Raw genomic sequence first — 55,747 nt, 5'->3', positions numbered from 1 at the left:
GTCTCCAGCATCCGCTCCAAATCCGGCTCGGTTGTGACATATTCAGGGTCGCCTCCGAGAAATTTCTTCATCACGATCTTCAGCAGATTCACTGTCGTCGCCGACGTAGTCGTGAGAGCAATCTTGCCGCTCAAGACCTTCTCTAAGGGTGACTTTAGGAAGAGAAGAAGCGATTGCACTTCTCCAAGCGCGCTGACGGATAGGTCAGGCAGCAGCAAATAATCGTCGGCATTAAGCCCGTAGGCGAATGACGACACCGCGGAGATGTCGATCTCGCCGGCACGCAGCTGCCGGTTTAATTCCGCCGGCATGCCATAGACTAGCTCCGTATTGGAGCGAAGCTTCGCAGGATCGAAATAATGAAATACAGGCCACACATTCGTATAATCGATGCGGCCGAATCGAATCGGCCGCGTCGCATCAGCCTTCGTCATTGGAATGTCCCCACCTTCTGTACAAGCGGTGCGGAACTCCCATACCGTCCATTACTTTGCCGACCATGAAGCGGACGGCGTCCTCCAGCGTCTGCGGTCCGTAATAGAAAGCCGGCATGGCTGGGATGATCCGCACGCCGAGTCTGGCTAGCTTCAACATGTTCTCCAGATGGATGGCGCTAAGCGGTGTCTCCCGCGGAACGAGCAGCAGCGGCCTGCCTTCCTTCATCGTCACATCGGCCGCCCGCATCATCAGATTGTTCGAAGCGCCGTGAGCGATCGATGAGAGCGTCCCCATGGAGCAAGGGACGACCGCCATCCCATCGCAGAGGAAGGAACCGCTCGCGATGGAGGCGCCGATGTCGCCTTGGGGATGATACGTCAAACGCGAATCGTCCGCCTCGAGGCCGAGCCCGGAACGAAGCGAATCCCATCGCTTCGTCGCGTCCCAGCCCAACTCTTCCTTAAGCACCCGCCATCCGGCATCGGATACGACGAGATGAACGTGAACGCCGGCGGCCAGAAGCTCCCGGACCAGCGTCACGCCGTAAATCGCGCCGCTCGCACCCGTCCACCCGACGATCCAGCGGCGCGCCGGACCTGTTCCCACCTCTGGCGTCACCACGACTTCACCACCACAAGATCGATGAAGGTGAAGACGAAGACCACCGAACTGAGAACCCAGTTCATCGTGAAGAACGCGGCTTGCAGCTTGCTCATATCGCTCGGCTTGACCAATAGATGCTCATAGATCAGCAGTCCGGCCGAGACGATGGTACCGACCAGATACCACCAGCTTAGATCGGTCGTCGCCAGCAGAAGCACGAAGCCGACGATCGTCAGCGCATGGAACGCTTTGGCGATGCGAAGCGCGTTCTCGATGCCGAAGCGCGAAGGGATTGAATAGAGGCGCTCCTTGCGGTCGATCTCTATGTCCTGGCACGAATAGATAATGTCGAAGCCGGCAGACCAAAGCGCAACGGTAAGAAATAGAATAATAGCGGGAAGCGAGATCGTGCCGGTTACCGCCACCCAGCCGCCGAGCGGCGCGAGTCCGAGCGTCAGGCCAAGTACGACATGGCAGAGCCAAGTGAACCTTTTGGTATACGAATAGAAGACCGTCATGAACACGGCGATTGGCATCAGCTTGACCGCCAAGCTGTTCAATTCGTAAGAAGCCCAGAAGAGCAAAGCGAAGGAAGCGAGTATGAACACCATTACTTCGCCCGCCTTCAGCAGGCCGGCCGGAATCGCCCGCTTCTCCGTGCGCGGATTGCGCGCGTCGATCGCCCGGTCGATGACCCGGTTGAGGCCCATCGCCGCGCTTCTGGCGCCGACCATCGCCATCAGAATCCAACCGCACTGCGCCCAAGTAGGCAAGTGGCTTGTCTCCGTCACCGAGCCAAGAATCGTGCCGACATACGCGAACGGCAAAGCGAACATCGTATGCTCAATCTTAATCATTTCTAAGAAAATCTTGATTTTGCGAATCATATTCCGTCGTTCCCCTTCGTCCCGATATGCAAGGCCGCGACTCCGCCGGTAAGCGGATAAGCCCGGACGTTGCGCAGTCCTGCGCCTCTGAACATCTCGGCCAGCGCCTGCAGGTCGGGGAAGTTCACGAGCGACTCCGGCAGCCAGCGATATTGCTCATATCGCTTGACCAGCAGCTTGCCCATGAGCGGCAATAACCGCTCGAAATAAAAGTTAAACATCCACTTGAACGGCTGCCAGGACGGCTTGGACACCTCCAGGCAGACGACTTTGCCCCCGGGCTTGACGACCCGCTTCATCTCGCGCAGCACTTGGTTGATATCCGGCACGTTGCGGAGTCCGAAGCCAATCGTCACGTAATCGAACGAATTGTCGGGGAACGGAAGCTCCATCGCATTCCCTTGCACAAGCTCGATCACATGGCCGAGGCCGAGCTTGTCCACTTTCTCTTGCCCGATGTCCAGCATGTTGCGGCTGAAGTCGAGGCCGATCGTCCGAGCGCCTTTACTCGCGCGGGCCAGATCGATCGTCCAGTCGCAGGTGCCGCAGCACAAATCAAGCGCAGTCTGCCCAGGCTTGACGTCCATCTTGCGCATCGTGAACTTCCGCCAAGCCTTGTGCCTGCGAAAGCTGATAATATCGTTCATCATATCGTATTTGGGCGCGATGCTCTCAAATACGGAATGCACGTGGCTCTTATCGCTCCTTGCGTCCACACGGCTCACCCCAATTCTGTCATCGCGGCCGGCACAGGCCTAAGCGCTTGAAGGAATGGCTCCATCAGCGGCTGCACGTCCTTGATCAGCTTATCGGAAGGGAGCTTCTGAAGCTGCGCTTGCAGCCCGGCGACAGCTTGCCGAAGCAGAGCGCTGAGCTTCTCGGCAACGCCATACTTGTCCAGCAGCTGGCGAAGCTTCTTGGGATCGCCTTGCAGCTCCTGAACCGCGAGACGGTCTTCCTCCGCGCCTTCCTGCAGAATATGCCATACGCCCCAGCTCTCGTTCAGCCGGCTCGGCGCCTCGATGCGCAGCAGCTCTTGCAAGAGCACCTCGCAGCGGGCGAACCGGTCGACGACGTCCGGCCACGTACGCTCATACAAGCCGGTCATCAAGTGAGTGAACGACTTAAACAGGCCGGATCTCAGCTCCGCCCCGTGAAGCAGATATTCCTCTGCGTTCAGCTTCATTTGTTTCATTTTCGAATATAGCACGACCTTGACCCGGTTCAGCTCGCAGATCGCGTCGCCCAGACGGCGCACCATCTCGATCTGTCCGGCTTGCGATAGAAGATAATAGAAGCGGCCGCTGAAGTAATCGCCCGCGAGCACCTTAAGCTGCCTTGCGCGCATGGCAAGAAGGCCGCCGCGCTCCGCCGCCCGCCCATTGTCCACCAGATCGTGCGTATCCAAGCCCATCTGTACCAGCGAAGCCACCACGGACAGCATGTCTCTCAGACCGGCAGAGGCCGGCTGGCTGGCGAGCACCGCATGCAGAAGACGAATGCGCCCTTCCGGGAACTCCGGAAGCTCCGTGTGCAATTCGATCATATCGTATTCCATATATGCGTGTGCCATTTGTACCAAATGGTTACGTGTCATAGTTCAGCCTCCGGGGTTCAAATGGGGCACTTAATCCGATTTAACATACCCGTAATTATAACATATCTAAGTACACCCCGCATAAAGCGGGGAAGAATTCACGAATTCGCAAAATTTCGGCGCCAACGTTCCCCCGACGCGGTCCAAGCCGAATCGAGGCGGGCGGTCCACTTCGGCGCGCTGCCGTCCTCCGGCGCTTGCACATCGGATAAAGTCAAGGATTGCCAGTCCGATGCTCTCGTAACCGCCGAGAAGAGAAGCGTCTTCTTCCCATCGCCATTCTCGGCGAACACCCGAATCAGCAGCTGGCGGACATTCGACAGCTGTCCGAAGGATAACCGAACGAGATCGGCAACGTCCGACCAGAGCTGCCGCTCGGTGTCGCCGCTTCCGACCGAGAGATCGACCGATAGAATGGCGTGATCCCATCCTACGCTCGACAGGCGCGGCTCCAACGGAAGCGCGATGAAGGCGTCGACGATCCGGTCGTCCGCGAGCTTCTCAACCCTCTGCGGCTTAAAGACAGATGCCGCGATCTGCTTGCGCTCTTCAGCGAGATGATCCCAACGCGCAAGCTGACCGAGCAAGACGACCGCGGCGAATCCGACGGTCAAGAGCAGCAGCCATCTCCGATCGAACACCAAGCATCCCTTCTTCCGTCAGCGTCATCTCCTTCTATCATTGTACAAAAAAAAAGGGCAGGCTATGCCTGCCCCTCCGCCGCCGGCGGGCAGCCGCCGCTGCGACTCTGATCTAGCGGTATGTATACTCGGTATGGTACAGATCGAGCGGGCGCTAACCCATCGATCATCAATTATCCGTATCGACAGTACCATACTTCGTCAGTATCGTCGCCTTGCCCCGGATCTTAATCGCCGAGGTATGATCCGTGAACTGCGCGATCAGCACCTCGCCGCGGTCCAGCTTCTCCGTATGGTGGAACCGGGTATCCTGACCGCGGGTCAACCCAATCACATTCACTCCGTTGTCTTTCGCTTTAACGACAATAAATTCTCCGCTGTTCGGCGTATCCGTCATGCTGCCTCGCCCTCCTCTTGATTTTCAATATGAAGCATAGATGCTGCCCTGTCAACGGAAAGACCACTTGCTTCGCAGGCAAGTGGTCTTCATCGGTGAACGGGCTTCTCTCAAAGCGCCGATTCTCTTATGTAATGGTCGGAGTAGCGGGATTCGAACCCACGGCCTCATCCACCCCAAGGATGCGCGCTACCAGGCTGCGCTATACCCCGACGGAAGTACGAGAGTGATTATAGCACAGGCCGAAAGTGATGCGCAACCTAGGAACCATCACAGAACAAAGCAATAAACCGAAGTTATTTGATGCCTTCTTTCAACGCTTTACCCGGCTTGAAGGCCGGAATCTTGCCGGCCGGAATCTCGATCTCGACACCCGTCTGCGGGTTGCGGCCCTTGCGTGCGGAACGCTCGCGCACCTCGAAGTTGCCGAAGCCGACGAGCTGCACTTTGTCGCCATTCTGAAGCGCCTCGGAGATCACATCGAAGACGGCGTCAACCGCCGCTGTCGCGTCCTTCTTGGACAGATCGGCCACTTCGGATACTTTAGCGATCAGTTCGGTTTTGTTCATGACATTCACCTCCCCGGGCATGACTGGCCTGTTAACTGTTTAACCGTTTCATCAGAAATTATACACAGAGTAGAAGCGAACTTTCAAGCAAGATGCGGGCAAGACGCGAAGAGAGGGCCGCTCGGCGGCCCTCTCTCCTTCAAGTTCTCTTGCGGTGCATGTTGATGAACGTGACGGCGAGCGCCAGCACAAGCACGCCGCCCTTCACGATATCGTTCACGTAGTATTCGATGTGAAGCATCGTCAGCCCGTTCACGAGCACGCCGATCAGGACGGCTCCGACGAAAGTGCCGATCACGTTAGGGCGTCCGGCCCCGAGCACGGAGTAGCCGACGAAGACGGCGGCGACCGCTTCCATGAGCATCGGCGATCCGGCATCGATCTGGCCGGAGCCGACACGCGCGGCGAAGATGATGCCGCCGATGGCGGCCATAACCCCAGAAGCGATGTAAGCGTACGTGCGTACACGCTTGACACGCAGGCCTGACAGGCGCGCCGCTTCCTCGTTGCCGCCGGTCATGACCATCTGCCGTCCCCACCTCGTGTACTTGAAGAACAGATGAACGGCGATGACCGCGATGATCATGAGGATGACCGGGAACGGAATGCCGAGAAGCTCGCCCTGGCCGATCCACAGGAAATCCTTGTACATCTCGCCCGGCGCCTTCGAGCCGTCCGTCATCTGCATATGATTGTAGATCGCATACCCCTTCGTGTAGGTCTTGTGGACGCCGCTGATGATGTACATGACTGCGAACGTTGCCAGCATGTCGGGAATGCGGATCTTCACGATTAAGAACGCGTTAATTAAGCCGACAATCGCTCCTACGACGAGAGGAGCGATGATGACGACAACCAACGGCATCTCGTACCAAACCATCATCGTAGCTGTAACGACCGTAGACAGCGACACGGTGGAGCCGACCGACATGTCGAATCCATCGACCGTGAGCGAGATCGTAACGCCGATAGCGATGAACGTCACGATCGAGATCGAACGAAGAATATCGGTTAAGTTGCTGTAGGTGAAGAAGAACTCGTTATAAATTGAGAAAAAGAGCACGATGACGCCGATGAAGACGAGAGCGCCGTACTTATACAAGTAATCCATCCATTTGTTCTTCATGCCGGCTCCCCCTGACCCGCGCTGGCGTAATATAGCAGATTCTCCTGCGTCGCTTCGCCGCGATGAAATTGTTTGACGATCCTGCCGTCGCACATGACCAGAATGCGGTCGGCAAGACCGATAGCTTCCGCGAACTCGCAGGTCAAATACAGAATGCCTTTGCCTTGGGCGGCAAGCTGGCCGATGATAACGAAGATATCGCGCTTCGCCCCGATGTCCACGCCTTTGGTCGGCTCATCGAACACGAAGACGTCTGCGTCCGTGTTCAGCCACTTGCCGATCGCCACCTTCTGTTGATTGCCTCCGCTCAGGTAACCCGTCAGTTGGTTGACGGACGGCGTCTTCACGCCAAGACGCTCGACAACGCCAGATGCGTTGCTCTTCTCGCGGGCGCCGGAGAGAATGCCCCACTTGGTCATCTGGCGCAGAACGGGCAGGCTCAGATTATGAAGGACAGACTCTTCCACGAGAATCCCTTCCTTGCGCCGCTCCTCAGGAACGAGAACGAGACCGGATCCGATCGCATCTGTCGGGGAAGCGAGGTTCGCCCGCTTGCCATCTACCTCCACCGTTCCCCGCTCCGGCGAGTCCGCTCCGAAGAGCAGGCGCGACAGCTCCGTCTTCCCGGCTCCGACCAAGCCGACGACGGCGACGATCTCGCCTCTTCGCACCTCCAGATCGACGCCTCTGACACGCTGGCCATGCGCCAGGTCCTTAACAGACAACACGGTCTGCCCGATATTCGCCTCCGCCTTCGGGTATTCGTCCTCAAGGCTTCGCCCAAGCATCGCCTGAATGACGTCCGCGGTATCCAGCGCGCTCGCGGGTTCTGTCACGATGATCCGGCCGTCGCGCATGACGGTGATCGTGTCGCAGATCTGGAACACTTCGTGAAGCCGGTGCGAGATGAACACGAGTCCGATGCCGGTCTCCTTGAGCTTGTTCATGATCTGGAACAGTCGCTCCGTCTCTTCCGTGCTTAGAGGCGCAGTCGGTTCGTCGAAAATGACGATCTTCGCTTCCTCCGCCATTACGCGAGCGATGAGCACCATCTGCTTCTCGGCAAGCGTCAGCTCTGCGACTCGCTTGCGCACAGGGATACGCAAGCCGAGCTCCGACAGCAGTTTCTCCGCCTCCATGTACAGACGGCCCCAATTCAGCCACGCGCTTGTCTTGTGCGTAGCAATGCGGTCCAAGAAAATATTCTCCGCCACCGACAGCTGAGCCACAAGCGAGGTATCCACCTCTTGGTACACGCAATGAATGCCGGCCGCCTTGGCATCTGCAGGCGTTCGCAATTCGAGCTCCCGCCCGTCAAGCCGAATTGTGCCTACGTCCGCTACGTACGCGCCCGATAAGATCTTCATCAGCGTACTCTTGCCCGCTCCGTTCGCGCCGAGAAGCGCATGAATCTCTCCCGCGCGCACTGCGAATTCGGCATCGTGCAGTGCCTTGACGCCGGAGAAGCTCTTGTTAATTCCACTCATCTCGAGCATATTGCCGCGACTCATGCGACTGTCCACATCCTTCCTGCGGTTGCTTCAGACAGCAGGAAACGGCGCGGCATTCGCCCGCGCCGTACCGCTATCCGTCGTTAGATTCCAAGTGCTCACTGCGCTGCTGCAACTGCCGCTTCAAGTTCCTTCAGGTAATCAGTGTTGCCTTGATCGCTCTCGCCCCAGCCCGGAACGTATTGCGCAAGGTCTGCCGTCGTCACCTGCTTGTCCTGCGGCAACGCATCGCGGCTGACGTAGACAGAGTCGATCTGAACAGCAGCATCCGTCTGGTCTCCGTGCAGCGCTTGGTACAGGTAACGAACCTGCACTGTACCGATCGTCGTCGGATCGACGGCCGCAGAAGCGATCCACGGGCTCGTCGGATCTTGAATCATTGTCAGATCTTCGTCGCTCATGTCGATGCCGTATACTTTAATCTCATCGCGGCCGGCTTGCTTAATGGCATTGGCTGCGCCCTTCGCGAATTCATCCCAAGCCGCCCATACTGCCGTAATGCTGCCCTTCTCCGGATATTGCTTCAGAATGGCTTCCATCTTGGTCTGGGCATCCAGCTGCGGGTTGCTCGCGTCGCCGAACGAAGTGATCTCTTTGATGTCCGGATATTGCTGCTGGAAGGCCGCGTACGATTCTTGGCGGCGTTCCATCGGAGCGAAGCCGGCGACCCATACCTTCACAATATTGCCTTTGCCGCCGGCGTCCTTAGCCAACTGCTCCAGCGTCTGCTCGGCCATCTTCTGGTCGTTCTGGGACAGGTCGGTCACGCCGTCGATGCCCAGCGCCGCGTCGAAGGCAACGACCGGAATGCCGGCTGCCTTCGCCTTCTCCACGCCAGCGCCGAGAGCGTCGGTGTTGCCGTGGTCAATCAGAATGCCGTCGAACTTCTGGTTGATCGCGGCATCCAGGTTGGAAGCCATCTTGCTCAGATCATTCTCGGAAGCGAATACCGTCACTTCGCCGCCGAACTTGGCAGCTTGCTTCTTGACGCCGTCTATGTATTGAGCGGAGAACGTGCCTTGGTTAAACTGCATGACGAGAGCGATCTTCTTGCCTGCCAGCGGATTGTCAACCTTCGAAGCGGTATTGTTCTTGCTGCCGCAAGCCGTGAGCGCGAGCACAAGCGCAAGCGACAGAGCCAAGACGGCGCCGATACGTTTCTTGATTAGCATGTCTGTAGTTCCTCCCCTAGTAAAAGAATGCCTCGTTTGATAGAACTAATCTTATTATCCAAAACCAACTATGTCAATCGGAATTTTGGAGAATAAATGCTTTAACCATTCACAGAATTAAATTTTATGCGAATGTTGTCGAATTAACAAGATAGGGAATGGCATTTTTATTTGAAAATGCCAAAACAAAGAGCGCGCCCCTTGAAGGGAACGCGCTCGTGACAGTCTTCTATTAGAGAATAATAGCGATCAGGCCGCCGGAGCCTTCGTTGATAATGCGGCCCAGCGTCTCCTGCAGTTTGTACCGGGCATTGTCCGGCATCATCGCAATCTTGCCCTGGATGCCTTCGCGCACGATCGAGTGCAGCGACCGTCCGAAGATATCCGACTCCCAGATCTTGATCGGATCCTTCTCGAAGTCTTGCATGAGGTATCGGACGAGCTCCTCGCTCTGCTTCTCCGTACCGATGATCGGAGCGAATTCCGATTCGACGTCCACCCGAATCATGTGAATGGACGGCGCGGTCGCCTTCAGCCTGACGCCGAAGCGAGAGCCTTGGCGGATGAGCTCCGGTTCGTCAAGCTGCATCTCGGCCAGCGATGGAGCCGCGATGCCGTAGCCGGTCGTCTTGACCATCTCCAGCGCTTCCGCGAAGCGGTCATATTCCCGCTTGGCATGCGCGAATTCCTGCATCAGCTGCAGCAGATGATCTTTGCCGCGAATCTCCGTGCCGACGACTTCCTGCAGGATGCGGTCGTACAGCTCATCCGGCGCGTACAAGTCGATCTCGGCGACGCCTTGGCCCATATTCATGCCGCTAAGGCCGGCCTTGGCGATGAACTCGTATTCGAGGAAGTTGGAGACGACGCGATCGACATCCCTCAAGCGGCGGATATCCTTCACCGTGTCTCGCACGGAATTCTCGAAGCTGGACCGCAGCCAATGACGGTCGTTCAGCACCATCACCCAGCTCGGGAGATTCACGTTCACTTCATGAACGGGGAATTCGTACAGCACCTCGCGCAGGACGCTCATGACTTCTTCTTCGCCCATCGTGGCGACGCTCAGCGCGATGACCGGAATATCGTATTTGGCAGCCAGCTCTCCGCGGAGCGCGAGCGCTTCTTCGCTGCGCGGCCTTGTCGAGTTGACAATGAGCACGAACGGTTTGCCGACTTCCTTCAATTCCTGGATAACTCTCTCTTCCGCGTCGACATATGAGCTGCGCGGAATCTCGGCGATCGAACCGTCCGTCGTCACGACGACGCCGAGAGTGGAGTGCTCCTGAATGACTTTGCGCGTGCCGATCTCGGCCGCTTCCTGGAACGGGATCGCTTCCTCGAACCAAGGCGTCGAGATCATGCGGGGACCGTTCTCGTCCTCATAGCCCTTCGCGCCTTCCACCGCATAGCCGACGCAGTCGACGAGCCGGACGTTGACCTCTAGACCTTCCGTCACTTTGATCTGCACCGCGTTATTGGGCACGAATTTGGGTTCCGTCGTCATAATCGTTCGGCCTGCCGCGCTCTGCGGCAGCTCGTCGACCGCCCGCACCCGATCCGCTTCATGCGTGATATTCGGCAGCACGACGGTCTCCACGAACCGTTTGATGAAGGTCGATTTGCCCGTCCGGACGGCGCCGACGACCCCGAGGTAGATATCGCCGCCGGTGCGCTCAGCGATATCCTTGAAAATGTCCACTTTTTCCAATGAGATTCCCTCCCCTTCGTAATCGCGAAGCCTGCGTGGATCCGTCAGCGCGACGGACTCGTACACGAACTTGGACTGCTATCATTCTATGTGCGAATGCCCGATTTATGACGCATTCATAGGAAGATTTCCCCCTCCTGCGCCGCTGTGCTGCGGATTCGCCATTCGGCTTGCGGGGAGAGTCCCGTCATCCGCTCCATAACCTCATAGGCCCGCACTTCACCCGTCCCTCCCAATCATATGTGGGAAGGCTGGCGGGTATGTCGGTGCGAGGGAAAAAGCGAAACCGCAACCCTGTTCATAGCTATACCACTTGCATATCGATTAGAACGGTTAATGGTCTATATCTCTTTCCGATTGCTGTACCGCTATTTCTTCACGATAAAGCAAAAAAAGCAAAAAACAGTGGCCCATGGCTAATCGCCATGACACCACTGCTTCACACGAACTCCCTCGTCCGCCGCCTGCTTGACCCTGCCCCGCGCGCCAATCCCCGCGTTAACCCGCTTCGGGTTGGGCGACGGGTTCGCCGTTGACCCAGTGATAGACCGGCGATTTGACGGGCACGAAGTAGGATTCGGCTACGAGAATGCCCCGCAGGTCTTCGTCCCCGCTTGGGGCTGACGAGGACTTGCGGATCGCTGTCGCGATATCGAGCCCGTAGTCGAGCCAGACGGTTCCTGCCGCATCGAGCATGAACGTTAAGCTCTGGCCGGAGAACATGCTGCGCGCATCGGGCTCGCCGCCGCCAAGCATCTTGAAGTCCAGGCTCCAGTAGCCGGGATACAGCTCTTCGCCAACAGGCTTGCCGCCGCTATGCTCGTTCATGTAGTCGTTCACCTTCCGCTGAACCGCTGCCGCTTCTTGGTACACAGGAATGTCCAGCAGCTTAACGGTTGGCTTCGTCTCCTCGTCGATCACGAGAAATTGATTGCGGCCGCCGCTCTCGAACGCGACGTTCGGAACGCTTCCCAGATAGTTCATGCGCTTCAGCTTGCCCAGATCGAGCTTGAACTTCTCATACTTGGGCACCGACTCGTCGGCGCTGACGATCGGCAGCACTCCGTTGTCTGTCATATAACGGTCAACAGCGTCTTGGACGGCCAGCACCGACTGACGCGCGGAAGCGTCGTTGCCTGGCGTCTGTTCATCGGGATACATGCATCCCGTCAGCGGCAGCAGGAGCGCAGACAAGCAGCCGATCGCGAGCGTGCGCCGCAATCCGCGCACAGCGAGGGCGAATGAATTAGTCACGACCATCCTTCTAAGCACTTCCTCCCGGTCTTCACCACAACTTGTCGTCAGCCTGCTCCGCAAGCCGCCTGCGGATCGCCGCCTTGAGCGGATCCTCAGGTATACAGACGGAGACGTCCGCCTTGACGCGCGCTTGGCAGGATAGCCGAACGCCTTCCTCCAAGAGCGGTCCCAGCTTGCGAAGTTCCGCTGACGTAGGTTCTTGCAGAGCTCCGGCTTCCGCCTGATCGACGTTCACCTTGCACATGAGGCAGCCCGCGACGCCGCCGCAGCGGGTGCGAACCGGCGCTTTCGCCTTGCGTGAAGCTTCGAGCACGGTTGCGCCTATGCGGACGACGGCTGTCTGTCCGTCCGGCAGAAAGGTGACTTTCACCGATGATGGAGCCACTGGACCGCCTCCGCTTCATTCTCCATTAGAAATAAGTGCGATTCCTCGCCTTCAGTTCGCCGTCCCGTTCAACTACCGCCTGGCACCCGAGACGGTAGCCTTGATCAAGCTCCTCCGGCCCAAGCCTGTCCCATTCGGCGTCCGTCGGCTCTCGGAGCAGCTCCGATCCGGCTTCGATCCGGCACCGGCAGCGCGCGCAAGTCCCGCGCGAGCAGTTGAACTGCCAATCCACGCCGGCTTCCTTGGCAAGCGCGAGAAGCGTCCGGCCTTGACCGGATTCGATCGTCTTCGTCAGGGTTCTCCCCGTCAATTGAATCATGGTGTCTCCCCGACTCCTCTCTATACGATGGATATAAGTCCGCACACCATACCGGCGAACAGCATGACGAATGCAATCAACGACAGAACAAGTCGAAGGACGCCTCTCGTCTTCGCCCGCGTGAGCATAATGACGACCGCCGAGAGAACCATCAGGCCGATGCCGACGAACGACACCCACATTTTCATCATTGGATCCATAGCTCGATACCCTCTCTCGGTTATCCCTACAAAACGCAAAATATTATACCATTGTTAGGAGAAAAATAAAAGAAAAACGGCCACTCCTTCTCTCGGGAGAAGAAATGGCCGAACCCGCGCCAAGCGGCTGCGAATTTATTTCTTAATCATCGTCTTCATCATGCTTTCGAGCGATTCCATGTTCATGCCGCTCTTCTTGACGGCGCTGATAATATTCTTAATCGTATCCTCCGTTACCGGAACGCCAGCTACCGAGGACACTTGCTTAATCAGCTGCCGGAGTTGAGCTTCGCTCTGCATTGTTGAAGGCGTAACCGATCCGGCGATTTTCTTAAGCGATGATTCGCTGATCGATTTGCCCGTATTCTTGTTGACCGCTCCTAGAATCTCCTTCGAGAGCTTCTTATCCATGCTTCCCCTCCTCCGGATTGATGCATGCTATTGTATGCCTCGGAGGGGTGGACGGTGTGGGCAGGCACCTGCATGGGGAAAAAAGAAAAGGGGACGCCAGCCGCTACGGCTGGCCGCTGTCCAGGTCGAATGCCGGCCGTTCGATCTCATGCGTACGAACGCGTCCCATCAGCGCGCCGATCGCATCGGTCGTTGTCTTCCCGTCAAATAACACCTTATGCAGCTCGTTCGTAATCGGCATCTCCACCTGATAGAGCGCAGCCAGCTTCTTGGCCGATTGCGTCGTACGGACACCCTCGACGACCATGCCGATCTGCTTCAGCACCTCTTCCAAGCTGAGCCCCTGACCTAGGAGCGAGCCCGCGCGCCAGTTCCGGCTGTGGCGGCTGGTCGCGGTTCCGATAAGGTCGCCGACGCCGGCAAGACCGGCGAATGTCAACGCGTTCGCTCCCATCGATGCGCCGAGCCGGGCGATCTCCGCGAGGCCGCGAGTGATGAGCGCGGCCTTGGCATTGTCGCCGTAGCCGACGCCGTCGGATACGCCGGCGCCGAGCGCGATGATATTCTTGAGCGCGCCGGCGAGCTCTACGCCTACGACATCGGGGTTCGTATAGACTCGGAAATACTCGTCGTTCATGAACAGATCCTGTGCGGCTTCCGCGCATGCGATGGATGCGGAGGCTACGACGACGGTCGTCGGATGCCGGACGATCACTTCCTCGGCGTGGCTCGGCCCGGAGAGAACGACGATCTCTCCGGCAGGACGATCCAGCTCTTCCGCGAGCACGTCCGACATCCGCTTCAGCGATTCGCTCTCGAAGCCCTTGGTGGCATGCACGATCAGCGCATCGCGCCGGATATGCGGCCCCGCCGCATGCGCGACATCGCGCATAGCCGATGACGGTGGCACGAAGATGACGGCCTCCGCACCGGCCAAAGCCGAAGGCATATCGGTTGCAGCCGATATGCCTTCGGGCAGCCGGGAATCCTTCAAGTATTTCGAGTTGCGCCTCTCTTCATTGATCTCCCGGGCTTGCGCGTCGCTTCGGGTCCACAAGGTGACACGATGTCCGTTGTCGGCAAGTACGCAAGCCAAGGCGGTACCCCAGCTGCCAGCTACGAGCACGGTTACGGATTTAGACGCCATGAGGTTCTCCCTTCTTGCCGCTGCCCAGCTTGTTCTCCGTGCCGTTCAGCAGCTTCACAATATTCTTGCGATGGCGGACAATCGCGAGCACCGCGACGACGACGCCGCCCCAAATATAGGAGGCAGGCCAACCGCCGATCGCTAGAATGATCGGCAGCAGCACGGTGAAGACGATTGAGCCGAGCGATACGTATCGGGTGAATACGATGAGGAGAATGGCGACCACGCCGGCGATTACGACCGCCAAGGGCGCCAGCGTGACCATCGCGCCGACCGTCGTCGCGATGCCCTTGCCGCCTTTGAACCGGAAGTAGATCGGCCAGTTATGTCCGATGATGGCTGCCAGCCCGCAGAGGACGGGCAACCAGACATATTCGTCTCCATTCAACAGATAACCTAGCGTCACCGCAATAACGCCTTTCACAATATCAAGCAGAAATACGGCGATGCCCGGCCCTTTCCCAAGTACCCGCAGCGTGTTCGTTGCGCCCGCGTTGCCGCTTCCGTGCTGGCGAATATCGATCTTGCCCATGAGACGGGCGATGATGATGCTGAATGAGACCGAGCCCAGCAGGTAGCTCGCTGCTATGGCGATTATCGCTAACGTCAATGCCGTTCTCCCCTATTCCTGATCCGACTTGCGGCGCGTGAAGATCCGCAGCGGTGTTCCATCAAAGTCAAAGGCGGCGCGAAGCTTGTTCTCCAAGAAGCGCTCGTAAGAGAAGTGCATCAGTTCCGGATCGTTCACGAACACCAGCAGTGTCGGCGGTTTGACGGACACTTGCGTGACGTAATTGATCCGCAGACGGCGGCCCTTGTCGCTTGGAGGCGGCGTAACGGCCACGGCATCCGAGATGACGTCATTCAATAGATGCGTTGGCACGCGCATCGAATGCTGCTCCGCCACCCGATCGATGACGGGGAACAGCTTGCTCAGCCGCTGCTTCGTCTTCGCCGATAGGAAGACGATCGGCGCGTAAGACATGAACAGGAAGTGATCCCGGAGCGTATTCGTGAAATGCTGCATCGTCTTGTCATCCTTCTCGACGACGTCCCACTTGTTCACGACGAATACGGAAGCTTTGCCTAGCTCATGCGCGTATCCGGCGATGTGCTTGTCTTGCTCGATGATGCCTTCCTCGCCGTTGATGACGATCAGCGCCACGTCTGCACGCTCGATCGCCTTCATGGAGCGCATGACACTGTACTTCTCCGTCGTCTCGTACACCTTGCCGCGCTTGCGCATGCCGGCGGTGTCGATCAGGACATACTTCTGGCCGTCCTTCTCGAACGGCGTATCGATGGCGTCGCGCGTCGTGCCCGCGATCTCGCTGACAATGACGCGCTCTTCGCCGAGAATCGCATTAACGAGCGAGGACTTGCCCACGTTCGGCCGGCCGATCAGGGCGACCTTAATGACATCTTCGTCATATACCTGATCTTCCTTAACCGGAAGCTTCTGAACGGCAGCGTCGAGCAGATCGCCAATACCGATGCCATGCGCGCCGGATAGGGCGATCGGATCGCCGAAGCCGAGCGAGTAGAATTCATAAATGTCGTCCATGCGTCCCAAGTTGTCGACTTTGTTAACCCCTACCACGACGGGCTTGCCAGATCGGAACAAGATTTGCGCGACTTCTTCGTCTGCGTTCGTCATTCCCGATTTGGCATCTACCATGAAGACAATGACGTCCGCTTCTTCGATCGCAAGCTCCGCTTGCACCCGAACCTGCCTAAGCAGTTGATCCTCGCCATCGATCTCGATCCCGCCCGTATCTATGACGCTAAACGCGATACCGTTCCATTCGCCGGTTCCGTATATGCGGTCTCTCGTGATTCCGGGTTTGTCCTCGACAATGGCCAGCCGGTCGCCAATAATCCGGTTGAAAATCGTAGATTTGCCCACGTTGGGACGCCCTACGATGGCGATGACGGGTCTTGCCATACATTCACTCCTTAATGGTCAACCATAATTCATTCACAAATTCCATCATAACAAAAATAACCCGCCTTGGCTAACTCTTCTTCATTGCCGGTAGACGAGGAGGAAGGAGTCCTCGTTTAATTGATGGGCTGCGGCGTTCAAGATCTTCTCGAGGGAATGGGACAAGGCTTGCAGTTCCTCCTTGTCGCGCGCGAGGAAGACCGGAGTTCCGCCCGCGAAGCCCGACTCTCGCGTCGTGACGACAGCCATAATCTTAACCACCGCGCACCGCCTTCTCCTCTGCTCGACGATTGGCTTCAACCGGCTTGCGGATCGCCGATTCCAGCAGCGGGACGCTCGATACCGACGCGAGCGCCTTCTCGGGATCATGCTCCCTCGGCAGGAAGAGGACACCCAGCTTGCCAGAGGCAAGCCCGAGCTTCGCCATCGGCAGCAGCATCGGTTCCCCATCGTCCCGATAAACGCCGAGGCGCGTGGACACATCGTGCAGAATCGCCTGCCGTTGTCCCAAATTCGCGAGCGTCACCCGCGCGTCGTCGTTCTTCGGCGTCAGGATGAAGCCGATTGCCTGCTTCCCGATAATGTCGCGGTTCTCATTCAGCCCGACATTCATCATGTAGACGTCCCCGACGAGCAGATTCGGTCCGTCGATTCGTACAGGCGCGGCTTCAACCTTCGCCACGTCTTCAAGCTTCTTGCCTTTGCGGAAGCGAATAGCCGTCGCCAGACATAGCGCCCCAACCAGAATGCCTGGCGCCCAGCCCGCGAGCGTCACGATCAGACTTGTTAGGAAAGCCGCGAAGATGGACAAGTAATTGCGCCCTTCGAACACGACAGCTATGCCTTCTATGTACGCCGCTCCGCGAGGCACCAGCTCTTGCGCATCCAGCGCAGTCAGCGTATTGCGCTCCATATTCCGTACGTCCCGGAATTGCTGGGCTGCCATCCCGAGGAAGGTGATTGCCGTATAATTCTTATCGAACAGCGCAGGAACCGCCACGGCCCCCAGCGCTCCAGCGATAAGCCCGAGCGCCAGATGAATGATTCGTCCGTGCGGGTAAGACGGGTATTGGCGGTAGTCGCTGCGCAGCATTAAATACCGCGTCGCCACGCCTGCGAAGGTGCCGAGGGATACTTCGGCCAGATCCGGATGCGACAGCAGCCACGGCATGCTCACGATCGTTCCCCTCCTCTTCTCCATTGGCTTCTTCTCACGAGCAAGGGCAGCCACGAAGCCGCTACCGTAAAGACGCGAATCTCCAAGTACGCCAACCACCAGCGGTCCGACCAGGCAAGCGTGCCGATCAACGCTTGGCCTATCGTGTGAAGATCCCACAAGGCGGAGACCGCTTCAGTCAGCGTTAAGCCTATTGTGAGCGTCACAATCTGCTCCGCCGCTCCTCTTGACAGCAGCGCTGCAATTACCGCGATGATCGCGGAGGAGACCCACAACGCGCTCGCCGGCAACAGAGACGGCAGCGCCTCCGAGACCCTGTCGGTGAACAGGGCTGCCGACCCGATCAGCACGCCTGCCGCGCAGGAGGTGCCAGACTTCGCTGCACCCAAGCTGCCTGCCGCAACGATGGCGAATGCCGCTGTCCATAGCAAGCTTGCGCCAACCGCCGTCTCGTATCCGAGCAACGGAACCGGCACCAATAGACGTGAGAAGAACGGCCATCCGGCAAGGTATCCGATCACGGCGAATCTAGGCAGCCCTTCCGTCAGCTCTCTCCTCCACCCGCTTAAACTTAAGATGACCGCGATCGCCCATGCGGCCGCTGCTGCATATCCAGATGGCATCGGCCATTCCCCCTCCTCTTCAGCCGTAGCTTAGTATTCGCATCCAAGGCAGGAAAATTGCTTCATTGCCGACAAAAAAAGAACGGGACGAGGCAGACATATTGTCTGCCATCGTCCCGTTCTTCGGGAAAGCGGGGCGCGAAGCCTTCGCTTATTTGAACTTGCTCAGCTTGTCGCCGAACTTCTCGCCAAGCGTGAAGCTCATCGATTCAGCCGGCGGAAGGTTGGTCTCTTCGCGGTTCGCGCGAGGGCCGCGCGGCGCACGATGTTCGCGTTCCGGCTGCGCGGGCGCCTCTTCCGTCTCTTTAATGGAGAGGGAGACGCGCTTCTCGGCTGGATTGAAGTCGAGAATCTTCGCTTGAACTTCTTGGCCTTCCTTCAACACCTCATGCGGCGTCGCAATGTGACGATGCGCGATTTGGGAGATGTGAACGAGGCCTTCGACGCCAGGAGCGATCTCGACGAATGCGCCAAAGCTGACAAGACGCTTCACGACGCCGGATACGATCTCGCCGGTGTGGAATTGGCCGGCAGCCGCCTCCCAAGGTCCAGGTTGCGCAGCTTTGATGCTCAGGCTGATCTTGCCGATCGAAGGATCGACCTTCAGCACTTTCACTTTGACTTGCTGGCCTTCGGATACGACATCAGCCGGATGAGCGACATGGCTCCAGGCGATCTCGGATACATGCACAAGGCCGTCAACGCCGCCGATGTCAACGAACGCGCCGAACGGCGTCAGGCGTTGAACGGTGCCTTCGATCACTTGGCCCGGCTCAAGAGCAGCCATAATCTTCTGCTTCTGCTCTTCGTACTCGGCTTCCAGCACATCCTTCTGGGACAGGATGACTTTGTTGTTCTCGCGGTCGATCTCCTTCACTTTGACGCGAAGAGTACGGCCCTTGTAGCCGGAGAAGTCTTCCACGAAGTGGCGCTCCACCATCGAAGCCGGAATGAAGCCGCGAACGCCGACGTCGGCGACGAGGCCGCCTTTGACAACGTCGGCAACGGTCACTTCGAACGCTTCTCCGCTCTCGAACTTCGCTTGCAGATCGTCCCAAGCGCGAGTGCTGTCGATTTGACGCTTGGAGAGAACGAGGCTCTCCTTCGCATCGTTGATGCTGACGATCTTCGCTTCGACTTCCTGGCCGATCTGTACAGCTTCGGATGCGTTGTCGAGATTCACGGACGACAGTTCGCGAAGCGGAATGACGCCGTCGTATTTATATCCAAGGCTCACGAATGCTTGGTTATCCTCGATTTTGACGATCGTACCTTTGACGGTGTCACCCTTCTTCAAGGATACGACGTTCTCGAGTGCGTCCTGGCTTACCTGCTCGGCAGCCGTCTCTTGGACATTGATTTCTTCAGACATGGAAAATACCTCCTCAATTCTACAACAACTTTATTTAAACCCGCCCGAAGCGGCTTTAAATCAATCGAATCGATGAACCAAATAATACCTGTAGTATGTTGGTAAACCGAATGAAACATGCATGCAGCCCGGCAATCAATTCGTCGGCTGACCGGTTCGAAGCATCTCCCGAATGCTGGACATGAGCACTGCGGTAGCGCCTTCCCAATCTTCGGATCCCTTGACCAAGTAAGCGCTAAGGTCGAGCGGGGCTCCGCATACCATAGTCAGCTTGCGGAACATGCGGTATTCGCCGATGATTGCGACGGGAACGACTGCAGCTCCCGAGCGAGATGCGATCGTAATCGCTCCGCGCTTGCCTGTGCCGACGCCGTCGATGCGTTCGCCCTTCCTCGATCCTTCGGGGAAGATGCCCATCACGCGGTCCGCCTTGAGCACGCTAATGGCTGTTCGAATCGTATCTAGGCTGACGCCGCCGCGCTTCACAGGGAATGCGCCAAGCGCTCGAATGAGCGAACCGAACAGCGGAATTCGGAACAATTCTTCCTTGGCCATATAATGAATCTTGCGCGGAGAACCGATGCCGAGTGTGATGGGATCGATTAAGCTCTTATGATTGCTGCACAACACGACGGGGCCGGAAGCCGGAATATTGGATACGCCTCTGGCTTCGAACCGGTACAAGAGACGGAACACCGCTAAGAGTAAAGCCCTTGCGAACCGATATAACATAATTTACTTCTCCCCCGCCGAAATGGTTCTTGATGCCGCCCGTCCCCATTCAACGATCTCGTCCACAATCTGGTCGATGCTGCGTCCTGTGGAATCGACGAATCTGGCATCCGGCGCTTGAAGAAGCGGCGCAATCTCCCGTTCCGAATCTTTGCGGTCACGCTCGACAATCTCCTGTTCCAATTGTTCCAGCGTAATCTCCGTTTGTTCGCCCATCTCTTTGAATCTTCTCAGAGCGCGTTCTCTCGGGGTAGCGGTAAGAAAGATCTTCAGCTCAGCATCGGGCAGGACGTGGGTGCCGATATCCCTGCCGTCCATGACGACGCCTTTGGCTCTCGCCATGCGCCGCTGCTCTTCGGCCATCTTCATCCGAACGGCTTCGTACGAAGCCACGAGCGAGACGCTGCGATTCACTTCCAACGTTCGAAGCTTGGAAGTAACGTCTTCTCCGTCCGCGAAAACGAGCTGCCCTTCTTCTCCCGGCCGCAGGTCAACGCGAAGCCGCTGCGCCAGCCGGCCGACGGCATCCTCATCCTCGGGCGGGATGCCCCGCTCCAGGGCAATAGCGGTTACAGCGCGATACATCGCCCCCGTATCCACATATACATAATGCAGCCGGCTTGCGACGAGTCGGGCCACGGTGCTCTTGCCTGCGCCAGCAGGACCGTCGATCGCGATGTTGATCGGGTGACTTGTTAGTGGATTCATGAGTAAGAATAAAGCCTCCTAATCAACTACCCTTACGAAAAACGCAGGCAAGCTATGCCTGCGTGCGAATGAGAAAATTATACCACACCCCACCTGCAGATGCAAAAAAGAAGCGGATGATCCGACTGCCTTATGGGCTGCGGTATTTGATTCCTTCCCAATGATCCGTATGGGTCAACAAATGTCTAGCCGCCGGGAAATGGAGCGCAAGCTGCGAGAGCAGGAGCAGAACGGCGAGAATCGCGATTCCCCTAATGATCAGCCGCTCGGACTTAGCGAACCACTTGACTTCGAACCGATTATCTTCTTGCTCTCTCATTACTGATCATTCCTTGCGAAAATCAAGTTGTCGTTCAAAACAATACCGAATGACCTTCTGTTGATCGGATTCGGCAATGTTGACGAATCGGATCATGACGATATAATGATTCGGCTCCGTCTCGGCTACCCGAATGACATCTCCTTCGAACTGGGCGTGCGCGATGCTGCCGGAACGGAATGGAATCAGAAGCCAGCAATTCACCCTTAAATTCGGCTGAATCGGCCACTTCCGTTCGCAGCGCAGCGAGATACCGCCGCCTCCGACGTCCTCGGTGAGCGCTAAGAACCGCATCTTGTCGCCGATTCGCACGGCGACCTCGAGCTGCGCCTCCACACGAAGGAAATTCCGCCGTTGCTCCCGCGTGATCTCCTCCTGCTTCGGCTTGCGAAGCTCGACAAGGGGAACGGTCTCCTCCTTGAGGAAGTTCTGGACCGTCGCCTTGAACTCGTGCTTGACGCCTTCCGTCGTGTAATAAGTCACCCGGAACTCGTCGCCCGGCTGCGCACGGTGGTACCTTCCTGTCTTCTCTTCCAGCGGAATCTCGATGTACAGCGACGCTTCATCCATATCCGCTAATCTGGATCGAAGAAGGGAAGCCTGCTCTGTGCCAGACTCTCTTGGCAGCTGAATGAACATCGTTTGGTTTATTTTCGGAAGCACCCTTTACCCCTCCACCACGCTGACACTGTCGGTATAATCGGTACGATCTGTCACCTATCTTCCCAATTATACCATGACGAGGATGCTTGGACACGCTCCTTGCGCAACTTCTTCTATCCAGCCATGCGAATGTCGTCTATACGCTAGAAAAAGCTGCCCTTCGCCGCAAAATGCGTCGGGCAGCTGCCGCTTCATGCTCTTCACTTCAACAGCGCTCTGGCTTTCTCGGGAATCTTCTCGACCGATTCCTCAAGTCCCGAGTCGGCATTAATGTAGATCCGATATTGTTCGCCGCCGACTTTGCCGACGAATTCATAGCACAGGACTTGCTTGTTCTCCTCATTCTCGATAAGAGCAAGACTGGATGCCTGAACCTTGAAGTCCGAGTTGAGCGACTTGCGCGCTTCGCTCTGCGACAGCTTGGGCTTGCCCGTCGACAGAACGCGCGGCGCGAACACATGGTCCGAAGCTTGAAGGCCGACCGCCTCGCCATTATCAAGCGCTACTCGCACCGTCACTTTATCCGTATAAATCTTGACATTGTTCTTCTGCCCGACGAACGTGAACACCGATACATGATCATACTCATCGTAGGTAACCGGCGTCATGTTCTTATAGCCGTGCTGATCAAGAAATTGCGCGGCTTTGGCCTTCGCCGACGCAAAATCAAGCTTGCGCGTCTTGACGGTTCGCGGATTCATATACCACAGCAGCTCGCCGCCCTTGCGCGTATAATCCATTTGAATATTCTCGCCATTCGGGCCAGGGACCGTCGCCGTATAACCAGGCATATCGGTGTTCTTGCCGTTCTCGACTACATTGACTTGACGTCCGGCCCCGGACATTGCCGTCGTGCCGAGGAAGGCAAGCGCCTGTTGCTTAATCTTATCCGCCGTAACGTCCGGCTTGCCAGACAGCATACGGACGGGATGGCCCCGCTTGGACGCCATGGCGGCAGGTCCCCAATCATTCTCGGGGTATGAGCCGATCTTCTTGTCCACCGCCTTAAGGCCGTCGATGATCGTATTGTTATACGGCTCGTCTTTGCCGGCCATTGCCACTTCGACATCCATCCAGCGAAGATGGTCGTTCATGACGGACTCTCGGATATTAGTCAAATCCTTATTCACGTCCGAGGCTTTCGCATACAGAGACTTCATCGTTTTGATCTCATCCTGCGAGAGCGGCTGCTTCGTCAGGTCTCTGACAGAGGTTCGATAGGCAAAGTCCGAGATGCGGGACAGGAAATCGCCCGCCTTGTTGAAAGGAACGCCCGCTAGCGGAAGCTGGCTGATCTCATTCTGGGCTTGGCTCGTCAGCCTCCATACCTTAATGAGGCCCTTGCGCTGCATGCCCTGCGACACCGAGGATACGGCCAGCGTCTGGCCAAGCTCGTCCTGCAGGCTGCCCATATGGCTCGCCAAATCGTGGAACGCCCGCTGATACTGATTCTCCGCCTTGATCATAATCGCATTCTTCTCTTGATGCTCTTGATATCCCCACAGGATCGCCCCGACAAATAGCAGAGCTGCGACGGGGAACAGAACCGAACTTAACCTCGCATACATGAAAAGCCGACCCCTTTCATTCCCAGACTGCCGTTCGGCGTTAGTGTGGGAAGCTTGGGCCAGCTTTATTCACGTTTCTTCGATGTCGAAATCGTTCGTATTGCTGCAGAGACACATTTTAAACCCGGTGTCGATTCGGCCTCGATCCCTTCTTCCCCGAAGCACGAACTTCTCGCCGCAGCGGTTGCAACGGATCATCACCTTCACCCGTTCGGCCGTCATCTTCGCCCCTCCCGCTCTCTCACGCGGAATCGTTCCGCAGTCGTTCTAATCGGAAGTATTGACGGGCTTGGGAAGATTTAACCTTCCTCGCGCTTGATCATTCGGAACGGCGAGACCGAGTTAGCCCGATTCACGTTGATCATGCCTCTTAGCCAGAGCAGCAGCATGAATGGCACCATTACCCATAGCCACTCGGGAGGAACGGTCTGCTGAATCAGATCGAACGCCCCGTGCGCTAGGAACGGCAGGAAGAACGCCGCCGCCAGCAGCAGCGGAACCCGCTTGCCGGCTGAGAACTTGGCCTTGCCCATCGAATAGCCCATGAAGACGCCGAACAGGGCGTGGCCCGATACCGGGAGCAGCGCTCTGGCGAGCAGCATGCCGAAGGTGACCGGTTCGTTGAAGGCGTATAGGACGTTCTCCAGCGTCGCGAAGCCAAGAGAGACCGAAGTCGCGTAGACGATGCCGTCGTAAGGCTCATCGAATTCGGTGTGATTGTATATGATGTGGTACAGAACGAACCACTTGATAAATTCTTCAACGCCGGCCGAGATCAGAAAGGAAAACGCAAACGGCGATTCTCCGAGCCATAGCGTCAGCGCGCGCTGAATAACCATCACCGGAAGCACCGTTAGCGCGCCGGCAAGGAACAGGCGGATCACGATAGGCAACGGCTCGACGTCATAGCGGTCTTTCCAATAGAAGTAGGCCAGCAGCGCAATGCCGGGCGCGATGGCGGCGGCCAGCAGCGATAAGAGAAGCACCTTCGTTCCCCCTCCCTTCCATGCTCCCTATTATACAACGTCTCTTGCCGCAGGGGCACCCCATTAGACAGGTTCAAGGGCCGTCCGCCTTAAATTGTGAACAAAAAACGAACATCCCGCGATAAACGACCGGCGTTTAACGCAAAATGTCCGTTGCTAATCGGTATATGGCATGGCCCTCAGACAAACAGCGAATTCAAGCGAAGTGCTCGGCGAGAACTTTAACGGCATTGGAAGGGATCACCAACTGTCCGTATTCTTCAAGAACGGCCGGCGTTACGGATGTCGCATCGCCGTATTCGGCAAGCACCGCGATCAGCGCATGATATCCCGCGTTCTCTAGACCTGCGGGATCGAAGCAGAGCACCCACTGATTCTGATAACGATACATCCTGCCTTCCTGCGTCAGATGGCGGTTAAGCATCTTGGCGGCTGAGATCGCGTCTTCGATGTCGCGAAAACGATATATTATGGCTTCGCTCTGTTCGAGCGTAACCTCCATTTCGTAAACTTCTTCATCGAGTTCATCCTCGGCCGAGGCTTCCGCGTCCCGGTCCAGCTTCCCTCTCGTGACGATGACGACCATTCCTTGGGCAGGCATTGCGAACACTTCGACCGCAAGAGGCCCCGAGGCATCAAAGCCAAGCTCGCTATAGGCTTGATCCATCATCTCGCTGAACAATTCATGGACTTTCGGAATTTCCCGCCACATGTCTTCCTTCTGAATTCCGCGTTCCGACAGATCGTCGAAGGTAAGGAAAATCCTAATCTTGTCTTGGCTAAGCCGCTCCATCCTCATGACAGGATCCTCCTTCTGCACACGATGGGTGATAACAGCGTATGACGTGGCATATAATGTGTGATTGATTTTTGCTTTGACAACATGTTATCACTTCTCTAATTGAAATGCACTAGGGAAAACCCATGAATAACAAAAAATCAGCGCCTGCCGCTCCCTCGTCAGGAAGCGGGCCGGACGCTGATGTTGGAGGATGGAGCGCAGATTCAGATCTGGTTCTGTCCGCTCTCTTCCAATATTTCATTGACACGGCGCTGAACCTCCGAGTCCTGCGCTGCCAGATGGGCAACCTTGTCTAAACCGCCGGCCGAGTCATGCGACTCGAAGCTCTTGCTCCACATTTTGCCGATGGCCTCATCCTTCATTCCGTTCACCCGCGACTTGACTTGGCTCCATCCGATATTGCCGACCGCCGAGACCATTCGCTTGTTGCGCTGAATGAATATGACCGCGGCCGCCCCAGCCAGACCGCCAAGCAAGAATGCCGAGACTTTCATCCGAAACTCCCCTTTCCTTAACGCACCCTTCGCCGGGTGCTTACATCCTCTATTGTGGCCCGCCGGCGGCGGCTCATGCTCAATCAAAATAAGGAAAAGGCACCAGTGTCGAACAAAATCGGGCTATGTTAAAATAAGTCGAGATACACGAATTCATTTCATTCAAGACCGCAGAGGAGATCCAATAATGAAGAACATCGCCACCGCCGCCGTAACTATTCCCATTCTGCTGATGTCACTGGCTGCCTGCGGCGCCGGCAATACCGCAGCCCCGGCCAATTCCGCGCCTGCTGCCACGCAGACTGTCTCTCCTTCTGCAAGCGCTGCACAGACGCCCTCCGCTTCGCCTTCCGCGTCTGCTGCCGCATCTCCCTCCGCATCTCCTGATCCTTCGCCGTCTCCGGATCCGACCGAAGCTCCTGTGGAGTTAACGTACCGGATGAACAAGAACTACGACATCGTGCCGATCGACAAGGAGACCACGAACTCGAAAGTCGTACTGCTGACGTTCGATGACGGGCCGAAAGCGGAAGAGACGCTGAAGCCGATTCTGGATACGCTGGACAAGCATCATGCCAAAGCGATCTTCTTCGTTAACGGGTATCGAGTTAAGGCGCACCCCGAGCTGCTGCAGGAGATTGACGAACGCGGCCATACGGTCGGCAATCATTCGTGGGATCACATTATGTTAGGCAAAGAGAAGCCGGAGACGATTCGCGAGCAGATCGAGAAGGTTCAGAATATCGTTGAAGAGGTAATCGGCAAGAAGCCGGTCTTCTTCCGTCCGCCGAACGCCTCCGGCAACGAATATACGCATTCCATCGCCAAAGAGAACGGCCTCCTGTACATGACCTGGTCCGATGGCTCCCTCGACTGGGAGATGACGGGCGACAAGATCAAGGACAAGACGGCCGCGATTATTAAGAATGTAAATGATCTGCTTCATCCCGGAAGCAACATTCTGATGCACGAGCTCCCGTGGACGGGCGAAGCGCTGGATGCGCTGCTGACCGATCTGGAGCAGAAGGGCTACTCCTTCGTCGACCCTGAGGCGATCGATACCGAAGCTTAAGTATTTTGATATCCCCACCATAGCAAGTATGCGACCAACCCAACGAACAAGATGACGAGCGTTTGGTAGAACCAGCGGCTCAAGTTGCGTCTTGCGGTTGGATGAATAGAGGATCTTGGCGGCATTCCTGTCTCTGGAATGCCCGAGGAAGCGGCGGCTTCGGCAATAGCCGCTTCCAGCTCCTCGAGCGTCTTAGGTTCCCCCGCCCCTCCATCCGCCTGCTGTTCTTCGAAGGCATGTCTCTTCGCTTCTACATAACGCTCCCACGCCGAAGATTGGCCATCGTCCTTCATACTTGCTTGTCCCTCCGTAACCGAATAATTAGCCCCATGATCAAATCTACCAGAAAGTGAGCGGCGATCGGCGCCCAGAGCGTGCCCGTATGCACATACATCCAGCCGAATCCGTAGCTGATCGCGAACACCATGCCGGTCGGTATCCAGTGGCGCAAATATCGGACATGGATTGCCGCGAACAGGATGCTGGTCCAATAAGGACCGAACGAGTGCTGAATCGCGCCGCGGAACAGCAGCTCTTCGCATATGCTTACGACAAGGCAGATGAGCGCGATGTGCCAGATGGGACGCGTGCGGAAGATTCGTTCGTTGACGCCTCCATCATCCATGGCCTCCTCGGGCATCCATCTGGATAAGGCGACGTCGAGCAAGACGATAGCCGCCGATAACCCGATCGACCAGCCGAGAAATTCGAAGCTGCCCGGCCATGCGAACAATCGAATCGGGTTTCTCCCCTGCAAAATCACCCACAATAATCCGATAATAAAAGTAACGAGTTGAGTCAAGTACAAATTGGCGAGCAGCAAACGGTCGCCGAGCTCGTTAATTGACGCTTTGCGAACCTTCAAGTTGCGAATGTCGAATTTTTTCATATGACCTCTAAATTTGATTCGTAAGTTATTGTTCGTTTGGCATAGTTTCCCTATACTAAAGCTACTAAATCTGACCGTAAAGAGGAGTTATGAATGGACAAACGTCTCACACGCATTGATCTCATGTTCGCACTCGGTTTTCTCTTCATGCTCGTCGTTGCGGTAGCGGCCTTCTTCTACGGCGTCAAAGTCGGCGCTTCGCAGGCGGAATCCCGTCACGAGAAGGCGACCGCGTTGCCGCAAGCCGCTGCAGCTTCGGTGTCTCTGAATGCTTATCAGCTTCAGGATCTCGTATCTTTCTATCATACCGTATTTTTGCCTTATCGTGAATTCTTGGACGACTGGCAATCCGCGCAGCAGGAGTGGCTGTCGGACGAATCGGCGGACCGCTCTGCGCAGGTCAAAGAATTAGTCCGCTCAGCCAAGGCCGAGTATGAATCCGTCAAGGTTGCGTACGTTCCGCAGGTATCGCCGCTGCTGAAGGACGCCCAGAACCAGTACCTTAAGAGCTTGAAGCTGTATGCCGACGGCCTGTCCGCTTATGTCTCTTCGGCTAACCAAGCGACAGCCGATATCGTGCTCGAACAAATAAACGCTAACGCGTATATCGCCGAAGCGCAGAAGCTCAGTCTTGCCGCCCAGAAGCAATATTATGAGTCCATGGTCAAATGGGGGGCGACCGTCGACATCGATATTCCGGAAGAGAGCAAGGACAAGACTTCGATCGATCTGGCCGGGTGGAAGAAGCTTCCCCTGCTGATCAAGAACGAATTGGCGGCGGAATACATGCAAGAGCGGTCGCTCATGACCGGATTCTTGCCGCAGGATTTAGCCGCGCGTATCGACAGCTTCGTCGCTTCCGGCCAGGCTGCCAAGATGAAATTGAAATCGATGAGCTCGGTTGCCGATCTGTTGACGCAGACGGATGCCGTTCGTAAAGGCGACTTCTTGGCATCGAAAGTTCGTTTATACGATCAAGAATTGCTGCCTCAGCTGCCTTTTTTCTCATCTGACAAATAAAAATACGAACAATACCTAATTTAATATCCGATGAAGTCATTGATTTGCTTGTCTCATTGCTTTAAAATAGTAAAGGCAAATGAGACTCAGGAATCAATCGACGAATGAATGAAGTGAGCGGAACACCCTTAAGCACACTGTTCGTTCGCCCTGACGCGAACGCTCGGGAGAGTTTGAGGGTGTTTTCTGTCAAGAGAACCAAATTAGGGGGAGCTTGCATGTTTAAAGTGTTGGTATCTGATCCGATCAGCGATTTGGGCATTTCTCTTCTCGTAGAAGCATCCGACATCTCCATCGACAAGAAGACGGGATTATCGGAAGATGAATTGGTCTCCATTATCGGCGAATATGACGCTCTTCTCGTCCGCAGCCAGACGCGCGTAACCGAGCGTATCATGACCGCAGGCAAACAACTGAAGGTGATTGGCCGCGCCGGCGTCGGCGTCGACAACATCGATCTTGAAGCCGCAACGAAGCGCGGCATCGTCGTCATTAACGCTCCAGACGGCAATACCATTACGACGTGCGAGCATACCTTCGCCATGATGATGGCGCTGGCCCGCCACATTCCGCAGGCTTATCAGAAGACGGTCGGCGGCGAATGGGATCGCAAATCGTTCGTTGGCGTCGAGCTTCGCAACAAGGTGCTGGGCGTACTCGGCATGGGCCGCATCGGCAGCGAAGTCGCCGCTCGCGCCAAAGCGTTCGGCATGAGCATTCTCGGCTACGACCCGTTCCTGACGGAAGAGCGCGCGGAGAAGCTCGGCGTGAAGCTCGCTTCCGTCGAGGACGTCATTCGCGGGGCAGACTTCATTACCGTCCATACGCCGTTGACGCCTGAGACTCGACACATGATCGGCAAAGAGCAATTCTCTCGGATGAAGCAAGGCATGCGCATTATCAACTGCGCGCGCGGCGGCATTATTGACGAAGTTGCGCTCGTTGAAGCGATCGACGCCGGCATCGTTGCCGGAGCCGCGTTCGACGTCTTCGAAGAAGAACCGCCGAAGCCGGATCATCCGTTCCTGAACCACCCGAAGATCGTCGTGACGCCGCACCTTGGCGCCTCCACCGTCGAGGCGCAGGAGAACGTGGCGATCGACGTATCCGAACAGCTGCTGCACATTCTGCGCGGCGAGCCGTACAAGAACGCGGTGAACATGCCTTCGGTTCCCGCGGACATCCTCTCCAAGATCCAGCCGTACTTCCCGATCGGACGCAAGCTGGGAAGCTTCGCGGCCCAGATGGCCGACGGCGCCGTCAAAGAGATCGTCGTCTCTTATTCCGGCGAGCTGGCGGACGTGGACACGCAGCCGATCACGCGCCATGTCGTGGAAGGCGTTCTCGCCCACCATCTCGGTTCGGATCAGGTTAACCCGGTCAGCGCGATGCACTTGGCCAAGACGCGCGGCTTGAACATCGTTACCAACAAATCGCATGCCAGCAAAGGCTTCGTGAACCTCGTGTCGGTGACGCTGCGTACCGCCAAGGAAGAACGTACAGTTGCCGCTGCGCTGCTGAACGGCTTCGGCGCGCGCATCACGCAGATCGATCAGTACCCGGTGGACGTGGCGCCGGAAGGCCATATTCTCCTTATCTCCCATTCGGACAAGCCGGGCATCATCGGACGCGTCGGCACGCTGCTCGGCAGCAACGACATCAACATCGCGACGATGCAGGTCGGCCGGAAGCTGGCCGGCGGATCGGCCATCATGGCGCTAGGCGTCGACAAAGCGGTGCCGAAGGAAGTGCTGGCGCAAGTCGCGGCGCTTCCCGACCTTGTCAGCGCGAAGGAAATTCGGTTGGCGTAAAGCAAGATCGCCTGCTCATACGAAACAGGGACTGTCCCGTCTGGGTCAGTCCCTGTTTTCGTATGAGCGGAGTAAATTCGCTGCGTCATATCTGAGCTAATCGCCACACGCATGACCAACAAGGCAATTTTGTTACCTTACTTACCGCCAGATAGCCGAGGTGTCACACAATAAGGCAGTTTTGCTGCCTTATTCACAACGGATTACCGCCCGCTTGACAAACAAGGTATTACTATTGCCTTATTTCCAACCGAATCATTAAAGTGTCGTCCAACAAGGCGATTATAATGCCTTAATTCGTGAGATCGCGGGAGTGTGAGCTCGAGGCGACTTGCAATCCGCGCGCATTCGCCCTCTTGCTCTCCTGCGATCTATCAATCGGCTTTCCCGAAGTCTCCGAAGCGGTCACCCTTCCCGGCGGTCCTCCGCGCGCCCCGCGCCGCCACGCCTGCCTTGGCTCTCAACGCTTGCCGCGCACCGGCAAGTGGATCGTGAACGTCGTGCCGACACCCGGCTCGCTGGCTGCCGTGATGCGGCCGCCGTGGGCTTCCACCAGGTTCCTCACGATAGCGAGACCGAGACCGGTGCCGCCCTTGTGATCGCGCTTGCGCGCTTTATCCGCCTTGTAGAACCGCTCGAATATGAACGGCAGATCCTCCTGCGGAATGCCTTGCCCTTCGTCGGCTACCTTAATGACAACTTCCTCGCCGCGGGAACCTATTAATTTGTCCGCTTCGATTCGGATGGCGGCTCCGGAAGGCGTGTGCCGAATGGCATTATCCAGCAGATTGGTCAGTACCTGCTCCAGCCGGTCCGCATCCGCTTCCAGCAGATGGAGATCGTCCCTCTCATCCGAACGGGTCAGGTTGATGCCCCGTTCCTTCGTCAACGCCGAGAACTTGCGGTACACTCTGCCGATGAGCGCGTTCATATCCAGCTCCTGGAAGTTCATATCAAGATGGCCGGCTTCCATTCGGGCGAGGTCGAGGAAGTCGGCGACGAGCCGTCCCATTCGCAGCGACTCGTCATGGATCACTTGGACGAGCTCGTTGCGCTCCTCCGGCGAAGCGGCGATGCCGTCCAGCAGCGCCTCGCTGTACCCCTGCACCATCGACAGCGGCGTCCGCAGCTCATGCGATACGTTCGCGACGAAGTCTTTGCGCAGCTTCTCCACGCGGTATTCCTCGGTTACGTCACGAAGGACGGCGACCGCCCCGCGAATGCCATCCGACGAGATCAGCGGCGTCATGACGATCGAGTAAACCTCGTTATGAACGTTAATCTTGTCGGTGCGCTCTACCCCTCTGCCAATCACGCTTAGGAAGGTAGCCTTCAAAGGTTCGGGCACTTCCCCTTCGCCTTGGCCCGTGCCCTCGCCGTCTCCCTCTGCGAAGCCTTCGTTCCAATCCGCCGCATTCCACTCCTCCAGCAGATGCTTCCCCTGCGGGTTCGTGAGAATAACGCCGCCTTCCGCATTAAACGAGATGACCGCATCGGTCATGCTGCGCAGCACGCTGCTCAGGTGATCTCGCTCGTGCTCCAGAATCCGAATGAGCGTGTCGATCTCCGACGCCATCGAATTAAACGTGTTGGCGAGTTCCCCGATCTCATCGCTGGACCGAATGGCGACGCGCACGGTGTAGTCGCCTTGGGCGATCTGATCGGCCGCGTCTCTCATCTCGCGGAGCGGCTGCGTGATCTTGGTCAACAGGAAAAACGCGAAGAAGGTTGTCAGCAAAAAGCCGACAGCCCCCGCATAAACGAATAGATGCTTAATGTTGCTGGCGTTCCCGTAATTCGAGAGATCGATATACTTTAGCAAGAATAACCCGATCGTCGAGATCACGACGCCGACGAGGCCGATAATCGTCAGCCACATTTTCCCGACTACGCTTCTCCAGATCGCCATCGCCTACTTCGCCGCCTCCAGCTTGTAGCCGACACCCCACACGGTCGTAATCATTGCCGCCGCATCCGCAGATACGCGGTTCAGCTTCTCGCGCAGCCGCTTGACGTGCGTGTCCACGGTGCGCAGATCGCCGAAGAAGTCGTAATTCCAGACGTCCTTCAACAGCTCCTCGCGAGAGAATACCTTGTCCGGCGAACTGGCCAAATAATGCAGCAGTTCGTATTCCTTCGGCGTCAAGTTCACTTCCTGCCCGCCTGCCGTGACGCGATGGGCATCATGCTCAATGACCAGATGGGGAAAAACGATGTTGTTGCTCGTCGCCAAATCCTTCGACAAGAAGGCAGTCGCTGATGAGCGGCGAAGAATCGCCTTGATCCGGAAGATCACCTCGCGCGGACTGAACGGCTTCACGACATAATCGTCTGCTCCGACCTCGAACCCTTGCACCCGGTTCACTTCTTCGCCCTTCGCCGTCAGCATGACGACCGGCGTCGCCTTGCTCTGCCGGAGGCGGGTGCACACTTCGATCCCGTCCATGCCCGGCAGCATCAGATCGAGCACGATCAGGTCAAAGTCTTGCTGCAGCGCCTTGCGAAGCGCCGTCTCCCCGTCTTCCGCTTCCTCGATCACGTATCCTTCCTTCTCCAGATACATGCGAAGCAGACGGCGGATCCGTTCCTCATCGTCCACTACGAGAATGTGATGTCCTGTATCGCTCACCCAGACCAACTCCTTCAAGATTAAACTACCTTACGCGCTTCCCATACAACCCGGCAAGCCGCGAGCTTAGCGATTACACGCCGGCATACGAATGCAGGCCAGCGATGACGAGATTGACGCCAATCAGCGTGAACAAGACCACGATGAAGCCGATAACAGCCAGCCACGCGGAACGAACGCCGAGCCAGCCGCGGGACAAGCGAAGGTGCAGATACGCGCTGTAGAACAGCCAGGTGATGAGCGCCCACACTTCCTTCGGATCCCAGCCCCAGAAGCGGGACCATGCAATCTGCGCCCAGATCATCGCGAAGATGAGCGCGCCGAGCGTGAACACCGGGAACCCGATGGCGATCGCGCGGTAGCTGATCTCGTCCAGATCGTCCGGATCGATGCCGTCCAAGTACGGATGGATCGCTGCCGCGATCGGCTTGCGGATCACGAGGCGGATAAGACCGTAGATGATCAAGCCGGAGATGATGGACCAGATGACGGTGTTCAGCTTGCGGCCCGCGTTGACGCCGTTCATCCAGGACGGCGCTTCGAACAGGGGCTTATCGATGCCCAAGTACGAATCCATCGCTACCGTGTCGCTGTTGTACGGCGCCACGATCGGCGGCAATCCGTATTCCACCTTCTGCACCGTGTCGATCTCATTGCCCTGTTGGTCGATCGAGAATGTCTCTTGCGTGAATTCTGCCTGATACCCGCCCGCGCGGAAGCCGAACACCGAGATAAGGAAGCCGACGACGATCACGATGAAGAAGAGAACAAACTCCAGCCAGCGCGACGCGCGGCGGCCCGCCTTATCCTTCCGCGAAGGATCGACGACGCGCAGCAGCTGCACGAGCGCCGCAGCGAAGCCGACCGCGAAGAACGCTTCGCCTGTAGCGGCCGTCGTAACGTGCACCTTCAGCCAGATGGAGTTGAGCGCTGGAATGAGCGGCTGCACGTCCGATGGGAAGACGGAAGCATAAGCAATGATGATCACGACGAGCGGCGTCGCGAACGCGCCTACGAGCGGGTTGCGGTAGATCATATTCACGATGATAAAGGCGAACATGATCGCCATGCCGAGGAACGTCATGAATTCATACATGTTGCTCGTCGGAATATGGCCGCCGCCCTTCCAGCGCGTGAAGAAGAAGACGAGATGCGCAGCCCAGCCGAGCACGGCGAGGGTGAAGCCGATGCGGCCCCAGCGCTTCGTGTGCGCTTCCGGATCGCGGTTGCTCCACCGGCGGCCGGCTACGGCCACCGCGTAGCCTATGAATGAGAAGCAATATAGAAAGAATGCGACTATAAAAGCATTGCTGCTAGCTTGAAGCCATGAATTCAACGTGTGTTCCTCCTGTTATCGAGCGCCTTCTGATCGACGACGATCCCTGTATTTTTGAGCGCTGAAGCCACTTCGGACCGGACGCCGTACGTGTTCTTGTTCGTATGAGCGCCTAGCGTCAGCACGCCGTCGTCAATCCTTGTCCAGATCCGGCGATGCTGCCAGTAGAATCCCATGATAAGCCCGATCATCGAGATGCCTGCGCCTACCCATACGAAAGGCATCGCGCGGTCGACGCGCACGTTCAAATAAGTCGTATACTGCGAGAATTCCACGTTCTCCATCTTCCCGACCTCGAAGGAGAATCGTCCCGAGTTGTTGCCGCTCTTCTGGAAGCTGGCGTTGATCTGCTGCTCGAGAAGCTTGTCCTCTGCCGTCGGCAGCGGGAAGTAGATATAGAATTCTCCGGTCTCGGGCAATCCCGGACCCGTCACGATGAAGACGAACGCCGGATTGTTCGGGTCGCGCGACTTCGTCATCGGCCGGTTCTGCTCGTCCATGCCAAAATCCGGGAATACATCGCTTAATTTCAGCGTATAAGGGCCGACCGAATAAGTCAATGGAGGATTCGCCATCGGCAGCTCGAACGGTCCATACGACTCGCCCGTCTGCGAATCGATCAGCATCGGCTTGACCGAGATGAGATGAACCTTCGGCTCATAATTGTATTGGTATAATTTCAACCCCTGGTAAGAGAGCGGGCTGTTCACCTGAATATCGTGGCGATCCACCTCGGCCAGGACCGGATCCTTCACCGGATCGTCGCAATAGGCCGTGCAAGTGTACAGAACGGCTTTGGTCTCGAACAGCTTGGCGCGATTCGTTCCCTTCAGGCTGTCCGGCAATTCCTCATCCTTGTAGAAATCTACGGTGAACTTCTCGTTCTTAACGTAATAGTTCGTATTCGGAATTTGCTTCGTCTGGCCTTCGTCCAGCGTCACATATTGATCCATGTGCCAGGCTGGGACGCCTCTCGCCAGCACCGCCAGCAGGAAGACGATCAAGCCGATGTGGTTGATGTACGGCCCCCAGCGGCTGAACCGATTCTTCTCCGCAAGCAGCGCATCGCCGTCCCGATGAACCCGGTACCGCTTCTTCTTCAACTGCTTAGCCAACTTCTCCGTCCATTCCTCCGGGTCCAGCTCGATCGGACTGGTGTAGACGGTCTGCTGCCGCGTCAAGAAGGTGAGGTGCTTGCGGATCTGCTGCTTGGACAGCGCCTTATAGAGCGGCAGTACGCGGTCCAGACTGCAGATGACAAGCGAGGTGCCGATCATGACGAGCAGCCCGACGAACCACCAGGATTCATAGGTTCGGGAGAATCCGAGCGCTTGATAGATTAGACCCCATACGCCGTATGTATCTTTGTAGTATTGCGCGGCGTCGTCCATATTAATGAACGAGCTCTCCTGCGGATAGATCGTGCCGATCGCGGCTCCGATCAAGGTGATGACGATGAGCCAAACGGCTATTTTCACCGAAGAGAAGAAATTCCATACCCGGTCGATCAAGTCCGGGTTCGCCTTCTGGGAACGGCGGGCGACGCCGTCATATCGCATCTCAAGCGGGCTATCGAGCGGCAGATCTTCGATGAGAGGCTTGCCGCATGATTCGCACAGCACCGTTCCCGTCGGATTCTGGTGCCCGCATTCGCATTTCGTGTTCTGGAACAAACGGTAACAGCCTCCTAGTTAAGTCCTCGAAGAAGCATCGAAGAGTCTCTGGATTCGAATCTCGATATCTTCCTCGCTCATCGGACCGCCAACGACGATGTCTTGGATCTTCCCGTCGGGGGCGATGAAGTAAGTCGTCGGATATTCCTTTAACCCGTATTGCTTCTCTGTCTTCTTGTTGCGGTCGAGCAGTATTGGGAAGTTCGCCCCTACGCTGTCCGCGAACCGTTGAACGGCAAGACGGTCCTCGCTCAGATTAATGCCAATGAGTTCCAGTCCTTGATCCTTCCACTTCTCGTACTCATGCTGAAGGGCCGGCATCTCGTTGCGGCAAGGCGGGCAGAACGTCCCCCAGAAGTTAATGATGAGGGGCTTGCCCTTGTAAGATTCCAGTTCGTGAACTTCATTCTGCAAGTCCGCCAAAGCGAAGGCCGGCGGTTCGCTGCCCGGCTTGAGCACTTCCTTCGTCTCGAAGAACGACCGGCCGACCGCATAGCCGCCGATTAGTACGACGAGAGCCAGAATGATATATTGAATGGGCTTGCGGTAACGCTTCACGATTCTCACCACCGATGTCTGAATGCGCCTTCACTGCGCAAGGAATGAGCGCTGGCCGCGAAGGCAGGAGTCTTTTACCTCGATTATAACGAAAATACCGGGGTCAGGGACAACTGTCCCGACCTCCGGTTTTGAACATTGTGTGACGCGCATGCCCATTATGATTGAGATTCCGTTCACTCCGCGGGGATCGATTCGGCCGCTTCCCGCAGCTTCATGATCTCTTCCCTCGTCAGCGGCCGATATTTGCCCCGCTGCAGACGATCCAGCGTAATGCCGCCGAAGGCGATACGCTTCAGCCGAACGACGGGATGATGAATCGCTTCGAACATACGGCGTACCTGGCGGTTGCGCCCCTCGTGAATCGTGATCGAGATCGTCGCCTGCTTGTTGTCGGGGTCGGCGTCATGATACTCGACCTCGGCCGGAGCCGTCATGCCGTCCTCCAGCTTGATGCCCTTGGCCAGCTTCTCCAGCGCGTCGCCGTGCGGCACCCGCTCAACCGTCGCTAGGTACGTCTTCGGCACGTGATGCTTCGGGTGCGTCAGCTTGTGAGCCAAGTCCCCGTCATTCGTCAGCAGCAGCAAGCCCTCCGAATCGTAATCCAGCCGTCCCACCGGATAGACACGCTGCTTGACGTCCTTTAAATAATCGGCGACGACGGATCGTCCCTTCTCGTCGCTCATGCTGGTAATGACGCCCTTGGGCTTGTTGAAGAGCAAATATACTTTCGACTCGGTGCGGATCTTCTTCCCGTTCACCGCTATAACGTCGACATAAGGGTCGGCCTTCGCGCCAAGCTCCTTGACGACCTTGTCGTTGACCGTTACTTTGCCTTCCGCAATCAGCTCTTCGCACTTCCGGCGAGAAGCGACACCCGCGTTGGCCAGAATTTTTTGCAAACGTTCCACTGCGTTTTTCACCTCATCACCCATCATAACGTTTAGACGGGCTTAAAACAACAGCCAACATGCTGCCACAGCGGCAAAGAAGCCGACCGCATCCGAGAACAGCCCCACTTTAAGCGCATAGCGCGACCTGCGGATACCGACGGCGCCGAAGTAGACCGTCAGCACATATAGCGTCGTATCCGTGCTTCCCTGTATAGTGGAAGCGATCCGGGCGACCATCGAATCCGGACCATGCTCCTTGATCAGATCGGTGGCGTAGGCAAGTGATCCGGCGCCTGTAATCGGCCGCAGCAGGCCTAAGGGCAGCACATCGCCTGGAATGCCGATCCGCTCGAACAGCGGCCGTACGGTGCCGATCAGCGCGTCCATTGCGCCGGAAGCGCGGAACATGCTGATAGCCGTCAGCATGCCGACCAGATGCGGGATGATGCCGACCGCCGTCTGGAAGCCGTCCTTCGCGCCGTCGATGAACGTCTCGTACACAGGCACCTTGCGGAATGCCGCATACAGCGGGATGAGCACGATCATCATCGGCACCGCCCATGCGGATAATGCATGAAGGAAGGAGACCATTCGTCAAGCCCCCTTCGAGATCGAATTGGATGACACTTGGGGGGCTGCCGTTTGGCCTCCGCCGCCTCCTTGAATCGAGACCGGGGGCCAAGCGCTGCGGCGTCTGTACCAACGGTCGGCGATGATAGCTGCTCCCGTGGAGACGATCGTCGCGAGCAGCGTGGATGCGACGATGTCCGTCGGATGAGCGGAGCCGAAGTTCATCCGAATCGCGATCAGCGTCGTCGGCACGAGCGTAATGCTAGCCGTGTTGAGCGCGAGCAGCGTGCACATCGCCGGCGTCGCCGTGTCAGACGTCGGGTTCAGCTTCTGCAGCTCCTGCATCGCGCGTATGCCCATAGGCGTCGCCGCGTTGCCGAGACCGAGCAGGTTCGCGCTCATATTGGACAGAATGTAACCGAAGGCCGGGTGATCGCGCGGTACGTCCGGGAACAGCCAGCGAACGGCAGGAGCGACCGCCTTGGACAGCTTCTCGACGAGACCGGACACCTCCGCGATCCGCATCAAGCCAAGCCAGAACACAAGTATGCTGATTAAGCCTATGCACACGGTCACGCCGGTCTGCGCCCCGCTGAACGCTGCTTCGGTGACTTGCTGGATGTTCCCGTTCGCGGCGGCGAAGATGACGCTGAACAGAATCATCCCAAGCCAGATCCAGTTCACCATCGCTAACGCCCCTTTTTATCGTGAAAATGGAATTTAGTTGCTTCCGCCCCCAGGCAGCTCGCTCAAGCCGACCGTTCCGATCGTTCGGCCATCCATGCGGAATACGATTCTGCCGCGGTAGCCGAATCGGTAATCGATGCTCGTGGACGGCAATGGCTCGATGCGGATACGCAGCTTGTCCCGTTCGCCGGCAGCGAACGGATAGCGGAAGTCGGCGACCGGCGCTAGCGGATAACCAGCGACAGGCTCGTTCTTGCTAACGACAAGCTGCAGCGGATATTTCGCGAAGCCGAAGTCGAGCATTCGGCGATGATCGGCCCAATCGCTGCGGTCGTTCAGCGTGACCGCCGCGAGCTGTTGGCCGCCGCGTGTCGCCGAGCTGACGAGGCACCGCAGCGCTTGTCTCGTATAACCCGTCTTGACGCCGTCCGCCCCTTCGTACATGGTCAGCATTTTATTTTTGTTGACCCATTTGTAATCCCAAGCATCGTTCGGATTCGGCGCTGTCTTGACCTTCGTGCCGACGATGGTCCGGAACGTCTTGTTGCGAAGCGCATAAGCGGTCAGAACAGCCAAGTCGTTGGCGGATGAATAGTGCCCTTCCTCATCCAAGCCATGCGGGTTGGCGAAGTTCGTCTGCTTCAGGCCAAGCTCCTCCGCCTTGCGGTTCATCAGGTAGACGAAGCCTTCAATCGAACCTCCGACATGCTCGGCGATCGCGGTCGCCGCATCATTGCCGGAACGAAGCATGAGACCATAGAGCAAATCCGATAGCTTCATCTTCTCTCCTGCCTTCAAATACAGCGAGGACCCTTCCTTGCCGGCGGCGCGGCTGCTAACCGTTACCATATCGTCGAGCCGTCCATTCTCGATCGCGACGATCGCGGTCATGATCTTCGTCAGGCTGGCGATCCGCATCTGCTTGTCGCCATTGCTGCTATAGAGCAAGCGTCCGGAGGTAACATCAATTAAGGCAGCCGCTAAGGCATGCGTGCCGGGCCCGCGCTCCGCGGCCTCGGGCGGCCGCTTTGAAGCGGAGGCGAGCGCCCCGGCCGGCCAGACTAGAACAGTAACCAGAATGAACGATGCTGCAATCCTGATCAGGCGATGAGCGGCACGTTGTCGATTGCGGTAGTTGCGGTTCATCTGCGGGCTTATCCTCCTGTCGGTTCTTAGAAGCCGTCGGCGCATCGTTTCTTACTACAATTTATGTAGGCGTGTCCCAAATGATTCAATCGAATTGCATCCATCTGTACGACTCGGTCTTGGATCGTCGGAATGCCGAGCGACGCTTGCGCCCGTCTTTCTTCGGGATATAATGGCTGCTTGCTTCGCTGGGCACGCCCAAAATAAAAACCGGCCGTCTCGGCCGGTATGCGGAGGTCTTCCGCGGACTGTACTTCACATGAGCTTGTCGGAAGAAGACGGTCGGATCGCATGCGTCTGATCGCCGGTATCGGAGCGGCTGAACATCGATTGAAGCCGGTCCACCCATTGCGGCGCGGCGTCAATTAACCGCTCGAACAGATGCGTCTGATTATCCAGCGGCACGACCTTCACGCCTTGGGCTCCTACGACCAGGAATGCGATCGGGGTAATGGACACGCCGCCGCCGCTGCCGCCGCCGAACGGAAGCTGAACGGAAGCATTGTGCGCATTCTTGGAGCGGTGAGTTGAATCCGACGAGGAAGAATCGTCATGGGATCGGTCACTGGCGTATTTGTCGCCGGAGGATCGATTCCCTCCCTGCTCCTCCGTGCCCAAGAACTCGCTGCCGCCAGCCGCGAAGCCGAAGCCAACCTTGGAGATCGGCATAATGACGCTTCCGTCAGGGGTTTGAACAGGCTCGCCGACGATCGTATTGACGTCGACCATTTCCTTGATATTTTCCATTGCGGTCTGCATTAGGCCTTGAATCGGGTGTTCGGACATTGTGAAGACCTCCTTTCCCCGATAGATTGCCTTCACCGCCGCGCTTTTATGCGCTTGAAGCAAGCTGCTGCGGATGCCGATCACGCCGTCTTCGGCTTGGCCGTCAAGCTTCTAACCGCTTTGTACGCCTTAATTGGACTAACCGTTCGGGTCATCAGGCGAATGCCTGCCGATGCCAGCGTACTGAGCCGAATGCGGAAGTCCGCTTCGCAGACGACGGACAATTCCGCGTGCGCGAAGTTCGGCTTCACCTCGCCATGAGGATGCGTTCGCATCCTCATGAATCGGCTGGTCGCGGCGACCGCGCAGCCGAGCACTGTCCAGAACAATCCGGCGGCTGCGCTGGTGAGCGCCGCGTCACCGGTCCCGACGGTGATGTCCATGCGCCAGCGCGTGCACTCCACCTTCTTCATCGTCGCCAGCAGCCACAGCCGGAAGCGGCGCGTCGACAATTCCAGGCGACGAATCGCGCGCCCATACCGGCGAACGGAGCCGCGGTTCAAGCTTCGGCGATCGTCCTTCGGCTTGCCCATGCTGCTTGAATTCAGTTGGTCGTAGACGATGCCGCAGCTGCGGACGATGATGGAAGGGACTATCGCGCGGAACCGGACCAGTCCATATAGCGCCTTGACGATCACAATCAACTGGTCGAATTGACCGCTGTGCGAATATCGGACGCGTACCCGCACCGATGAGAGCAGCGCCAGGATGATCGCCGCGGCAACGGCGGCCGCAACCGCCGGCCATAACCAAAAAGCCATACGTTTCCCGCCTTTCGCTAAGGAATAGTATGGCCTTCTTCAATTCAAATTCATTCGGTTGGCATTGCTTCAATTCATATCCAAGGCGCGCAGATCGTCCAGCGACAGCTGGCGCCCTTCGATGCGCTCGAACAGCATCTTCGTCCGCTCTTCCAATTCGTCATCCGACTCGCTAACCAGAGGATCCGGCAATTGATCGATGCCGGCCAGTCCGAAATAATCCAGGAACGTCTTGGTCGTGCCGTACAGAATCGGCCGTCCGAGCGCCTCCGCCCTTCCGACCTCTTCGATCAAATCCTTGGACAGCAGCGTATGTAACGCGCGGTCCGCCTTCACGCCGCGAATCTCCTCGATCTCAATACGCGTGATCGGCTGCCGGTAGGCGACGATCGACAGCGTCTCGAGCGCCGCTTGGGACAGGGAAGAACGCGCAGGCGAATAAGCCAGCTTCTCGAAGTATGGCGCATGGTCCGGAGCTGTCGTCAGGCGGAAGCCGCCGGCGACTTCGGCGATGCGGATGCCTCGCTCGTCCCGCACGAAGTCGCTCTGCAGATCCCGCAGCACGTCGCGCACGACGTCGATGTCCATCTCCACCACGTCGGCGATCGCCTTCGCGCTCAAGCCTTCTTCGCCCGCTACGAAGAGCAGCCCTTCAAGTATCGATTTCAATCTCGAATAATCCATCCTCCGCGTCCTCCTTCCCAGTCCAAGTGAGTACAATCTCGTCGAAAAGCTGATTCTGGTAGCAGGCGATAATCCGCCGCTTCATCAGCTCCAATATCGCCAGGAAGGTAACGACGACCTCCTGACGGTCCATCTGCTCGCCGATCAGCTGGGAGAACAGCACTTGGCCTTCGCCGAACTCGGCCTTCGCCTTTAGCGCGTCTACGATCTCGCGAATGCGGTCCTTAATCGAGATCTCATCTCGCTGAATCGCGGCGATCCGGTTGCGTCCCGCGACGCGCCTCATCGCTTTGGAGAAGGCGCGAACGAGATCGTCGACATGCAGGCCCGGAGGCAGGCTGTCCTTCTTGACCTCAGGGACGAACGGCGACAAATCCGCCGGGTCTCGCGTGAAGACCAGACTGCGTTCGTACTCCTGCTCGCGAAGCTGGCTGGCGATCGCCTTGAACTTGCGGTACTCGATCAGCTTGCGAATGAGCTCTTCGCGAGGGTCTTCGCCTTCCTCTTCATCGAAGCTGACCCAAGGCTCGTCCGTGACCGGAGGCTTCGGCAGCAGCTGCCGGCTCTTCATTGACAGCAGCGTCGCCGCCATGACGAGGAATTCGCTCGTCACATCGAGCTCCAGCTGTTGCATCGCTGCCAGATATTCGATGTATTGATCGGTAATCTCGCTGATGGAGATATCCTGGATGTCGATCTCCGCTTTGTCGATCAAGTGGAGCAGCAAGTCCAGCGGTCCCTCGAACGATTCGAGCTTATATAACACCGTCACGACGGTAAGTCACCTTCCCCTGCTAAACCTGTCCGCCTATTCTATCCTCGTGAAAAAAGCAAGTTCGGACGCCGCCAAGATCCGGCGAATCCTTGCCTTAGCCCTTCAGCGCCTTCGTCAGGTTGGCCATCTCAATCGCGGTCACAGCGGCCTCCCAGCCTTTGTTGCCCGCCTTCGTGCCGGCGCGCTCAACCGCTTGCTCAATGCTGTCGGTCGTCAGCACGCCGAAGATCGTCGGCACGCCTGTCTTCAGCGAGATCGCCGATACGCCCTTCGACACTTCGCTGCAGACATAGTCGAAGTGCGGCGTGGAGCCGCGAATGACGGCGCCCAGCGTTACGACCGCGTCATACTTGCCGCTCTCCGCCATCTTCTGAGCGATTAGCGGAATCTCGAAGGCGCCCGGTACCCAAGCGACTTCGACTTCGTTCTCCTCGGCGCCGTGGCGCTTAAAGGCGTCGAGTGCGCCCGATAGCAGCCGGGAGGAGATAAATTCGTTGAACCGTCCGACGACGACGCCATATTTTAACCCTTGCGAGATGAGATTGCCTTCGTATACTACTGCCATTGTTAGTCATCCTCTCTTGGCTGTGCGCCTCAATGTTCTAAATGTTCAATGTTCGTTCTGTTCGATGTTATCTAGAGCGGCTACCGGCTCCTTGTCGTCTGCGAACGACAGCATGTGCCCGAGCTTCGCTCTCTTCGTGTGAAGGTAACGGGTGTTGTCCTCGTTCTCCGGCATCTGGATCGGAACCCGCTCGACGACGTTCAAGCCGTAGCCTTCGAGCCCTTTGATCTTGCGCGGGTTGTTCGTCATCAGCCGCATGTCCCTTACGCCAAGATCCTTCAAGATCTGCGCCCCGATGCCGTATTCGCGCAGATCGGGAGCGAATCCAAGTTTAATATTCGCGTCGACCGTGTCCAATCCCTGCTCTTGCAGCTCGTAGGCGCGCAATTTGTTGATAAGGCCGATTCCCCGCCCTTCTTGCCTCATATACAATAACACGCCGACGCCCGCTTCGTCGATCTGGCGCAGCGCCGCCGCCAGCTGGGGGCCGCAATCGCAGCGATGCGAGTGGAACACGTCGCCGGTCAGACATTCGGAATGCACGCGGACGAGCACCGGCTTCGAAGGATCGATCGTCCCTTTGACGAAGGCGACGTGCTCCTTGGAGTCGACGTCGTTCGTGTAAGCCACCGCATGGAATTCGCCGAAGTCGGTCGGCATTCGCACGTCCACCTCGCGGCGGACGAGCTTCTCCTTCGCATTGCGGTACCGAATCAGGTCGCGGATCGTAATCAGCTTCAGGCCGTGCTGCTTGGTGAAGCCTGCCAGATCGGGCAGACGGGCCATCGTGCCGTCTTCCTTAATGATCTCGCAGATAACCGCCGCAGGCGTTGCGCCGCACAAGTTCGCCAGGTCGATGGCCGCTTCGGTGTGGCCCGCGCGCCGGAGCACGCCGCCCTTCTTGGCGATCAGCGGGAAAATGTGTCCCGGGCGCCGGAAGTCGGACGGCTTGGCGCCCGGATCGATGAGGCCGCGGACGGTGCTCGCCCGCTCGAAGGCGGAGATGCCGGTCGACGTCGACACGTGGTCTACCGAGACCGTGAAGGCGGTGCCGTGATAATCCGTGTTGTGGCTGACCATCGGCGGCAGGTCGAGCTGCTCTGCGCGCTCCTGCGTGATCGGCACGCAGACGAGCCCCCGTCCTTCCGTGATCATGAAGTTGATCATCTCGGGCGTTGCCTTGTCTGCCAGCACGATCAGATCGCCTTCGTTCTCGCGGTCCTCATCGTCCACGACTACGATCGCTTTGCCCGCCTTCAAATCTTCCAGCGCCTCCTCGATGCTATGGATGCGCAGATCGTTCAAATGATCATTCGTTGGTGCGTTATCGTTCGCATTAACGTTTCCGTTCGCGTCGTTCATGTCATCAATCTCCCTTCCGGCTTAAAATCCATTCTCGCGAAGCAGCGCCTCTGTCAATCCGCCGCCGCTGCGGCCGGCTTGAGCCGCCGCATGGGGCTGTGATATGCCGCGCTGGCTGAGCAGGTGGTCGATATACTTGCCGAGGATGTCGCATTCGATATTGATCGAATCGCCAGGCCGCTTGTGCTGAAGCGCCGTCTCCTTCAGGGTGTGCGGTATGATGGACACGGTCAGCGCGCCCGCGTCCCGCTCGACCGAGACGACAGTCAGGCTGATGCCGTCCACCGTCACCGAGCCTTGTGGAACGACATGCCTGAGCAGCGCCGGGTCATCCGGCTTAATCTCGAACACAACCGCGTTAGCGTCGGCGGTGCGCCCGGCGATAGTGCCGATGCCGTCCACGTGTCCCTGCACGATATGGCCGCCGAACCGACCGCCGGCCATCATCGCCCTCTCCAGGTTCACCGGGCTGCCCGGCTTCAGCTCGCTTAAGTTCGTATGCCGGAACGTCTGCGGCATCACGTCGACGGAGAAGGAGCTGCCGTCGAAGGAGATGACGGTTAAGCATACGCCGTTGACGGAGATACTGTCGCCGAGCTTCACGTCGTCCAATATTTTCGAAGCGGAGAGCGTTAATACCATCGCTTCTCCACGGCGCTGCACCTTGCGAAGCACGCCTACTTCTTCGATAAGTCCTGTGAACATATCGTTCTATCCCTCCCTGCCTGCCGCCGGATATCCAGTTACGCACCAATCGCCGCCGTAACGCTCGATCGTTACGTTCTCAAGCTGAAGCGCACCCGACATCGCCTCGGGACCGTCAAACTCGAACCCTGACGGAGCGGCGCCTCCGACCAGCTTCGGCGCGTAGAACAGCATGAGCTTGTCGACTAGTCCGGCCTTAAGCAGCGAACCGTTCAGCACGCCGCCGCCTTCTACGAGCACCGAACCGATCTCCCGCTTGCCCAGTTCTTCCAACGCCGCTCTCAGATCGACGCGCGGCCCGTCGCCGCAGACGATCACTTCCGCGCCTGCTGCTTGAACCGCTTCGATTCGCGCAGCCTGCGCTTGTGCCGTCGTCAGCACGATCGTTCGCGCTTCGCCGTTCAGCACTCGGGCGTGATCGGGAATGCGAAGCATCGAATCGACAACGACGCGAACCGGGTGAAGTCCCGGTACGGACAAGCGGGTCGTCAGTTCCGGATCGTCTGCCAGCACCGTCCCGACGCCGACCATAATAGCGTTGTGACGGTGGCGCAGCGTATGCACTGCCTCCCGGGCGGCTGGTCCGGTAATCCACTTGCTGCTGCCAGTCTTGGTCGCAATGCGGCCGTCCAGCGTAAGCGCCGTCTTAATCGTCACGAACGGAATCCCCGTCACGATATATTTGTTGAACGCTTCGTTCAGCTTGCGCGATTGCTCGCCCAGCAGCCCGACCTCAACGTCGATACCCGCCGCGCGAAGCTTCTCTAAGCCTCTGCCCGCCACGGCCGGATTGGGGTCCATCGCCGCCACGACGACGCGCTTCACGCCTTCGCGAATCAGCCGGTCGCTGCAAGGCGGCGTGCGTCCGTGATGGCTGCAAGGCTCCAGCGTCACATATGCGGCAGCGCCTCTCGCGTTGTCGCCTGCCATGTTCAGCGCATGCACCTCAGCGTGCCCTTCGCCGCGCTTAAGATGGGCCCCGATGCCGACGATGCGGCCATCGTTCACGACGACGCAGCCCACCATCGGGTTAATGCCCGTCTGTCCTGCCGCTCCAGCCGCCGCATTCAACGCAAGGCGCATGTAGAATTCGTCGTTCAGCAGTTCCATTCGCCATCCACTCCCATTACTTGCAGCAAGAAAACCCCCGAGGCTCATCCCCGGGGGTGTGTTGGTCACACAGCGTTAAATAGACCCTGTCTTCCGCATCGATCGAACCTGCCAATCGACATGCGACTGCAGTTGCGGCTGAACAGACACCAAGAACCGCAATCGCAGGTTGTGAAAAATGGAACATACTGTCCCGATCACACATGCGATTCGGCTTGGACGCCGTCAGACGGCTTATCCGATTGACGCGGCATGGCCGCGCTGCGCTTCCTTCTCCCATCCAGACTGTTACTGTCGGTCCCGGAGTTGCACCAGGTCCACCGCATCGCATTCGCCGGTAACCGGCGAATGCGATGACGGGTCACGGACTGACGGCGGCGCCTGCCTCGCTTATTCGCGATTACTGCTGACCGCCGATCACCGCCGGTGAGGAATTGCACCTCGCCCCGAAGGTAAGTCGCTTATTCATGTCATGATAAATCCCGTTATCAACGAGCCTAGCGCTCGCAATCTAACGTTGATTGGAATTGTACCTCTCCGCCATCAAATTTGCAAGGATATTCATGGCATTAATCAGCTCGGCCGAGATGACAGCGTTATCGGGTTTATCGGGGCATCTCGCCTCCGCAGTCCCCTCGTTAGCGTCGGCTTGTCCGGTCCAACAACTAATCGATCACAACGCGTTGTCCAGTTTTCTCGAGCCCCAATCGTCCGCTCACGGCGCCTGCAAGAACGAAAAAAAGCGCGACCGCCCCGCCTGGGGACGATCGCGCCAATCCAGATTAGCTGCTTCGCTGACGCATTAGCCTGCTTCGCTGACGCGAACGGTCTCCATGCGGTCGCGGCCTTGGAACTCGTCTACGTGCTCCATGCCGGAGATGACTTTGCCGAATACGGTGTGCAGACCGTCCAGATGCGGCTGCGGCGCATACGTAATGTAGAACTGGCTTCCGCCCGTGTTCGGACCGCGGTGAGCCATTGCCAAGGCGCCGCGCTCGTGCTTGTTCGGGTTGATCTCGCAAGGAATCTCATAGCCCGGTCCGCCGGTGCCGTTGCCGTTCGGGCAGCCGCCTTGCGCGACGAAGCCCGGAATAACGCGGTGGAACGTAAGTCCGTCGTAGAAGCCGGAGTTCGCCAGCTTCTCAAAGTTCGCCACCGTGCCCGGTGCGTCCTTCTCGAACAGCTCGATCTTCACTTCGTTGCCGTCCGCCATCTTGATTACTGCTTGCTTGCTCATCTAACCTTCATCCTCTCTGATTTCGCGGCTTTATTGCGCCACTGCCTGCTTGCGAAGGCGCTGCGGAATAATGTCGTTGCCGACGATATTGTCGTACGACTCGCGCGCTACGACCAGATCGGCCTGTCCATCCCGCACGAACACAACGGCTGGACGGCGGATCCGATTGTAATTGCTCGCCATGGCATAATTGTACGCGCCCGTGCAGAAGACCGCAAGCAGATCGCCGGTCTGCGATGCCGGCAGCTTCAAATCCCAGATCAGCATGTCGCCGCTCTCGCAGCATTTGCCCGCGATGGAGACGAGCTCCGTCGCTTCTTCGTTCGCGCGGTTCGCCAGCACGGCTTCATACTTGGACTCGTACAGCGCAGGCCGAGGATTGTCCGTCATGCCGCCGTCGACAGCCACATACTTGCGAACGCCCGGAATGTCTTTGCTTGTCCCGATCGTATACAGCGTCGTGCCGGCGTCGCCGACGATGCTGCGGCCCGGCTCGACCCAGATCTCCGGCAGCGGATATTCGGCCGCCGTGAACTCGGAGATGATGGCATCGGTGATTGCCTTCACATAGGTGCCAACCGGCAGCGGTGTGTCGCCTTCGACATAACGGATGCCGAAGCCGCCGCCAAGGTTAATGACAGAGAACGTCACCTCCAGTTTGGAACGGACTTCGATGGCGAACGCGGCAACCTTCTCGACTGCCATGCGGAAGCCTTCGACTTCAAAGATCTGCGAGCCGATATGCGAATGGACGCCCAGCAGCTTCAACTGCGGCTGCGCAGCAGCCGCTTCGACGGCCTTAAACGCCGTACCGTTGCCGATATCGAAGCCGAACTTCGAATCCTGCTGGCCCGTCGAGATATAATCGTGCGTATGCGCTTCGACACCCGGCGTTACCCGCAGAAGCACATTAACAGTCTTGCCTTGCTCCGCAGCGAGAGCGTTCAGCATGTGCAGCTCGACGAAGTTGTCAACGACGAAGCAGCCGATGTTCGCCTTCAGCGCCATCTCGATCTCCTGCGGCGTCTTGTTGTTGCCGTGGAAGTGAATCCGCTCCGGCGGGAAGCCCGCCTGAAGCGCGGTGTACAGCTCGCCGTCGGAGACGACGTCAAGGCTCATGCCCTCTTCTTCGGCGACGCGGCACATCGCCATGACGCAGAACGCTTTGGATGCGTACGCGACTTGGAAGCGAAGACCCGTCTGGCGGAACGCTTCGACATATTCGCGGGCGCGCTGGCGAACGAGCTCCTCGTCCACGATATAGAGCGGCGTGCCGAATTCTTGAGCCAAATCCGTTACGTCGCAGCCTCCGATCTCAAGATGGCCTTTATCATTGATGCGGCTAGTTCCATGCAGATACATTCGCTATTTCCCCTTTGGCAATGAATTCGGATTCGGGTCGCGCGCAGCCGCGTGACATCCGCTTTGTTTGCACTATTACCCTGAGTATATCCGAATGGACCCTCGCGGGAAATGGAGAATTTGCCGGAACATTTGCATTAATATTCGATGGCAGACTCGGCACCGCTGACCGCACCCGCACGGAAGAACTCTCTGCCGCTTCAGCCGACCGGCTGCTTCCGCATCTTTTTGGACCGGTTGATCGATGGCCTCGACACCGCTCTTGGCTGCGGCATGCGCAGGAGGATCGACATGAGCGCCTTGGCATTAAACGGAATGAACGGCCACATGTAGGGGGCGTTGAACGAGCGCACCAGCGTCAACCCGATGAAGATGGCCGTCGCGCAGATAACGAATCCAGGCACCTGATACAGGAATACGGCTACCAGCAGCGCCAACCGGACGATCCGGTTCGCCAGACTGAGCTCGTAGCTTGGCGTCGCGAACATGCCGATGGCCGACACCGCCATATAGAGTATGACCTCGTTGATGAAAAGGCCGGTCTTCACCGCGATGTCCCCGACAAGTATCGCGGATACGAGCGACATAGCCGTCACGAGAGGCGTCGGCGTATGGACGGCCGCGAGCCGCATGAGGTCGATGCCGACTTCCACGAGCAGGAATTGCAGGATCAGCGGCAGCTCGCCTGTCTTCTCCGCTCCGAGGAACGCCAGCCAATCCGGCCGAAGCCAAGGGTTCTGGGCGAACAAATACCAGATCGGGAGCAGGAACACCGAAGAGAGAATGCCGAAGAACCGAACCCAGCGCAAATACGTGCCGATGAAGGGGCTTTGGCGATTCTCTTCCGCATGCTGGACTAGATCGAAATACGTCGTCGGCAGCAGCATGACGCTTGGCGATGTATCGACGATGACCACGATGCTGCCATTCAGCAGATGCTCCGCCACGACATCCGGCCGCTCCGAATATCGGACAAGCGGATAAGGATTCCAGCCCGACTTGACCGTCATCTCCTCCAACTGCTTGTCGCCAAGCGGAATGCCGTCGATATTGACCGCTTGAATCTTGTCCCTTAGCGATTCAAGCAGCTCGGGATTCGCGATGTCTTCGATATAGCCAATGGCGACATCCGTCTGGGTCCTTGTCCCGACCTTGGCCATCTCGAAGCGCAGCCGCGGATCCCGAATGCGCCGTCTCACTAGCGCCACGTTCATCAGCAGCGTCTCGGTGAAGCCGTCTTTGCTGCCCCTCACCACCTTCTCGAGCACCGGCTCATCCGGCGTCCGGCTTGGGAATTGCTTCGCATCGATCAGCAGAACTTCCCGTTCGCCTTCCACATACAAGACCGTATTGCCGATCAGCATATCCTCGACCATCTTAGTAAAGGAACGCGTTCGCTGAACTTGGTTCGCCGGCAAGTAAAATTTGAAAATCGCTTCGAGCGCATCCTGATCCATCACGGAGCTGGGATCGACGTAAGTCAGCCGTTTGATAATCTCGGTTACAGCCGTATCCTTCGTGAATGTGCTCAGGAAGAGCAGGCCGACGCGCTTGTCCGCGAACGTCATCTGCCGCACTTGAACGTCGAAGCTGTCTTGATAACCCGCACGCTTGTGGAGCTGCTCCAGCCAGTCCTCCATCCGAACGGCGATCCGATCTTCCGGATCCGGCTCTGGCACATCCGAACCTCCGCCTCCAGCCTTGCGCGAGCCTTCGCCGCGGCGGCTGTCCCGGCCCTCGGATGGCCGGTCGCTTCGATGCCCGACGATCGTCCCCCGAGCCGATTCGGAACGAACGTAACGCCCTATCGGCTTCGGCAGAATCATGCGGGCGCTTCCCTCAACTTCCCGATCGCCCGGGTCTTCGCGACGCATGCCGGCTGGCGGACGCTCATGTGTCAGATCCATGCTTCCGTGTTCGTTCTGTTCCATCCGAATCATCTCCTGTTCCGATTATGCGGTCGATTATTGCGGTTGCAGCAAGAGCCAATCGACGAGGGACCCGGCCACTTTGCCGAGCACCATCGCGAGCAGCAGCGCGAATAAGTAAGGCTGCAGCTTCAGCCGCTTCGTCAAGATTGGAATGACGTTCAACACTTCCGTCAATGCCGCCGCCATCATGCCGACGAACACCCCCTGGAACACGGCGGGCACGAGCAGTATAGGAAGCGGAAGCGGAAGCACCCAATGGAAGAAGTCTGCGCAGCACCAATACAAAGCGCCGAGCAGCAGTGCGGATTCGAAGATGCTGGAGCGGCGATGGGCGCGGGTCAGCTGTACAAGCCTCGGTATCAGGTCGAGCACGATGAGAAGCGCGATGAAGGCGCTGCCGACGGCGAACCCCGCTGCAAGCCCTACTGCGATAACAAACAAACCGTGCAGCGCTTCAATCATTCGGATTCTCCCTGTCCTGCTCATGCTTCTTGCGGTAATCGTCCGTAATGACGTAGTGGTTGACGTTCTCTTGGTACATGAACATCTCCACCTCTAGCGGATTCGGTTCGTCCGCCGATCGGCGGCGGAACAGCCGATTGAAGAACAGCAGCATGCCGAGGCCGACGCCGAGCGAATACGGAATTTGGAACAGCCAAGGATGCCAATCCGGGTCCCCAGTCAGCAGCCGGGTCACTCTGCGCTGCACGGCCGGCATATTGACGTCCGCATGGAAGTTGATCAGCGCCATGCCCGAGCCGAAGAACAGCAGCAGCCAGGCGAGCGCGAGCACGATCGGCCTTGGCTTAACGACGCCGCCGCTGGAGACTTCGACGAGGACGTGGGGCTCGCCGAATGTCTCGATGACGATGCCGGGTACCGCCTGGCTGATCATGCGGACGATGTGCAGCATGTCGATGACGAGCAGACTGCCATCCTCCGGACGTATCCGCTGCAGCTCCAGATTCAGCAGCGAACGCTCCACTTCAGGTTCCGCGACGATGCGGGCTACGTCCCTCAACCGGATCTGCGACGCAGGCGGCACAACGATTCGGCGGCGAAGCCGCACATAGACGGTCGTCTCCATGCGTTCCCCTCCTCGCGTTCGTTCGGCGAAGACAGGCTAGAGACGCCGGATTCGCCCAACGTTTCCTTTAGTATGAAACAAACGGGCGGGCTGTACTCAACTGCCATGGCAAATAAAAAAAGAGCCGCCGGAGATGAAGGCGAACGCGGCCCTCATGTCCTGCGGCTGTTACTGCGCAATCTGATCCTTGATATTCTGCAAAATTTTCTTCTCCAGCCGGCTGACCTGCACCTGGGAGATCCCGAGACGGCTCGCCACCTCGGACTGCGTCTGGTCGCGGAAATATCGCAAGTACACGATCAATCGCTCCCGATCGCTTAAGCCCTGAATCGCTTGCGTCAGCGCGAGCTTGTCGAACCACTTCTCCTGCGAATCGTCTGCGATCTGGTCCATCAACGTTATCGGATCGCCGTCGTTCTCGAACACCGTCTCGTGTATCGAAGTCGGCGGCTTGTTCGCTTCCTGCGCGAATACGATCTCTTCCGGCGTCACGCCGAGCTCGTCGGCCACCTCGGTAATCGTCGGCTGCCGGCCGAACCGCTTGGACAGCTCGTCCTTCGTCTTGCGCACGCGGCCCGCCATCTCCTTCAGCGAACGGCTCACCTTCAGCGTCCCATCGTCCCGCAGGAACCGCTGGATCTCGCCAATGATCATTGGAACCGCATAGGTCGAAAATTTAACGTCGTAGCTCAGATCGAACTTGTCGACCGATTTGAGCAGCCCAATGCAGCCGATCTGGAACAGATCCTCCGAATCGTAACCCCGGCCCGCGAACCTCTGAACGACGGACCATACCAGCCGAATATTGTTCGATACCAGCGTCTCGCGCGCCGTATTGTCCCCGGATTGGCTGAGCGCAATCAAGCGCTTCACTTCCGCGTCATCCAGATACCCGGCCGGCGATGAACGCTTCCATTCGTTATCCATGCCTCCAACCCCTGCCGCGCGGTTAATTGAACAGCGCCTTCTTGGATTCAATCCGCTTCTTCATGCGCAGACGCGTTCCTCTCTCCGGCTCGCTCGTCACTTCCAGCTCGTCCATGAAGTTCTCGATGATCGTGAAGCCCATCCCGGACCTCTCCAGCTCCGGCCGAGACGTGAAGAGCGGCTGCCGCGCCAGATCGACGTCCTCGATGCCGCGGCCTTCGTCGCTCACCATGATCGACACCGTATCTCCTTCGATCACAGCTTCCAGGTGAACGACGCCATCCGGCGAATTCTCGTAGCCGTGAATGATCGCATTGGTAACCGCTTCGGAGACAACCGTCTTAATGTCATTGATCTGCTCCAGCGTCGGATCGAGCTGCGAGACGAACGCGGCGACGGTGACGCGGGCGAACGATTCATTCTCGGAACGGCTGGCGAACGACAGCTTCATGAAATTAGACGCGCTCATGATACGACCTCCAGACTGGCAAGCGCCGAGCGCTCCGATTCGTAACAAGACAGAATCTTGAACATGCCGGATAGCTCAAACAATCGCTTCACGCTCGCGTGAATGTCGCAGACGACCATCTTGCCGCCGCGGCTCTTGATGAGCTTATAGCGTCCGAGAATAACGCCGAGTCCCGAGCTGTCCATGAACTGCAATTCTTTTAAGCTGAGCACGACGTGCTCGCATCTCCCTCGCAGGATCGCGTCTTCCATCTTGAACCGGACGACTTCCGCGGTATGGTGATCCAATTCCCCTCTCAAGCGGACGATCAGCACATTGCGATGCTGTTCGAGCTCCACCTGCAAACTCATGCCGTTTCCCCTCCCCATCAGGCGCGCGAGCCGGCCAAGCCGACTCTATCAGAACACATTCTACGAGCCTTGAAGCCTTTCCTGCCCCCCGACAAAACTAGAACCTACCCTCGTATTCGCGACAAAATGCAGCAAAGAGGCGATTGGCGAATGTCGCCATGCCTCAAGGAATGCCGCCTTCACCGCGGAGGATGAAGGCGGACTTCGGACGTCGGCTGCCGCGGCAGCGCAGTCAGCCGTTCATAAACAATTTACCTGCGGAGCGCTTGAACAGCGTCCACCAGCCAGCGCGTTCGACAGATGCCGGCGCCTCGATCGGGAACTCCGTCAGCACGTCGTTGCCCCGGTAGACGATCAGCTTGCCGACTTGCTGCCCTGCTTTGACCGGTGCGGTCACTTTGCTGTCCAGCACCAGGTCGTGGCGGATTTGATTCTTGGCGTCGCCTTTGCGAACGAGCACGCTGTACGAATGCTTCGCCACGATCGGCAGCTTGGCGACGGCGCCCTTCTCGACCTTCAGCGTTCCGATCGGGTCTCCAGTGCGATAGATCGGCACGTTCGTGAACTGCGCGAAGGCGTAGTCGAACAGCTTGGACACTTCAGCGTTGCGCGTCTTCGTATTCGGCTCGCCCATGACGACTGCGATGAGGCGCAGATTGTCGCGCTTCGCCGTTGCGGACAAGCAGAACTTCGCTTCGCCGGTGAATCCCGTCTTAAGGCCGTCGGCGCCGTGATAGAACCGAACGAGCTTGTTCGTGTTAACGAGCCAGAACGGCTTCGGCTGATCCTTGCGCAGGTAATCCTGATACAGCCCCGTATACTTCGTAATCTCTTCATGCTTCAGCAGCTCGCGCGACATCATCGCGATATCATAGGCGGAAGAGAGATGGGACGGCGCCGGCAACCCATTGCAATTGACGAAGCGCGTATTCTTCATACCGAGCTGCTCCGCTCTCTCGTTCATAAGCTTCACGAATTCTTCCTCGCTGCCGGCCAGCTTCTCGGCGAGCGCGACCGAGGCGTCGTTGCCCGAGGCGAGCGCGACGCCTTTGAGCATGTCGTCGACCGTCATCTCCTCGCCCGGCTCCAGGAAGATCTGCGAGCCGCCCATCGATGCCGCGTATTCGCTCGTCTGCACTTTGTCCGTCAGCTTCAGCTTCCCTTCGTCAAGCGCCTCCATGACGAGCAGCATCGTCATGATCTTCGTAATGCTCGCTGGCGGGAGCTGAACGTGGCTGTTCTTCTCATAGATGATCGTGCCGCTGTCCGCATCCATCAGGATGGCTGATTTGGCGTTGGAAGCGAGGTCCGTGGCCGGACCCTGCTGCTTCGCGCCGCCCTTCTCCTCGGCCATAGCCGAGGCCGGCACGGAAGCCGCAGCCAACAGAGTCGTTAAAGCTAGAATCGCGAATACACGTGTCTTGGTCCGAATGCGATAGAAGCGCATGATTGGTCGGTGTCCCCTCCAGTTGCCCGTAATGCAAGCGATGTTTGTTCTTCCATCCAGTGTGCCCTTGGAGGGGACAAAATATTCCAGCCGGAAGAAGGCGACAGGCAGCCGCGATCTTGGTTCCGCTCATGTAGTCGATCTG

Annotated in this window: 64 protein-coding genes, 1 tRNA gene and 1 riboswitch (1 of these 66 cut by a window edge); of the genes, 3 read left to right on the top strand and 62 right to left on the bottom strand. The window is 57.7% G+C overall.

Features of this window, described 5'->3' with window-relative positions; all coding sequences use genetic code 11:
* From H4Q31_RS10465 to H4Q31_RS10300, 34 genes are all read right to left on the bottom strand, one after another.
* A protein-coding gene (locus H4Q31_RS10465; protein WP_185179020.1) for a menaquinone biosynthesis protein crosses the window boundary here: on the bottom strand, positions 1-434 show its 5' portion. Its footprint begins 427 nt before the window's first position; only the first 434 of its 861 coding nucleotides appear in the window; its start codon is at positions 432-434; its stop codon lies off the left edge, out of view.
* Positions 421-1,059 (bottom strand): UbiX family flavin prenyltransferase, encoded by a 639-nt coding sequence (locus H4Q31_RS10460; RefSeq protein WP_376698236.1) that lies wholly within the window; start codon positions 1,057-1,059, stop codon positions 421-423. The genes H4Q31_RS10465 and H4Q31_RS10460 overlap by 14 nt, the downstream gene beginning before the upstream one ends.
* A complete protein-coding gene (locus H4Q31_RS10455) occupies positions 1,053-1,928 on the bottom strand; it encodes a UbiA-like polyprenyltransferase (RefSeq protein ID WP_185179019.1) in 876 nt (291 codons plus the stop codon). The genes H4Q31_RS10460 and H4Q31_RS10455 overlap by 7 nt, the downstream gene beginning before the upstream one ends.
* Positions 1,925-2,653 (bottom strand): demethylmenaquinone methyltransferase, encoded by a 729-nt coding sequence (locus H4Q31_RS10450; RefSeq protein ID WP_185179018.1) that lies wholly within the window; start codon positions 2,651-2,653, stop codon positions 1,925-1,927. The genes H4Q31_RS10455 and H4Q31_RS10450 overlap by 4 nt, the downstream gene beginning before the upstream one ends.
* Positions 2,650-3,525: a heptaprenyl diphosphate synthase component 1 gene (locus tag H4Q31_RS10445; RefSeq protein WP_185179017.1), complete on the bottom strand. Its 876-nt coding sequence runs from the start codon at positions 3,523-3,525 to the stop codon at positions 2,650-2,652. Before H4Q31_RS10445 ends, H4Q31_RS10450 begins: the two co-directional genes overlap by 4 nt.
* A 98-nt stretch (positions 3,526-3,623) precedes the next feature.
* Entirely contained in the window at positions 3,624-4,166 is a 543-nt protein-coding gene (locus tag H4Q31_RS10440) for a hypothetical protein (RefSeq protein ID WP_185179016.1), read from the bottom strand.
* Positions 4,167-4,335: 169 nt separating this feature from the next.
* Positions 4,336-4,563: a trp RNA-binding attenuation protein MtrB gene (gene mtrB / locus H4Q31_RS10435; protein ID WP_185179015.1), complete on the bottom strand. Its 228-nt coding sequence runs from the start codon at positions 4,561-4,563 to the stop codon at positions 4,336-4,338.
* A 135-nt stretch (positions 4,564-4,698) separates the two neighbouring features.
* Positions 4,699-4,775: transfer RNA gene (locus H4Q31_RS10430), tRNA-Pro, on the bottom strand.
* An 84-nt stretch (positions 4,776-4,859) separates the two neighbouring features.
* Positions 4,860-5,132, bottom strand: a complete 273-nt coding sequence (gene hbs / locus H4Q31_RS10425) for a non-specific DNA-binding protein Hbs (RefSeq protein WP_185179014.1) — start codon at positions 5,130-5,132, stop codon at positions 4,860-4,862.
* Between the two features lie 139 nt (positions 5,133-5,271).
* Positions 5,272-6,258, bottom strand: a complete 987-nt coding sequence (locus tag H4Q31_RS10420) for an ABC transporter permease (protein ID WP_185179013.1) — start codon at positions 6,256-6,258, stop codon at positions 5,272-5,274.
* Positions 6,255-7,769, bottom strand: a complete 1,515-nt coding sequence (locus H4Q31_RS10415; RefSeq protein ID WP_245347249.1) for a sugar ABC transporter ATP-binding protein — start codon at positions 7,767-7,769, stop codon at positions 6,255-6,257. Before H4Q31_RS10415 ends, H4Q31_RS10420 begins: the two co-directional genes overlap by 4 nt.
* 98 nt (positions 7,770-7,867) lie before the next feature.
* Complete coding sequence (locus H4Q31_RS10410) at positions 7,868-8,941, bottom strand: sugar ABC transporter substrate-binding protein (protein WP_185179012.1); 1,074 nt, start codon at positions 8,939-8,941, stop codon at positions 7,868-7,870.
* A 232-nt stretch (positions 8,942-9,173) separates the two neighbouring features.
* Positions 9,174-10,652, bottom strand: coding sequence for a stage IV sporulation protein A (gene spoIVA / locus H4Q31_RS10405; protein ID WP_185179011.1), 1,479 nt, complete (start codon positions 10,650-10,652; stop codon positions 9,174-9,176).
* Positions 10,653-11,150: 498 nt separating this feature from the next.
* A complete protein-coding gene (locus H4Q31_RS10400) occupies positions 11,151-11,906 on the bottom strand; it encodes a YphF family lipoprotein (protein WP_185179010.1) in 756 nt (251 codons plus the stop codon).
* A gap of 31 nt (positions 11,907-11,937) precedes the next feature.
* Positions 11,938-12,294, bottom strand: a complete 357-nt coding sequence (locus tag H4Q31_RS10395) for a 2Fe-2S iron-sulfur cluster-binding protein (protein WP_185179009.1) — start codon at positions 12,292-12,294, stop codon at positions 11,938-11,940.
* A gap of 25 nt (positions 12,295-12,319) precedes the next feature.
* Positions 12,320-12,613: a 2Fe-2S iron-sulfur cluster-binding protein gene (locus H4Q31_RS10390; protein ID WP_185179008.1), complete on the bottom strand. Its 294-nt coding sequence runs from the start codon at positions 12,611-12,613 to the stop codon at positions 12,320-12,322.
* A 20-nt stretch (positions 12,614-12,633) separates the two neighbouring features.
* Positions 12,634-12,813 carry a DUF2768 family protein gene (locus tag H4Q31_RS10385; protein ID WP_185179007.1) on the bottom strand — a complete coding sequence of 60 codons (180 nt, stop codon included), beginning with the start codon at positions 12,811-12,813 and terminating at the stop codon, positions 12,634-12,636.
* A gap of 135 nt (positions 12,814-12,948) precedes the next feature.
* Positions 12,949-13,224 carry a stage VI sporulation protein F gene (locus H4Q31_RS10380; protein WP_185179006.1) on the bottom strand — a complete coding sequence of 92 codons (276 nt, stop codon included), beginning with the start codon at positions 13,222-13,224 and terminating at the stop codon, positions 12,949-12,951.
* Positions 13,225-13,327: 103 nt separating this feature from the next.
* Positions 13,328-14,371, bottom strand: coding sequence for an NAD(P)H-dependent glycerol-3-phosphate dehydrogenase (locus H4Q31_RS10375; protein WP_185179005.1), 1,044 nt, complete (start codon positions 14,369-14,371; stop codon positions 13,328-13,330).
* On the bottom strand, positions 14,361-14,981 hold the full coding sequence (gene plsY, locus H4Q31_RS10370) for a glycerol-3-phosphate 1-O-acyltransferase PlsY (protein WP_185179004.1): 621 nt from the start codon (positions 14,979-14,981) through the stop codon (positions 14,361-14,363). Before plsY ends, H4Q31_RS10375 begins: the two co-directional genes overlap by 11 nt.
* Positions 14,982-14,993: 12 nt before the next feature.
* Positions 14,994-16,316, bottom strand: coding sequence for a ribosome biogenesis GTPase Der (gene der, locus H4Q31_RS10365; RefSeq protein WP_185179003.1), 1,323 nt, complete (start codon positions 16,314-16,316; stop codon positions 14,994-14,996).
* An 81-nt stretch (positions 16,317-16,397) separates the two neighbouring features.
* Entirely contained in the window at positions 16,398-16,577 is a 180-nt protein-coding gene (locus H4Q31_RS10360) for a capping complex subunit for YIEGIA (protein WP_185179002.1), read from the bottom strand.
* Positions 16,570-17,487, bottom strand: coding sequence for a YIEGIA family protein (locus tag H4Q31_RS10355; RefSeq protein WP_185179041.1), 918 nt, complete (start codon positions 17,485-17,487; stop codon positions 16,570-16,572). The genes H4Q31_RS10360 and H4Q31_RS10355 overlap by 8 nt, the downstream gene beginning before the upstream one ends.
* 2 nt (positions 17,488-17,489) lie before the next feature.
* Positions 17,490-18,116: a hypothetical protein gene (locus tag H4Q31_RS10350; RefSeq protein WP_185179001.1), complete on the bottom strand. Its 627-nt coding sequence runs from the start codon at positions 18,114-18,116 to the stop codon at positions 17,490-17,492.
* Between the two features lie 151 nt (positions 18,117-18,267).
* Positions 18,268-19,488 carry a 30S ribosomal protein S1 gene (gene rpsA, locus H4Q31_RS10345; RefSeq protein WP_185179000.1) on the bottom strand — a complete coding sequence of 407 codons (1,221 nt, stop codon included), beginning with the start codon at positions 19,486-19,488 and terminating at the stop codon, positions 18,268-18,270.
* A gap of 135 nt (positions 19,489-19,623) precedes the next feature.
* The gene (locus tag H4Q31_RS10340) at positions 19,624-20,220 is read right to left on the bottom strand and encodes a lysophospholipid acyltransferase family protein (protein ID WP_185178999.1); all 597 of its coding nucleotides are present in this window, start codon (positions 20,218-20,220) and stop codon (positions 19,624-19,626) included.
* 3 nt (positions 20,221-20,223) lie between these two features.
* On the bottom strand, positions 20,224-20,928 hold the full coding sequence (cmk, locus tag H4Q31_RS10335; RefSeq protein WP_185178998.1) for a (d)CMP kinase: 705 nt from the start codon (positions 20,926-20,928) through the stop codon (positions 20,224-20,226).
* A 130-nt stretch (positions 20,929-21,058) separates the two neighbouring features.
* Positions 21,059-21,247 (bottom strand): hypothetical protein, encoded by a 189-nt coding sequence (locus H4Q31_RS10330; RefSeq protein WP_185178997.1) that lies wholly within the window; start codon positions 21,245-21,247, stop codon positions 21,059-21,061.
* A 6-nt stretch (positions 21,248-21,253) separates the two neighbouring features.
* On the bottom strand, positions 21,254-21,910 hold the full coding sequence (locus tag H4Q31_RS10325) for a flagellar brake protein (protein WP_185178996.1): 657 nt from the start codon (positions 21,908-21,910) through the stop codon (positions 21,254-21,256).
* A gap of 200 nt (positions 21,911-22,110) precedes the next feature.
* Positions 22,111-23,478, bottom strand: coding sequence for a germination protein YpeB (gene ypeB, locus H4Q31_RS10320; protein WP_185178995.1), 1,368 nt, complete (start codon positions 23,476-23,478; stop codon positions 22,111-22,113).
* Positions 23,479-23,547: 69 nt separating this feature from the next.
* A complete protein-coding gene (locus H4Q31_RS10315; RefSeq protein ID WP_185178994.1) occupies positions 23,548-23,700 on the bottom strand; it encodes a hypothetical protein in 153 nt (50 codons plus the stop codon).
* Between the two features lie 77 nt (positions 23,701-23,777).
* On the bottom strand, positions 23,778-24,464 hold the full coding sequence (gene prsW / locus H4Q31_RS10310) for a glutamic-type intramembrane protease PrsW (protein ID WP_185178993.1): 687 nt from the start codon (positions 24,462-24,464) through the stop codon (positions 23,778-23,780).
* Positions 24,465-24,660: 196 nt separating this feature from the next.
* Positions 24,661-25,263 (bottom strand): genetic competence negative regulator, encoded by a 603-nt coding sequence (locus tag H4Q31_RS10305; protein WP_185178992.1) that lies wholly within the window; start codon positions 25,261-25,263, stop codon positions 24,661-24,663.
* A 206-nt stretch (positions 25,264-25,469) separates the two neighbouring features.
* Complete coding sequence (locus tag H4Q31_RS10300; protein ID WP_185178991.1) at positions 25,470-25,760, bottom strand: hypothetical protein; 291 nt, start codon at positions 25,758-25,760, stop codon at positions 25,470-25,472.
* A gap of 187 nt (positions 25,761-25,947) precedes the next feature.
* Here H4Q31_RS10300 and H4Q31_RS10295 point away from each other — a divergent pair, with 187 nt between their 5' ends.
* The gene (locus tag H4Q31_RS10295; protein ID WP_185178990.1) at positions 25,948-26,832 is read left to right on the top strand and encodes a polysaccharide deacetylase family protein; all 885 of its coding nucleotides are present in this window, start codon (positions 25,948-25,950) and stop codon (positions 26,830-26,832) included.
* On the opposite strand, the gene H4Q31_RS10290 is transcribed toward H4Q31_RS10295, so the two are convergent.
* Together H4Q31_RS10290 and H4Q31_RS10285 are read right to left on the bottom strand one after the other, a co-directional pair.
* Entirely contained in the window at positions 26,829-27,125 is a 297-nt protein-coding gene (locus tag H4Q31_RS10290; RefSeq protein WP_185178989.1) for a hypothetical protein, read from the bottom strand. The two genes, H4Q31_RS10295 and H4Q31_RS10290, sit on opposite strands and share 4 nt — an antisense overlap.
* The gene (locus H4Q31_RS10285) at positions 27,122-27,721 is read right to left on the bottom strand and encodes a CPBP family intramembrane glutamic endopeptidase (protein WP_185178988.1); all 600 of its coding nucleotides are present in this window, start codon (positions 27,719-27,721) and stop codon (positions 27,122-27,124) included. Before H4Q31_RS10285 ends, H4Q31_RS10290 begins: the two co-directional genes overlap by 4 nt.
* A 93-nt stretch (positions 27,722-27,814) precedes the next feature.
* On the opposite strand from H4Q31_RS10285, the gene H4Q31_RS10280 reads away from it, so the two are divergent.
* Together H4Q31_RS10280 and serA are read left to right on the top strand one after the other, a co-directional pair.
* The gene (locus H4Q31_RS10280; protein ID WP_185178987.1) at positions 27,815-28,741 is read left to right on the top strand and encodes a hypothetical protein; all 927 of its coding nucleotides are present in this window, start codon (positions 27,815-27,817) and stop codon (positions 28,739-28,741) included.
* Positions 28,742-28,959: 218 nt separating this feature from the next.
* Positions 28,960-30,552 carry a phosphoglycerate dehydrogenase gene (serA, locus tag H4Q31_RS10275; RefSeq protein WP_185178986.1) on the top strand — a complete coding sequence of 531 codons (1,593 nt, stop codon included), beginning with the start codon at positions 28,960-28,962 and terminating at the stop codon, positions 30,550-30,552.
* Between the two features lie 460 nt (positions 30,553-31,012).
* On the opposite strand, the gene H4Q31_RS10270 is transcribed toward serA, so the two are convergent.
* The 26 genes from H4Q31_RS10270 to H4Q31_RS10145 form a co-directional block, all read right to left on the bottom strand.
* Positions 31,013-32,461 carry a sensor histidine kinase gene (locus H4Q31_RS10270; RefSeq protein WP_185178985.1) on the bottom strand — a complete coding sequence of 483 codons (1,449 nt, stop codon included), beginning with the start codon at positions 32,459-32,461 and terminating at the stop codon, positions 31,013-31,015.
* Positions 32,462-32,464: 3 nt separating this feature from the next.
* The gene (locus tag H4Q31_RS10265) at positions 32,465-33,181 is read right to left on the bottom strand and encodes a response regulator transcription factor (RefSeq protein WP_185178984.1); all 717 of its coding nucleotides are present in this window, start codon (positions 33,179-33,181) and stop codon (positions 32,465-32,467) included.
* Between the two features lie 73 nt (positions 33,182-33,254).
* Positions 33,255-34,517: a cytochrome c biogenesis protein CcsA gene (ccsA, locus tag H4Q31_RS10260; RefSeq protein ID WP_185178983.1), complete on the bottom strand. Its 1,263-nt coding sequence runs from the start codon at positions 34,515-34,517 to the stop codon at positions 33,255-33,257.
* A complete protein-coding gene (gene resB, locus H4Q31_RS10255; RefSeq protein ID WP_185178982.1) occupies positions 34,514-36,190 on the bottom strand; it encodes a cytochrome c biogenesis protein ResB in 1,677 nt (558 codons plus the stop codon). Before resB ends, ccsA begins: the two co-directional genes overlap by 4 nt.
* An 18-nt stretch (positions 36,191-36,208) precedes the next feature.
* Entirely contained in the window at positions 36,209-36,760 is a 552-nt protein-coding gene (locus tag H4Q31_RS10250; protein WP_311771711.1) for a redoxin domain-containing protein, read from the bottom strand.
* 164 nt (positions 36,761-36,924) lie between these two features.
* Positions 36,925-37,659, bottom strand: coding sequence for a pseudouridine synthase (locus H4Q31_RS10245; protein WP_185178981.1), 735 nt, complete (start codon positions 37,657-37,659; stop codon positions 36,925-36,927).
* A gap of 42 nt (positions 37,660-37,701) precedes the next feature.
* Entirely contained in the window at positions 37,702-38,232 is a 531-nt protein-coding gene (locus tag H4Q31_RS10240) for a spore maturation protein (protein WP_185178980.1), read from the bottom strand.
* Positions 38,233-38,235: 3 nt separating this feature from the next.
* Positions 38,236-38,898: a nucleoside recognition domain-containing protein gene (locus H4Q31_RS10235; protein ID WP_185178979.1), complete on the bottom strand. Its 663-nt coding sequence runs from the start codon at positions 38,896-38,898 to the stop codon at positions 38,236-38,238.
* Between the two features lie 33 nt (positions 38,899-38,931).
* The gene (locus H4Q31_RS10230; protein WP_185178978.1) at positions 38,932-40,044 is read right to left on the bottom strand and encodes a D-alanyl-D-alanine carboxypeptidase family protein; all 1,113 of its coding nucleotides are present in this window, start codon (positions 40,042-40,044) and stop codon (positions 38,932-38,934) included.
* 255 nt (positions 40,045-40,299) lie between these two features.
* Positions 40,300-40,830: a spore germination protein GerW family protein gene (locus H4Q31_RS10225; RefSeq protein WP_185178977.1), complete on the bottom strand. Its 531-nt coding sequence runs from the start codon at positions 40,828-40,830 to the stop codon at positions 40,300-40,302.
* Between the two features lie 80 nt (positions 40,831-40,910).
* Positions 40,911-41,591 carry a DUF2953 domain-containing protein gene (locus H4Q31_RS10220; protein WP_185178976.1) on the bottom strand — a complete coding sequence of 227 codons (681 nt, stop codon included), beginning with the start codon at positions 41,589-41,591 and terminating at the stop codon, positions 40,911-40,913.
* Positions 41,592-41,660: 69 nt separating this feature from the next.
* Complete coding sequence (gene scpB, locus H4Q31_RS10215) at positions 41,661-42,275, bottom strand: SMC-Scp complex subunit ScpB (protein WP_185178975.1); 615 nt, start codon at positions 42,273-42,275, stop codon at positions 41,661-41,663.
* Entirely contained in the window at positions 42,244-43,047 is an 804-nt protein-coding gene (locus H4Q31_RS10210; RefSeq protein ID WP_185178974.1) for a segregation and condensation protein A, read from the bottom strand. The genes scpB and H4Q31_RS10210 overlap by 32 nt, the downstream gene beginning before the upstream one ends.
* Positions 43,048-43,144: 97 nt before the next feature.
* Entirely contained in the window at positions 43,145-43,615 is a 471-nt protein-coding gene (gene ribH, locus H4Q31_RS10205; RefSeq protein ID WP_185178973.1) for a 6,7-dimethyl-8-ribityllumazine synthase, read from the bottom strand.
* Between the two features lie 45 nt (positions 43,616-43,660).
* The gene (locus H4Q31_RS10200) at positions 43,661-44,977 is read right to left on the bottom strand and encodes a bifunctional 3,4-dihydroxy-2-butanone-4-phosphate synthase/GTP cyclohydrolase II (protein ID WP_185178972.1); all 1,317 of its coding nucleotides are present in this window, start codon (positions 44,975-44,977) and stop codon (positions 43,661-43,663) included.
* 21 nt (positions 44,978-44,998) lie between these two features.
* Entirely contained in the window at positions 44,999-45,682 is a 684-nt protein-coding gene (gene ribE / locus H4Q31_RS10195) for a riboflavin synthase (protein ID WP_185178971.1), read from the bottom strand.
* A 6-nt stretch (positions 45,683-45,688) separates the two neighbouring features.
* Positions 45,689-46,792 (bottom strand): bifunctional diaminohydroxyphosphoribosylaminopyrimidine deaminase/5-amino-6-(5-phosphoribosylamino)uracil reductase RibD, encoded by a 1,104-nt coding sequence (gene ribD, locus H4Q31_RS10190; protein ID WP_185178970.1) that lies wholly within the window; start codon positions 46,790-46,792, stop codon positions 45,689-45,691.
* Positions 46,793-47,056: 264 nt separating this feature from the next.
* Positions 47,057-47,250: riboswitch (FMN riboswitch) on the bottom strand.
* A 344-nt stretch (positions 47,251-47,594) separates the two neighbouring features.
* Positions 47,595-48,029 carry a peptidylprolyl isomerase gene (locus tag H4Q31_RS10185; protein ID WP_185178969.1) on the bottom strand — a complete coding sequence of 145 codons (435 nt, stop codon included), beginning with the start codon at positions 48,027-48,029 and terminating at the stop codon, positions 47,595-47,597.
* Between the two features lie 30 nt (positions 48,030-48,059).
* Complete coding sequence (gene lysA, locus H4Q31_RS10180; RefSeq protein WP_185178968.1) at positions 48,060-49,391, bottom strand: diaminopimelate decarboxylase; 1,332 nt, start codon at positions 49,389-49,391, stop codon at positions 48,060-48,062.
* A gap of 200 nt (positions 49,392-49,591) precedes the next feature.
* Positions 49,592-51,322 carry a spore germination protein gene (locus tag H4Q31_RS10175; RefSeq protein ID WP_245347248.1) on the bottom strand — a complete coding sequence of 577 codons (1,731 nt, stop codon included), beginning with the start codon at positions 51,320-51,322 and terminating at the stop codon, positions 49,592-49,594.
* Between the two features lie 33 nt (positions 51,323-51,355).
* Entirely contained in the window at positions 51,356-51,784 is a 429-nt protein-coding gene (locus tag H4Q31_RS10170) for a stage V sporulation protein AB (protein ID WP_185178967.1), read from the bottom strand.
* Positions 51,777-52,409: a stage V sporulation protein AA gene (locus H4Q31_RS10165; RefSeq protein WP_185178966.1), complete on the bottom strand. Its 633-nt coding sequence runs from the start codon at positions 52,407-52,409 to the stop codon at positions 51,777-51,779. The genes H4Q31_RS10170 and H4Q31_RS10165 overlap by 8 nt, the downstream gene beginning before the upstream one ends.
* A 168-nt stretch (positions 52,410-52,577) precedes the next feature.
* A complete protein-coding gene (gene sigF / locus H4Q31_RS10160) occupies positions 52,578-53,336 on the bottom strand; it encodes an RNA polymerase sporulation sigma factor SigF (protein WP_185178965.1) in 759 nt (252 codons plus the stop codon).
* Positions 53,337-53,358: 22 nt separating this feature from the next.
* Positions 53,359-53,805, bottom strand: a complete 447-nt coding sequence (spoIIAB, locus tag H4Q31_RS10155; RefSeq protein WP_185178964.1) for an anti-sigma F factor — start codon at positions 53,803-53,805, stop codon at positions 53,359-53,361.
* The gene (gene spoIIAA, locus H4Q31_RS10150; protein ID WP_185178963.1) at positions 53,802-54,155 is read right to left on the bottom strand and encodes an anti-sigma F factor antagonist; all 354 of its coding nucleotides are present in this window, start codon (positions 54,153-54,155) and stop codon (positions 53,802-53,804) included. The genes spoIIAB and spoIIAA overlap by 4 nt, the downstream gene beginning before the upstream one ends.
* Positions 54,156-54,387: 232 nt before the next feature.
* Positions 54,388-55,602: a D-alanyl-D-alanine carboxypeptidase family protein gene (locus tag H4Q31_RS10145; protein WP_185178962.1), complete on the bottom strand. Its 1,215-nt coding sequence runs from the start codon at positions 55,600-55,602 to the stop codon at positions 54,388-54,390.
* Positions 55,603-55,747 lie beyond the last annotated feature (145 nt).

It is taken from the genome of Cohnella lubricantis (assembly GCF_014212015.1).
GTDB classification, from domain to species: Bacteria; Bacillota; Bacilli; order Paenibacillales; family Paenibacillaceae; genus Cohnella; species Cohnella lubricantis.
The sequence above is the reverse complement of the archived record's forward strand: the minus strand, read 5'-3'. Positions and strand labels throughout refer to the sequence as shown.

Excerpts from the sequence above, each read along its gene's own strand:
- H4Q31_RS10225 (WP_185178977.1), bottom strand. The coding sequence starts at position 40,830 with ATGTCCGAACACCCGATTCAAGGCCTAATGCAGACCGCAATGGAAAAT.
- H4Q31_RS10315 (WP_185178994.1), bottom strand. The coding sequence starts at position 23,700 with ATGACGGCCGAACGGGTGAAGGTGATGATCCGTTGCAACCGCTGCGGC.
- rpsA (WP_185179000.1), bottom strand. The coding sequence starts at position 19,488 with ATGTCTGAAGAAATCAATGTCCAAGAGACGGCTGCCGAGCAGGTAAGC.
- ribD (WP_185178970.1), bottom strand. The coding sequence starts at position 46,792 with ATGGAACTGCTGAACGACGAATTCTACATGCGCCTTGCGTTGAATGCG.
- H4Q31_RS10455 (WP_185179019.1), bottom strand. The coding sequence starts at position 1,928 with ATGATTCGCAAAATCAAGATTTTCTTAGAAATGATTAAGATTGAGCAT.
- spoIIAA (WP_185178963.1), bottom strand. The coding sequence starts at position 54,155 with ATGAGTTTGCAGGTGGAGCTCGAACAGCATCGCAATGTGCTGATCGTC.
- H4Q31_RS10270 (WP_185178985.1), bottom strand. The coding sequence starts at position 32,461 with ATGGCGATCTGGAGAAGCGTAGTCGGGAAAATGTGGCTGACGATTATC.
- H4Q31_RS10300 (WP_185178991.1), bottom strand. The coding sequence starts at position 25,760 with ATGAAAGTCTCGGCATTCTTGCTTGGCGGTCTGGCTGGGGCGGCCGCG.
- scpB (WP_185178975.1), bottom strand. The coding sequence starts at position 42,275 with ATGGATTATTCGAGATTGAAATCGATACTTGAAGGGCTGCTCTTCGTA.
- ribH (WP_185178973.1), bottom strand. The coding sequence starts at position 43,615 with ATGGCAGTAGTATACGAAGGCAATCTCATCTCGCAAGGGTTAAAATAT.
- sigF (WP_185178965.1), bottom strand. The coding sequence starts at position 53,336 with ATGGATAACGAATGGAAGCGTTCATCGCCGGCCGGGTATCTGGATGAC.
- spoIIAB (WP_185178964.1), bottom strand. The coding sequence starts at position 53,805 with ATGAGCGCGTCTAATTTCATGAAGCTGTCGTTCGCCAGCCGTTCCGAG.
- mtrB (WP_185179015.1), bottom strand. The coding sequence starts at position 4,563 with ATGACGGATACGCCGAACAGCGGAGAATTTATTGTCGTTAAAGCGAAA.
- H4Q31_RS10240 (WP_185178980.1), bottom strand. The coding sequence starts at position 38,232 with ATGGTCTCCTTCCTTCATGCATTATCCGCATGGGCGGTGCCGATGATG.
- H4Q31_RS10165 (WP_185178966.1), bottom strand. The coding sequence starts at position 52,409 with ATGGAGACGACCGTCTATGTGCGGCTTCGCCGCCGAATCGTTGTGCCG.
- H4Q31_RS10350 (WP_185179001.1), bottom strand. The coding sequence starts at position 18,116 with ATGCCATCTGGATATGCAGCAGCGGCCGCATGGGCGATCGCGGTCATC.
- H4Q31_RS10415 (WP_245347249.1), bottom strand. The coding sequence starts at position 7,769 with ATGAGTCGCGGCAATATGCTCGAGATGAGTGGAATTAACAAGAGCTTC.
- H4Q31_RS10170 (WP_185178967.1), bottom strand. The coding sequence starts at position 51,784 with ATGATTGAAGCGCTGCACGGTTTGTTTGTTATCGCAGTAGGGCTTGCA.
- H4Q31_RS10235 (WP_185178979.1), bottom strand. The coding sequence starts at position 38,898 with ATGGTGAACTGGATCTGGCTTGGGATGATTCTGTTCAGCGTCATCTTC.
- H4Q31_RS10285 (WP_185178988.1), bottom strand. The coding sequence starts at position 27,721 with ATGAAAAAATTCGACATTCGCAACTTGAAGGTTCGCAAAGCGTCAATT.
- hbs (WP_185179014.1), bottom strand. The coding sequence starts at position 5,132 with ATGAACAAAACCGAACTGATCGCTAAAGTATCCGAAGTGGCCGATCTG.
- H4Q31_RS10230 (WP_185178978.1), bottom strand. The coding sequence starts at position 40,044 with ATGAACCGCAACTACCGCAATCGACAACGTGCCGCTCATCGCCTGATC.
- H4Q31_RS10220 (WP_185178976.1), bottom strand. The coding sequence starts at position 41,591 with ATGGCTTTTTGGTTATGGCCGGCGGTTGCGGCCGCCGTTGCCGCGGCG.
- der (WP_185179003.1), bottom strand. The coding sequence starts at position 16,316 with ATGGCAAGACCCGTCATCGCCATCGTAGGGCGTCCCAACGTGGGCAAA.
- ypeB (WP_185178995.1), bottom strand. The coding sequence starts at position 23,478 with ATGTATGCGAGGTTAAGTTCGGTTCTGTTCCCCGTCGCAGCTCTGCTA.
- H4Q31_RS10410 (WP_185179012.1), bottom strand. The coding sequence starts at position 8,941 with ATGCTAATCAAGAAACGTATCGGCGCCGTCTTGGCTCTGTCGCTTGCG.
- H4Q31_RS10385 (WP_185179007.1), bottom strand. The coding sequence starts at position 12,813 with ATGGATCCAATGATGAAAATGTGGGTGTCGTTCGTCGGCATCGGCCTG.
- H4Q31_RS10375 (WP_185179005.1), bottom strand. The coding sequence starts at position 14,371 with ATGGCGTCTAAATCCGTAACCGTGCTCGTAGCTGGCAGCTGGGGTACC.
- H4Q31_RS10280 (WP_185178987.1), top strand. The coding sequence starts at position 27,815 with ATGGACAAACGTCTCACACGCATTGATCTCATGTTCGCACTCGGTTTT.
- ribE (WP_185178971.1), bottom strand. The coding sequence starts at position 45,682 with ATGTTCACAGGACTTATCGAAGAAGTAGGCGTGCTTCGCAAGGTGCAG.
- H4Q31_RS10355 (WP_185179041.1), bottom strand. The coding sequence starts at position 17,487 with ATGCCGTGGCTGCTGTCGCATCCGGATCTGGCCGAAGTATCCCTCGGC.
- H4Q31_RS10445 (WP_185179017.1), bottom strand. The coding sequence starts at position 3,525 with ATGACACGTAACCATTTGGTACAAATGGCACACGCATATATGGAATAC.
- H4Q31_RS10305 (WP_185178992.1), bottom strand. The coding sequence starts at position 25,263 with ATGAGGATGGAGCGGCTTAGCCAAGACAAGATTAGGATTTTCCTTACC.
- H4Q31_RS10420 (WP_185179013.1), bottom strand. The coding sequence starts at position 6,258 with ATGAAGAACAAATGGATGGATTACTTGTATAAGTACGGCGCTCTCGTC.
- serA (WP_185178986.1), top strand. The coding sequence starts at position 28,960 with ATGTTTAAAGTGTTGGTATCTGATCCGATCAGCGATTTGGGCATTTCT.
- H4Q31_RS10390 (WP_185179008.1), bottom strand. The coding sequence starts at position 12,613 with ATGATTCAATTGACGGGGAGAACCCTGACGAAGACGATCGAATCCGGT.
- H4Q31_RS10295 (WP_185178990.1), top strand. The coding sequence starts at position 25,948 with ATGAAGAACATCGCCACCGCCGCCGTAACTATTCCCATTCTGCTGATG.
- H4Q31_RS10290 (WP_185178989.1), bottom strand. The coding sequence starts at position 27,125 with ATGAAGGACGATGGCCAATCTTCGGCGTGGGAGCGTTATGTAGAAGCG.
- H4Q31_RS10340 (WP_185178999.1), bottom strand. The coding sequence starts at position 20,220 with ATGTTATATCGGTTCGCAAGGGCTTTACTCTTAGCGGTGTTCCGTCTC.
- H4Q31_RS10175 (WP_245347248.1), bottom strand. The coding sequence starts at position 51,322 with ATGGAACAGAACGAACACGGAAGCATGGATCTGACACATGAGCGTCCG.
- H4Q31_RS10200 (WP_185178972.1), bottom strand. The coding sequence starts at position 44,977 with ATGAACGACGCGAACGGAAACGTTAATGCGAACGATAACGCACCAACG.
- H4Q31_RS10380 (WP_185179006.1), bottom strand. The coding sequence starts at position 13,224 with ATGGATAAGAAGCTCTCGAAGGAGATTCTAGGAGCGGTCAACAAGAAT.
- H4Q31_RS10185 (WP_185178969.1), bottom strand. The coding sequence starts at position 48,029 with ATGAGCAAGCAAGCAGTAATCAAGATGGCGGACGGCAACGAAGTGAAG.
- H4Q31_RS10330 (WP_185178997.1), bottom strand. The coding sequence starts at position 21,247 with ATGAGAGAGCAAGAAGATAATCGGTTCGAAGTCAAGTGGTTCGCTAAG.
- H4Q31_RS10145 (WP_185178962.1), bottom strand. The coding sequence starts at position 55,602 with ATGCGCTTCTATCGCATTCGGACCAAGACACGTGTATTCGCGATTCTA.
- lysA (WP_185178968.1), bottom strand. The coding sequence starts at position 49,391 with ATGTATCTGCATGGAACTAGCCGCATCAATGATAAAGGCCATCTTGAG.
- cmk (WP_185178998.1), bottom strand. The coding sequence starts at position 20,928 with ATGAATCCACTAACAAGTCACCCGATCAACATCGCGATCGACGGTCCT.